Source organism: Gluconacetobacter tumulicola (assembly GCF_014174215.1).
In the GTDB taxonomy this organism is placed as follows: domain Bacteria; phylum Pseudomonadota; class Alphaproteobacteria; order Acetobacterales; family Acetobacteraceae; genus Gluconacetobacter; species Gluconacetobacter tumulicola.
On record NZ_JABEQL010000005.1, the window covers coordinates 108,848 to 164,001 of the forward strand.

The 55,154-nt window shown below is 59.7% G+C and carries 60 protein-coding genes and 1 pseudogene (2 of these 61 running past the window's edge); 35 read left to right on the forward strand and 26 right to left on the reverse strand.

The window, feature by feature from the left end:
- The 3 genes from HLH29_RS05410 to HLH29_RS05420 form a co-directional block, all read left to right on the forward strand.
- Positions 1-230, forward strand: the 3' portion of a protein-coding gene (locus HLH29_RS05410) for a DUF736 domain-containing protein (protein ID WP_182964935.1). 109 nt of this gene lie to the left of the window's left edge; only the last 230 of its 339 coding nucleotides appear in the window; its start codon lies beyond the left edge, outside the window; the stop codon is at positions 228-230.
- Complete coding sequence (locus HLH29_RS05415) at positions 217-918, forward strand: lytic transglycosylase domain-containing protein (RefSeq protein ID WP_182964936.1); 702 nt, start codon at positions 217-219, stop codon at positions 916-918. Before HLH29_RS05410 ends, HLH29_RS05415 begins: the two co-directional genes overlap by 14 nt.
- A 246-nt stretch (positions 919-1,164) precedes the next feature.
- A complete protein-coding gene (locus HLH29_RS05420) occupies positions 1,165-2,919 on the forward strand; it encodes a relaxase/mobilization nuclease domain-containing protein (RefSeq protein ID WP_182964937.1) in 1,755 nt (584 codons plus the stop codon).
- A gap of 20 nt (positions 2,920-2,939) precedes the next feature.
- Here the strand turns inward: HLH29_RS05420 and HLH29_RS05425 are convergent, their stop codons facing one another.
- Together HLH29_RS05425 and HLH29_RS05430 are read right to left on the reverse strand one after the other, a co-directional pair.
- Positions 2,940-3,542 carry an RES family NAD+ phosphorylase gene (locus HLH29_RS05425; RefSeq protein ID WP_338030179.1) on the reverse strand — a complete coding sequence of 201 codons (603 nt, stop codon included), beginning with the start codon at positions 3,540-3,542 and terminating at the stop codon, positions 2,940-2,942.
- Positions 3,535-4,182, reverse strand: coding sequence for a hypothetical protein (locus HLH29_RS05430; protein WP_182964939.1), 648 nt, complete (start codon positions 4,180-4,182; stop codon positions 3,535-3,537). Before HLH29_RS05430 ends, HLH29_RS05425 begins: the two co-directional genes overlap by 8 nt.
- 112 nt (positions 4,183-4,294) lie before the next feature.
- Between HLH29_RS05430 and HLH29_RS05435 the strand changes: the two genes are divergently transcribed.
- The 4 genes from HLH29_RS05435 to HLH29_RS05450 all read left to right on the forward strand — a co-directional run bounded on the left by HLH29_RS05435 (position 4,295) and on the right by HLH29_RS05450 (position 7,488).
- Positions 4,295-4,735: a hypothetical protein gene (locus HLH29_RS05435; protein ID WP_182964940.1), complete on the forward strand. Its 441-nt coding sequence runs from the start codon at positions 4,295-4,297 to the stop codon at positions 4,733-4,735.
- Positions 4,719-4,901 carry a hypothetical protein gene (locus HLH29_RS05440; RefSeq protein ID WP_182964941.1) on the forward strand — a complete coding sequence of 61 codons (183 nt, stop codon included), beginning with the start codon at positions 4,719-4,721 and terminating at the stop codon, positions 4,899-4,901. The genes HLH29_RS05435 and HLH29_RS05440 overlap by 17 nt, the downstream gene beginning before the upstream one ends.
- 173 nt (positions 4,902-5,074) lie before the next feature.
- Complete coding sequence (locus HLH29_RS05445; RefSeq protein WP_182964942.1) at positions 5,075-7,057, forward strand: conjugal transfer protein TraG; 1,983 nt, start codon at positions 5,075-5,077, stop codon at positions 7,055-7,057.
- 5 nt (positions 7,058-7,062) lie between these two features.
- On the forward strand, positions 7,063-7,488 hold the full coding sequence (locus tag HLH29_RS05450; protein WP_182964943.1) for a CopG family transcriptional regulator: 426 nt from the start codon (positions 7,063-7,065) through the stop codon (positions 7,486-7,488).
- 155 nt (positions 7,489-7,643) lie between these two features.
- On the opposite strand, the gene HLH29_RS05455 is transcribed toward HLH29_RS05450, so the two are convergent.
- From HLH29_RS05455 to HLH29_RS05465, 3 genes are read right to left on the reverse strand one after another with little or no spacing between them, the layout of a single operon-like run.
- The gene (locus HLH29_RS05455; protein ID WP_182964944.1) at positions 7,644-9,557 is read right to left on the reverse strand and encodes an ATP-dependent helicase; all 1,914 of its coding nucleotides are present in this window, start codon (positions 9,555-9,557) and stop codon (positions 7,644-7,646) included.
- Positions 9,554-11,266 (reverse strand): ATP-dependent nuclease, encoded by a 1,713-nt coding sequence (locus HLH29_RS05460; RefSeq protein ID WP_182964945.1) that lies wholly within the window; start codon positions 11,264-11,266, stop codon positions 9,554-9,556. Before HLH29_RS05460 ends, HLH29_RS05455 begins: the two co-directional genes overlap by 4 nt.
- Before the next feature lie 58 nt (positions 11,267-11,324).
- A complete protein-coding gene (locus HLH29_RS05465; RefSeq protein ID WP_182959353.1) occupies positions 11,325-11,594 on the reverse strand; it encodes an HU family DNA-binding protein in 270 nt (89 codons plus the stop codon).
- A 213-nt stretch (positions 11,595-11,807) separates the two neighbouring features.
- On the opposite strand from HLH29_RS05465, the gene trbB reads away from it, so the two are divergent.
- From trbB to HLH29_RS05520, 11 genes are read left to right on the forward strand one after another with little or no spacing between them, the layout of a single operon-like run.
- A complete protein-coding gene (gene trbB / locus HLH29_RS05470) occupies positions 11,808-12,776 on the forward strand; it encodes a P-type conjugative transfer ATPase TrbB (RefSeq protein WP_182964946.1) in 969 nt (322 codons plus the stop codon).
- On the forward strand, positions 12,773-13,099 hold the full coding sequence (locus HLH29_RS05475) for a TrbC/VirB2 family protein (RefSeq protein ID WP_025829632.1): 327 nt from the start codon (positions 12,773-12,775) through the stop codon (positions 13,097-13,099). Before trbB ends, HLH29_RS05475 begins: the two co-directional genes overlap by 4 nt.
- On the forward strand, positions 13,099-13,365 hold the full coding sequence (locus tag HLH29_RS05480; protein ID WP_114726164.1) for a VirB3 family type IV secretion system protein: 267 nt from the start codon (positions 13,099-13,101) through the stop codon (positions 13,363-13,365). Before HLH29_RS05475 ends, HLH29_RS05480 begins: the two co-directional genes overlap by 1 nt.
- 7 nt (positions 13,366-13,372) lie before the next feature.
- Positions 13,373-15,799 carry a conjugal transfer protein TrbE gene (gene trbE, locus HLH29_RS05485; RefSeq protein ID WP_182964947.1) on the forward strand — a complete coding sequence of 809 codons (2,427 nt, stop codon included), beginning with the start codon at positions 13,373-13,375 and terminating at the stop codon, positions 15,797-15,799.
- Positions 15,796-16,542 (forward strand): P-type conjugative transfer protein TrbJ, encoded by a 747-nt coding sequence (gene trbJ, locus HLH29_RS05490; protein ID WP_182964948.1) that lies wholly within the window; start codon positions 15,796-15,798, stop codon positions 16,540-16,542. Before trbE ends, trbJ begins: the two co-directional genes overlap by 4 nt.
- On the forward strand, positions 16,542-16,814 hold the full coding sequence (trbK-alt, locus tag HLH29_RS05495) for a putative entry exclusion protein TrbK-alt (protein ID WP_182964949.1): 273 nt from the start codon (positions 16,542-16,544) through the stop codon (positions 16,812-16,814). Before trbJ ends, trbK-alt begins: the two co-directional genes overlap by 1 nt.
- Positions 16,815-16,818: 4 nt before the next feature.
- Positions 16,819-18,078 (forward strand): P-type conjugative transfer protein TrbL, encoded by a 1,260-nt coding sequence (gene trbL / locus HLH29_RS05500; RefSeq protein ID WP_182964950.1) that lies wholly within the window; start codon positions 16,819-16,821, stop codon positions 18,076-18,078.
- Between the two features lie 2 nt (positions 18,079-18,080).
- Positions 18,081-18,761, forward strand: a complete 681-nt coding sequence (gene trbF / locus HLH29_RS05505; protein WP_182964951.1) for a conjugal transfer protein TrbF — start codon at positions 18,081-18,083, stop codon at positions 18,759-18,761.
- Positions 18,761-19,747 carry a P-type conjugative transfer protein TrbG gene (gene trbG / locus HLH29_RS05510; RefSeq protein ID WP_182964952.1) on the forward strand — a complete coding sequence of 329 codons (987 nt, stop codon included), beginning with the start codon at positions 18,761-18,763 and terminating at the stop codon, positions 19,745-19,747. The genes trbF and trbG overlap by 1 nt, the downstream gene beginning before the upstream one ends.
- Positions 19,744-20,889, forward strand: a complete 1,146-nt coding sequence (locus HLH29_RS05515; protein WP_182964953.1) for a TrbI/VirB10 family protein — start codon at positions 19,744-19,746, stop codon at positions 20,887-20,889. The genes trbG and HLH29_RS05515 overlap by 4 nt, the downstream gene beginning before the upstream one ends.
- Positions 20,886-21,131: a DUF2274 domain-containing protein gene (locus HLH29_RS05520; RefSeq protein ID WP_182964954.1), complete on the forward strand. Its 246-nt coding sequence runs from the start codon at positions 20,886-20,888 to the stop codon at positions 21,129-21,131. The genes HLH29_RS05515 and HLH29_RS05520 overlap by 4 nt, the downstream gene beginning before the upstream one ends.
- Here the strand turns inward: HLH29_RS05520 and HLH29_RS05525 are convergent.
- The 3 genes from HLH29_RS05525 to HLH29_RS05535 form a co-directional block, all read right to left on the reverse strand.
- Positions 21,103-21,981 carry a LysR family transcriptional regulator gene (locus tag HLH29_RS05525; RefSeq protein ID WP_182964955.1) on the reverse strand — a complete coding sequence of 293 codons (879 nt, stop codon included), beginning with the start codon at positions 21,979-21,981 and terminating at the stop codon, positions 21,103-21,105. The two genes, HLH29_RS05520 and HLH29_RS05525, sit on opposite strands and share 29 nt — an antisense overlap.
- A 175-nt stretch (positions 21,982-22,156) precedes the next feature.
- Positions 22,157-22,876 (reverse strand): hypothetical protein, encoded by a 720-nt coding sequence (locus HLH29_RS05530; protein ID WP_182964956.1) that lies wholly within the window; start codon positions 22,874-22,876, stop codon positions 22,157-22,159.
- A gap of 141 nt (positions 22,877-23,017) precedes the next feature.
- A complete protein-coding gene (locus HLH29_RS05535; RefSeq protein WP_182964957.1) occupies positions 23,018-23,413 on the reverse strand; it encodes a TetR/AcrR family transcriptional regulator in 396 nt (131 codons plus the stop codon).
- 506 nt (positions 23,414-23,919) lie between these two features.
- Between HLH29_RS05535 and HLH29_RS05540 the strand changes: the two genes are divergently transcribed.
- Entirely contained in the window at positions 23,920-24,411 is a 492-nt protein-coding gene (locus HLH29_RS05540; RefSeq protein ID WP_182964958.1) for a DUF302 domain-containing protein, read from the forward strand.
- Here HLH29_RS05540 and HLH29_RS05545 read toward each other — a convergent pair.
- Complete coding sequence (locus HLH29_RS05545) at positions 24,408-25,412, reverse strand: GlxA family transcriptional regulator (protein ID WP_246373826.1); 1,005 nt, start codon at positions 25,410-25,412, stop codon at positions 24,408-24,410. The genes HLH29_RS05540 and HLH29_RS05545 overlap by 4 nt on opposite strands.
- An 84-nt stretch (positions 25,413-25,496) precedes the next feature.
- Between HLH29_RS05545 and HLH29_RS05550 the strand changes: the two genes are divergently transcribed.
- The 9 genes from HLH29_RS05550 to HLH29_RS05590 all read left to right on the forward strand — a co-directional run bounded on the left by HLH29_RS05550 (position 25,497) and on the right by HLH29_RS05590 (position 34,672).
- Positions 25,497-26,516, forward strand: a complete 1,020-nt coding sequence (locus tag HLH29_RS05550; RefSeq protein WP_182964959.1) for an alcohol dehydrogenase — start codon at positions 25,497-25,499, stop codon at positions 26,514-26,516.
- A gap of 62 nt (positions 26,517-26,578) precedes the next feature.
- Entirely contained in the window at positions 26,579-27,403 is an 825-nt protein-coding gene (locus tag HLH29_RS05555; protein WP_182964960.1) for an alpha/beta fold hydrolase, read from the forward strand.
- Positions 27,404-27,414: 11 nt separating this feature from the next.
- Positions 27,415-28,134, forward strand: coding sequence for a hypothetical protein (locus tag HLH29_RS05560; protein ID WP_182964961.1), 720 nt, complete (start codon positions 27,415-27,417; stop codon positions 28,132-28,134).
- A gap of 59 nt (positions 28,135-28,193) precedes the next feature.
- Complete coding sequence (locus tag HLH29_RS05565) at positions 28,194-29,024, forward strand: alpha/beta fold hydrolase (RefSeq protein WP_182964962.1); 831 nt, start codon at positions 28,194-28,196, stop codon at positions 29,022-29,024.
- A 266-nt stretch (positions 29,025-29,290) separates the two neighbouring features.
- On the forward strand, positions 29,291-30,205 hold the full coding sequence (gene cyoA / locus HLH29_RS05570) for a ubiquinol oxidase subunit II (RefSeq protein WP_182964963.1): 915 nt from the start codon (positions 29,291-29,293) through the stop codon (positions 30,203-30,205).
- Positions 30,205-32,184 (forward strand): cytochrome o ubiquinol oxidase subunit I, encoded by a 1,980-nt coding sequence (cyoB, locus tag HLH29_RS05575; protein ID WP_182964964.1) that lies wholly within the window; start codon positions 30,205-30,207, stop codon positions 32,182-32,184. The genes cyoA and cyoB overlap by 1 nt, the downstream gene beginning before the upstream one ends.
- Entirely contained in the window at positions 32,184-32,795 is a 612-nt protein-coding gene (cyoC, locus tag HLH29_RS05580) for a cytochrome o ubiquinol oxidase subunit III (RefSeq protein WP_182964965.1), read from the forward strand. Before cyoB ends, cyoC begins: the two co-directional genes overlap by 1 nt.
- On the forward strand, positions 32,795-33,151 hold the full coding sequence (gene cyoD, locus HLH29_RS05585; protein WP_182964966.1) for a cytochrome o ubiquinol oxidase subunit IV: 357 nt from the start codon (positions 32,795-32,797) through the stop codon (positions 33,149-33,151). The genes cyoC and cyoD overlap by 1 nt, the downstream gene beginning before the upstream one ends.
- A gap of 57 nt (positions 33,152-33,208) precedes the next feature.
- A complete protein-coding gene (locus tag HLH29_RS05590; RefSeq protein WP_182964967.1) occupies positions 33,209-34,672 on the forward strand; it encodes a catalase in 1,464 nt (487 codons plus the stop codon).
- Positions 34,673-34,787: 115 nt separating this feature from the next.
- On the opposite strand, the gene HLH29_RS05595 is transcribed toward HLH29_RS05590, so the two are convergent.
- On the reverse strand, positions 34,788-35,597 hold the full coding sequence (locus HLH29_RS05595; RefSeq protein WP_182964968.1) for an IS5 family transposase: 810 nt from the start codon (positions 35,595-35,597) through the stop codon (positions 34,788-34,790).
- A gap of 354 nt (positions 35,598-35,951) precedes the next feature.
- On the opposite strand from HLH29_RS05595, the gene HLH29_RS05600 reads away from it, so the two are divergent.
- Together HLH29_RS05600 and HLH29_RS05605 are read left to right on the forward strand one after the other, a co-directional pair.
- Positions 35,952-36,593 (forward strand): pentapeptide repeat-containing protein, encoded by a 642-nt coding sequence (locus HLH29_RS05600; protein ID WP_182964969.1) that lies wholly within the window; start codon positions 35,952-35,954, stop codon positions 36,591-36,593.
- Positions 36,594-36,625: 32 nt separating this feature from the next.
- Positions 36,626-37,444: a DUF4365 domain-containing protein gene (locus HLH29_RS05605; protein ID WP_246373844.1), complete on the forward strand. Its 819-nt coding sequence runs from the start codon at positions 36,626-36,628 to the stop codon at positions 37,442-37,444.
- Positions 37,445-37,559: 115 nt separating this feature from the next.
- On the opposite strand, the gene HLH29_RS05610 is transcribed toward HLH29_RS05605, so the two are convergent.
- The 4 genes from HLH29_RS05610 to HLH29_RS05625 form a co-directional block, all read right to left on the reverse strand.
- Complete coding sequence (locus HLH29_RS05610; RefSeq protein WP_182964971.1) at positions 37,560-38,810, reverse strand: IS701 family transposase; 1,251 nt, start codon at positions 38,808-38,810, stop codon at positions 37,560-37,562.
- Between the two features lie 207 nt (positions 38,811-39,017).
- Positions 39,018-39,269, reverse strand: coding sequence for a winged helix-turn-helix transcriptional regulator (locus tag HLH29_RS05615; protein ID WP_408871944.1), 252 nt, complete (start codon positions 39,267-39,269; stop codon positions 39,018-39,020).
- Between the two features lie 742 nt (positions 39,270-40,011).
- Positions 40,012-40,557 (reverse strand): carboxymuconolactone decarboxylase family protein, encoded by a 546-nt coding sequence (locus HLH29_RS05620; protein ID WP_182964972.1) that lies wholly within the window; start codon positions 40,555-40,557, stop codon positions 40,012-40,014.
- A 30-nt stretch (positions 40,558-40,587) separates the two neighbouring features.
- A complete protein-coding gene (locus HLH29_RS05625) occupies positions 40,588-41,382 on the reverse strand; it encodes an SDR family NAD(P)-dependent oxidoreductase (protein ID WP_182964973.1) in 795 nt (264 codons plus the stop codon).
- 153 nt (positions 41,383-41,535) lie between these two features.
- On the opposite strand from HLH29_RS05625, the gene HLH29_RS05630 reads away from it, so the two are divergent.
- Positions 41,536-42,507, forward strand: coding sequence for a GlxA family transcriptional regulator (locus HLH29_RS05630; protein WP_182964974.1), 972 nt, complete (start codon positions 41,536-41,538; stop codon positions 42,505-42,507).
- On the opposite strand, the gene HLH29_RS05635 is transcribed toward HLH29_RS05630, so the two are convergent.
- Both HLH29_RS05635 and HLH29_RS05640 read right to left on the reverse strand, forming a co-directional pair.
- Positions 42,419-43,351, reverse strand: a complete 933-nt coding sequence (locus HLH29_RS05635) for a CPBP family intramembrane glutamic endopeptidase (RefSeq protein ID WP_182964975.1) — start codon at positions 43,349-43,351, stop codon at positions 42,419-42,421. The two genes, HLH29_RS05630 and HLH29_RS05635, sit on opposite strands and share 89 nt — an antisense overlap.
- A gap of 121 nt (positions 43,352-43,472) precedes the next feature.
- On the reverse strand, positions 43,473-44,504 hold the full coding sequence (locus HLH29_RS05640) for an alpha/beta hydrolase (RefSeq protein WP_182964976.1): 1,032 nt from the start codon (positions 44,502-44,504) through the stop codon (positions 43,473-43,475).
- Positions 44,505-44,661: 157 nt separating this feature from the next.
- Between HLH29_RS05640 and HLH29_RS05645 the strand changes: the two genes are divergently transcribed.
- Positions 44,662-45,114: a MarR family winged helix-turn-helix transcriptional regulator gene (locus HLH29_RS05645; RefSeq protein WP_182964977.1), complete on the forward strand. Its 453-nt coding sequence runs from the start codon at positions 44,662-44,664 to the stop codon at positions 45,112-45,114.
- Between the two features lie 315 nt (positions 45,115-45,429).
- Here the strand turns inward: HLH29_RS05645 and HLH29_RS05650 are convergent, their stop codons facing one another.
- The 6 genes from HLH29_RS05650 to HLH29_RS05675 form a co-directional block, all read right to left on the reverse strand.
- Positions 45,430-45,960, reverse strand: a complete 531-nt coding sequence (locus HLH29_RS05650; protein ID WP_220791379.1) for a cupin domain-containing protein — start codon at positions 45,958-45,960, stop codon at positions 45,430-45,432.
- A gap of 161 nt (positions 45,961-46,121) precedes the next feature.
- Complete coding sequence (locus HLH29_RS05655; RefSeq protein ID WP_182964978.1) at positions 46,122-47,162, reverse strand: DMT family transporter; 1,041 nt, start codon at positions 47,160-47,162, stop codon at positions 46,122-46,124.
- A 427-nt stretch (positions 47,163-47,589) separates the two neighbouring features.
- On the reverse strand, positions 47,590-48,723 hold the full coding sequence (locus HLH29_RS05660) for an L-dopachrome tautomerase-related protein (protein ID WP_182964979.1): 1,134 nt from the start codon (positions 48,721-48,723) through the stop codon (positions 47,590-47,592).
- Between the two features lie 4 nt (positions 48,724-48,727).
- Positions 48,728-49,159 (reverse strand): cupin domain-containing protein, encoded by a 432-nt coding sequence (locus HLH29_RS05665; protein ID WP_182964980.1) that lies wholly within the window; start codon positions 49,157-49,159, stop codon positions 48,728-48,730.
- Entirely contained in the window at positions 49,156-49,542 is a 387-nt protein-coding gene (locus HLH29_RS05670; RefSeq protein ID WP_182964981.1) for a nuclear transport factor 2 family protein, read from the reverse strand. Before HLH29_RS05670 ends, HLH29_RS05665 begins: the two co-directional genes overlap by 4 nt.
- A gap of 11 nt (positions 49,543-49,553) precedes the next feature.
- Entirely contained in the window at positions 49,554-50,573 is a 1,020-nt protein-coding gene (locus tag HLH29_RS05675) for a zinc-binding alcohol dehydrogenase family protein (protein ID WP_182964982.1), read from the reverse strand.
- A gap of 100 nt (positions 50,574-50,673) precedes the next feature.
- Here HLH29_RS05675 and HLH29_RS05680 point away from each other — a divergent pair, with 100 nt between their 5' ends.
- Complete coding sequence (locus HLH29_RS05680) at positions 50,674-51,060, forward strand: winged helix-turn-helix transcriptional regulator (protein WP_182964983.1); 387 nt, start codon at positions 50,674-50,676, stop codon at positions 51,058-51,060.
- 383 nt (positions 51,061-51,443) lie between these two features.
- Here HLH29_RS05680 and HLH29_RS19535 read toward each other — a convergent pair.
- The 4 genes and pseudogenes from HLH29_RS19535 to HLH29_RS05700 all read right to left on the reverse strand — a co-directional run.
- Positions 51,444-51,613, reverse strand: a pseudogene (locus HLH29_RS19535) (integrase core domain-containing protein); the annotation flags it as partial.
- 136 nt (positions 51,614-51,749) lie between these two features.
- The gene (locus tag HLH29_RS05690) at positions 51,750-52,751 is read right to left on the reverse strand and encodes an NADP-dependent oxidoreductase (RefSeq protein WP_182964984.1); all 1,002 of its coding nucleotides are present in this window, start codon (positions 52,749-52,751) and stop codon (positions 51,750-51,752) included.
- Between the two features lie 54 nt (positions 52,752-52,805).
- Entirely contained in the window at positions 52,806-53,792 is a 987-nt protein-coding gene (gene acuI, locus HLH29_RS05695) for an acrylyl-CoA reductase (NADPH) (RefSeq protein WP_182964985.1), read from the reverse strand.
- Positions 53,793-53,834: 42 nt separating this feature from the next.
- On the reverse strand, positions 53,835-54,623 hold the full coding sequence (locus HLH29_RS05700; protein ID WP_182964986.1) for an SDR family NAD(P)-dependent oxidoreductase: 789 nt from the start codon (positions 54,621-54,623) through the stop codon (positions 53,835-53,837).
- A 36-nt stretch (positions 54,624-54,659) separates the two neighbouring features.
- On the opposite strand from HLH29_RS05700, the gene HLH29_RS05705 reads away from it, so the two are divergent.
- Positions 54,660-54,800: a hypothetical protein gene (locus tag HLH29_RS05705; protein WP_182964987.1), complete on the forward strand. Its 141-nt coding sequence runs from the start codon at positions 54,660-54,662 to the stop codon at positions 54,798-54,800.
- Positions 54,801-55,139: 339 nt separating this feature from the next.
- Positions 55,140-55,154 carry the start of a TetR/AcrR family transcriptional regulator gene (locus HLH29_RS05710; RefSeq protein ID WP_246373836.1) on the forward strand. It continues 600 nt past the right edge of the window, so 15 of the gene's 615 nt are visible here — the first part of the coding sequence; it begins with the start codon at positions 55,140-55,142; the stop codon falls past the right edge of the window.

Here is a 55,154-nt window from a genome sequence, read left to right on the forward strand (position 1 = left end):
TCGAGCATGCTCCCGACTATCGCGTCCATCTCGGCGAGGCTGACGCCGGACCGGAGATTGGTGCCGGCTGGAAACGCACCGGCGAGAAGGCGGGTACTTACCTCTCGCTGGTTCTCGACGATCCGATGCTGGCACAGCCAATCCGCGCCAATCTGTTCCAGTCCGACCGGCAGGGCCGAGCCTTCCATCTGGTCTGGAGCCGCCCGGTGAAGCGCGATGACCGGCGGTAAATCGGCGCTCCGGCTGTTCAGTGTCGTGCTTCCGGTCGTCGTTTCCATGACGATATCTGGGCATGTCGCGGTCGCCGATCCATACGCTGACATGATCGCGGAAGCGGCCACGCGCGCGCAGATTCCGGCCTCATGGATCGCTGCCGTGCTGCACGCGGAGAGCAGAGGCGATGCGCATGCCGTGTCGTCGGCGGGCGCGATGGGGCTCATGCAGGTGATGCCCGGCACATGGTCCAGCCTGCGCACGTCGCTGGGTCTCGGCGACGATCCGTTCGACCCGCAGGACAACATTCTGGCGGGGGCGACCTATCTGCGCTGGATGCGGGACCGATACGGCGAGGCCGGGTTTCTCGCCGCCTATAATGCCGGTCCCGCGCGCTATGACGAGCATCTGGCGACCGGCCGACCGTTGCCTGCCGAGACGCGGAATTACGTCGCATCCCTCAGCGCGCGGCTGGCTCTTCCGCTTGCCGATAACATCGCGATCGGCGCTCCATTGGCACGATCCTGGCAGGATTCTTCCCTCTTTCCGGCGTCATTCCTGCACACGGGCGATGCGTCCCGGCATGTCGAGAGCCTGCACAATCCGGGGCATGCCGACGGCGCCCGTCCAACCGACTGGACGGCGCTCGCTCCGCAATCGGCCGGGCTGTTCATCGCGTCATGGGATGGGGAGGCGCGCCGATGATTCCCGTTCCGGTCCATCGGGCGCTGGCGGGCTATGGGTGCCTTGGGGATGGGGTGCTGGAGGGAGACAGGCAACGGAGGGAAGGACGGCAAGGTAAAAGCAGCGCCCATTCGGGGCTGCATGTGGTTGGTTTGATTGGGGAATTTGTCCTCTCACCACGCACCGTCTGCGGCTGTCCGGGCATTTTCCATAATGTTTTCAACGATCCGAGCGCCGTCAGGGGTGAAACGGAGCGGAGAGCGGGCCATGCCGACGCGCGATGACAGTCTGAACGTCCGGCCCGGACGCATCCGGCATGGCAATCAGGGGGCACGACCGAAATCCTTCGTCGGCGAGGTCATGCGTGCCGCGAAGAAGGCCGGTCATACCGGCACCCGGTTCGGCGCGAAGGGCACGGGAGGCGGCGGTGGTTCCCGCTTCGGGCGCGGCCGACGCGCAGCACTCTCCATGCGGCTGCGCAGCAATGCCCGGCGTGTCGTGGTCAAGGCGCGGGTGGTCCGCCAGCAGGGCACGCGGTTCCGGTCCGCGCCTCTTGCCCGGCACATCGCCTATCTCAGGCGCGAGGGCGTGACCCGCGACGGTGCCAAAGCCCATTTGTTCGGTGCGGGCTCCGACGAAGCGGACAGCAAGGCCTTCGCGGAGCGCTGCGCCGACGACCGTCACCATTTCCGCTTCATCGTCTCGCCCGAGGATGCGGCGCGGATGGAGGATCTGCGGGGCTTCGCGCGGGAGCTGATGCAGGACATGGAACGCGACCTCGGCACAAAACTGGACTGGGTCGGGGTGGATCACTGGAACACGGACAATCCGCACGTCCACATTCTGGTGCGCGGTGTCGCCGATGACGGCAAGGATCTGGTGATCAGCCGCGCCTATATCAGTCAGGGCCTGCGCGACCGCGCCGCCGAACGGGTGACGCTGGAGCTTGGCCCGCGCAGCGAGCAGGAAATCCGCACCGCCCTGGAGAGCGAGATCGGTGCCGACCGCTGGACCAGCCTCGATCGCGCATTGCAGGACATTAGCGACGAGGGCGGCGGCATTGTCGATCTCCGTCCCGGCGCCGGTGCCGAAGACCCGCAACTGCGGCGCCTGCTGGTCGGCCGGGCGACCAAGCTGGAGGGGCTTGGTCTCGCCGAACCGGTCGGGGTGGCACGCTGGACCCTCAAACCGGGGCTGGAGGCGACCCTGCGCGATCTCTCCATCCGGGGCGACATCATCAAGACCATGCACCGCGCCATGTCCGGCGGCGGGACGGAACCCGATGTCGCGGGTTTTGCGATCCATGGCGAGACGCTGGCCGATCCCGCCATTGGCCGGCTGGTCGAGCGCGGGCTGGATGACGAGTTGAAAGGCTCGGGCTACGTGGTGATCGCGGGGGCCGACGGGCGGACGCATCATGTCCGCTTCCCCGATCTGGATCTGACCGGTGACGCGAAGACGGGCGCGATCGTCGAGACCCGGAACTGGGAGGACGCCAAAGGCATACAGCGCCTGTTACTGGCGACGCGCTCGGATTTCACGCTGGCCGAGCAGGTGACGGCACCCGGCGCGACCTGGCTCGACCGCCAGTTGCTCGCCAAGGATCCGGCGCTGGCCAATGCGGGCTTCGGCTCGGAGGTTCGCGAGGCGATGGCGCAACGGATTGATCATCTGGCGTCCGAGGGGCTGACCCGGCGGCAGGGCGAGCGCGTAGTGTTCGCTCCCGGTCTGATTGGCACCCTGCGCCAGCGCGATCTCGATCAGGCGGCGGCCAGATTGGCGGCGCAGACCGGGTTGGAACACCGGCCCGCGAAGGAAGGCGAGATCGTCTCAGGGGTTTATCGCCAGCGGGTAGCCCTGTCCTCGGGGCGGTTCGCGATGGTCGATGACGGGCTGGGCTTCCAGCTTGTGCCGTGGCGCCCGGCGCTGGAGCACAAGCTCGGACGGCAGGTTTCCGGCACCATGTCGCCGGGCGGCGGCGTCGACTGGAGTTTCGGGCGCAAGCGCGGGCTCGGGATCTGATGGCGGGTGTGCCTGTATCGTCAGCTCGTGAGGCCCACACCGTAGAGATCCATCAGTTCATAGAACCAGTCGGCGTCAAGGCTGTTCTCCTGGACGGCGTTCTGGATGGCACTCTCCGTTCGATCGAAGAGCGCGAAGCAGATCTGATCATTATCGTGGCGGGCGCGGTAGCTGATCCCATCGGCATCGGGCCAGGCATCATGCACCGCCCTGGACCAGGCTTGTGGGAGATCGTAGGGGAGTCCGGATGACGTGACCTCTGCTGTGGCGCCAAGGACGGCGAGACCGGGACCGTGCAATTCCACCAGCCGCAGGTCGCGATTGGCGCTCAGGATGGCGTAGGCTTTGGCGGCGATGAGATCCATCGGCAGCAGGGTCCGGCCCGGTGCGCGCAGGAAAGTCTCTGCAAAGGCGCCCGTCGGCTGCTCTGCCGTATAGATTACGCCATACCCGCCGTCCGGTGCGTTGAGACGCCCCGAGCGCGACCGGTCGAAATAGACCGGCCCGTAGCCACTTGAGTGAAAGCGGTGCAGAGGACTGCCAGCCAGTAGAGTGCGCCAGCGCGGCTGTCGGGACGCGAGATCTGCCGGTGGCCAGGGCTGGTGTCGCGTGCGATCAGCCACCCTGCACGCCGACCGTCCTCGCCGTTTCCACGACCGCATCGACCGGACCGGTAGTCAGTGCCTCCACGGGCGTCCGGCCATCGAGCTGCGCCAGTGGCGTCACCAGGAAATTCAGGCGAAACCAGGCGCTCTCGCCCGGCAGGGCGGTGAGTACCGCCTTCAAGCCGGGAAGCACGCCGTCGGCGGTGAATTGCGTCACCGGGTAGCGACGCTCGCCGCTCGGTCCGGGTACGGCCAGCAGGCTCTGCTCGCGCACCCGTTTCTCGATGGCCTGACGGGTGATCCTGAGCAGTTCCCTGACCTGATCGAGCGTGTAGGCGCCGCCCGCGCGCCGGAGATCGTCGTCCTTGATCTGTTGGCCGCGCAGCAGGGCGCGCCCGCGCGGGCCGACCGCATAGGCATCGGTTGCGGTCTTGCGGCTGGCTGCGGGGCTGCCTTTGCGGCGGACCTCGTATTCGAGCAGCGGCAACCGGGCGGCGCGCGCCCGTGACGCAGGTTTTTCGCGGACGGCCAGTTCCAGTCCGGCGGGGATCGTCACGACGCTGCCGACGTTCAGGATGTGGCTGCCCTGCGTGCGTCGGGCTCTGGGCTGCGCACCCGTGGCACGGGCGCGGGTTTCTGAAACCGGTGTCGTGGGCATTCTGTTATCTCCCCCGATGAGTCCGCATAGCGATGGGAATATAGGAAACCTCGACAACCAAAGCAACCAAGCTCTGTCAATCCTCAACCGGTCCGTGACGAAGGAGACCGCCATGACCTGTATCCGTTCGCATAAATCCGTCTTGTCGATCCTGCTGACGACCGTCGTGCTTGCCATCGCTGGTGCGTTTCAGGCTGCAGCGCAGACCACGCTTGCGGCTCCGCCGCCGGGCCATGCGGTGGCGACACCGGATAACGCCATCCTGCTGACCATCTTCCTCAAGCACGATGAAAGCCGGCCTTTGGGCGAACTGAACGCTCAGCTCGAACGTCAGGGTTTCTACAAGGCGTTTCCGCCCAGGGGCATCGAAGTCGTGAACTGGTATGTCATGATGGGAATCGGCCAGGTTGTAACCCTGCGTCTGTCGGCGTTCCGGCTGCGCGAAGTGAACCGCGTGATCGAGGATACCGCCTGGGGCGTCTATCATACCGAGTTTCATCCGACCTACGATTACAAGGCGATCGGGATTGCCCAGCATGAACACGCACAATGATCTCCGCCAGATCGCCGATCTCACCTCCCAGGACAAGACCGAGAGCGAGAACAGGCAGGCGTTGAATGCGATGCTGGCGCAAGGCGAACAAAGTGGCGTCAGCGCGTGGACGGTTCCGGAGATATTCGCTGCGGTGAAAGGAGCCGCAGGCGTCCAGAACCGGTAAGGGTCAGGCCGGTATCGTTGCGTCCGGCTGTGTGGGGGCGCAGGTGCCATCGGTCTTGGTCGGTGCCCCGATCGGCGCAACGACCTTTGTCTATCCTGTCCTGGCCCATGACCCCACGCCAGTGATTCCCATGTTGCGGCGTGTTCGATCGCCCGTCTTGACTGCTGGTTGCCATGAACCAGACCAAGATCCTCTGGGGTTCGGTGTGTGCCGTCGGCACCGTGATCCTCGCCTTCACCTGGGCCGCAACGCAGTGTACTGCCTGGCGGCTCGGCTTCCAGTCTCAGCTCGACGCTCCGTGGGTCACGCTGCTCGGCTGGCCGGTCTATTACCCGCCGGAATTCTTCTGGTGGTGGTTCGCCTACGACGCCTACGCTCCGGATATTTTCACCACTGGCGGTTACATCGCGGGGTCGGGCGGGATTGCCGCTGTCGTCGTCGCGATCACAATGTCCGTCTGGCGTGCCCGCGAGAAGAAGCGCGCCACCACTTATGGTTCGGCGCATTGGGCCGACCCGCGCGAAATCCGCCGCGCCGGACTGCTTTCGCCCGATGGCGTGGTGCTGGGCCGTTCGGCTGATACCTATCTCCGTCATGACGGGCCGGAGCATGTGCTGTGCTTCGCGCCCACCCGCTCCGGCAAGGGCGTCGGTCTGGTGGTGCCGACACTGCTGACCTGGCCGGGCTCGGCCATCGTCCATGACATCAAGGGCGAGAACTGGACGCTGACCGCCGGCTGGCGCTCCCGCTTCGGCCGGGTGCTGCTGTTCGATCCGACCAATCTGGCCAGTGCCGCCTACAATCCGCTGCTGGAAGTGCGGCGTGGCGAGCGCGAAGTCCGCGATGTGCAGAACATCGCCGACGTGCTGGTCGATCCCGAGGGAGCCCTTGAGAAACGGAACCATTGGGAGAAGACCAGCCACGCCCTGCTGGTTGGGACCATCCTGCATGTCCTCTACGCCGAGGAGGACAAGACCCTGGCCGGGGTCGCCAATTTCCTCTCCGACCCGAAACGCGCGATTGAGACCACCCTGCGCGCGATGATGACCACGCCCCATCTCGGGGCGAAAGGCGTGCATCCGGTGGTCGCCAGCTCAGCGCGGGAGTTGCTCAACAAGAGCGACAATGAGCGCTCGGGCGTGCTGTCCACCGCGATGTCGTTTCTGGGCCTGTATCGCGATCCGGTGGTGGCGCATGTGACACGGCGTTGCGACTGGCGGATCCGCGATCTCGTGGCCGACAGCCATCCGGCGACGCTGTATCTGGTGGTGCCGCCCTCAGACATCAGCCGCACCAAGCCGCTGGTTCGTCTGGTGCTGAACCAGATCGGCCGCCGGCTGACCGAGGAATTGGAGGCGAAGCGCCGCCATAGGCTGCTGCTGATGCTCGACGAATTCCCGGCGCTGGGGCGGCTGGATTTCTTCGAGAGTGCGCTGGCTTTCATGGCGGGCTATGGGATCAAGAGCTTCCTGATCGGACAAAGCCTGAACCAGATCGAGAAAGCCTATGGCCAGAACAACAGTATCCTCGACAATTGTCATGTCCGGGTCAGTTTCGCGACCAATGACGAACGGACCGCCAAGCGGGTGTCCGATGCGCTTGGCACTGCGACCGAGATCCGGGACGCCAAGAACTATGCCGGGCACCGGCTGTCGCCGTGGCTCGGGCATCTGATGGTGACGCGGCACGAAACCGCCCGGCCTTTGCTGACGCCCGGCGAGATCATGCAGCTTCCCCCTGACGAGGAACTGGTGCTGGTCTCGGGCTGTCCGCCGATCCGGGCGCGCAAGGCGCGGTATTTCGAGGATGCCGAAATGGCCGCGCGCATCGTCCCGCCACCCCGCTTCGAGCCGCCGCCGTCTCCGGAGGGAACGCCACCCACCGGACCGCAACCGCCGGGAGACTGGGCCGACGTGGTGCAGCCGACCACATCGCCCAGCGCGGATGATGACCCGGCCAATACGGGCATCCGCCGGGAGCCGGAATTGCCGGAACAGGAAGAGGTGGTGCAGGCACCGAGAAAGCCGGTCCATGAATTTGACCCACCCGAGGATGAGCCCGAGGATGATGCCGCACGAGCACAGCCCCTGCGACGCGGGACGCGGGCTCTCGCGCGGCAGGTGTCGCTCGATCCTGGCGACCGGATGGGGCTGTGACAGCGATGCGGATCAAACACACGATCCGGCTTCCGGCTGATCTCAGTGCCGGGCTTGCCGATTACGCTGCCCGCAAGAAGGTGCCGCAGGCGCTGATCGTGGAGACGGCGCTGGCGTCGTTCCTGTCGCCGGATGGGCCGGAACGGCTTGAAGGGGCGCTCGTCCGGCGCCTCGACCGGATGACGCGGCAGTTGGAGCGCATGGAGCGACGGGTGACGATCGCCAATGAATCGCTGGCCGTGTTCGTGCGGTTCTGGCTGACCAGCACGCCCCCGTTGCCGGACGCGGCCCTTGTTGCGGCACAGAGCAAGGGGCGGGAGCGGTATGACGGATTCATTGAAGCGGTCGGACGCCGGCTCGCCAGAGGGAAGACATTGGACGACGAGGTCAGGCTGGACCTGGGGCCTGTTGCGGAAGGACAGGGTACCTGAGCGGCTGGAGCATCTCGTAAATTTAGATCTATATTGAGGGCGATGAAGTGTCCGGTTCAAGATCAAAATTTAAAATGCGATTTTGGTGATAATTCCAGTGGTTTTCGACAGTCTTGTATTATCCTCGTCTTGCATTGTCAGTTCGAATGCCCCGCTCATGCCACACCCATTTCTGTGAGGAACCGCGAGCGAGCTTTGTTCCACCCAAGCATCCGGTCCGAAAACGTCATCGTTAGCGATTCCTCGGTGCGTGTGATTGCTACGAAGCAATTACGTCGTTCTTCCTGCATTTCCTTGCTCTGCGGTCCTTTTTTAACGGCCGCCCAACTGGGCAGCTGATCTTCGACCATGGCGATGAGATAGACGTGCCCAAACTCCATTCCCTTGGAAGCATGGATCGTGAAGCAAGGAACTGCACCCTTTGGCGGCGGCGACGTCTTCGATCTCATGTTCAGTTCTTGCAAAAGAACATTAAGGGTCGTCGCTGTGGCACCAAACTGCTGTTCGATCTCATCGACGAGCGAATGCCAAGTGGACCGCTCATCTGCATAATCGGCGAAATGGCCTTCCATGTCTGGAGCTATGTTTTGAACCAAGTCGAACCAGGGGAAAGACCCTTTGCAAAAAGTCCGAAAATCGAGTCTATCGATCAGAGGCGACAGAGAATGCTCTATATATGCTCGCGTAGCGTCGCTAAGGTTGTCGTGTTTCAGCGCTAGGTCAACGAAGGCACGCAAAGAGCTACCTTCAAAAGCTTGTGCGTTCGCGGCCACCGCTGCCGCATCGATCTGCAGGCCTTCCAGGATGTAAAACGCCTTAGTCAAACGCTGAATCTGCTCCCGATCCTGGGGGCTGTTTGCCAGACGCAACGCGGCATGAAGCCACCGTAACGGCGCACTTACGAACTCGTCCTTTCGCATCGCGAGGTAGGCTGAAACACCTTTGGCCGCCAGTTTTTCCACGGCTTTTTCTAATGCTTTGCGAGTGCGCGCCAGTACAACGCAACGAGCCTTTTCCACCTCGGGCTTAGATGCAATATCGGACGCAACCCATGCTAACTCATCATCGAAATCGGAAAACCGAAACACACGAATTGCTTGGTCAGTCGCCCCCGTTTTGAGAGCCAGCAGTCGGTCCTTGTTAGTTGAGCGCGATACATTGTGAGCGATTAAATTATTTGCAAGGTCAATGACGGCCGGAGGGCAGCGATAGTTGGCTGGCAGTTGAACTACGCTCATGCCAAAATCATTACGTAGGCCCAGAAGACGTTCGGGACTGGCACCATTCCATTGATAGATGATTTGATCGTCATCGGCGACGACGAAAAGGTTTCTATCATTATCGCCAACTAGTAATTTCATAAACGCATATTGCGATAAATTTGTATCTTGGAACTCATCGACACAAACATACTTGTATATTCGTTTTACTTGTTTGCATACCGCAGGATTATCCCTCACAAGTTTCAGCGCCTCGCCTATAAGCGAAGGAAAATCCAAACTGTTCGTCGCAATTAAGCAACGGCGGTATTGTTGATATATTAGACCGATTGCGTCGCGCCGGTCGTCCGGCAATGAGGTTAAGACGTTTTGTAGAACGTCGGGGGACACATCGTTCTCGGTAATTCGGCCAATCAGAGGCAATATGCGCTCGCCAGAATATTGTGATACATCAACATCAGTGACGCGACTGATTGCATCGTCCAACACTGCGATTCGCTCTCCGTCTTGGGCCAGAATGGTGAAGTCGGGCCGTAGACCGATCAGGTGGCCATGCTGCCGGAGAAGGTCGCCTGCGAATGAATGAAAGGTGGTTAGTAGAACCCGGTTGCCAGAACCAGGGACAAGCGCTTCAATGCGATTCCGCATTTCAGAAGCGGCCTTATTTGTAAAAGTAAGTGCCAAGATGCGGAAATGATCGCTGCTGGATTGCTCCAGCAAGCATGCGATCCGCTTGGTGAGAACGGTCGTCTTCCCCGACCCTGGGCCGGCTAGTACGAGAAGGGGACCGCCGTTCCATCGGACAGCTTCTAACTGCCGATCGTTTAATGTAGACAGGTCAACCATCATGCACCTTCCTTGGCTGCAATGAGTGCCTGATCGATCACGTTCTTGATGACCTGGGGCACTGCTGGAGGGCCAGCGTCCTCCAACGCATCGATGACAGGCAATATTCTTGTCGGCTTGCCTTTATCTGGCTGCAGCTTATTGACAACGTGTTCCCAGTATTGCTCAGTTCCGTGAGTATGAGGGTTGGGGTTGGCCGCAAGTTTCTGGGGAGACACGGAGGCTGCGTATAAGTGACCATAGCCGTGCAGACATAGTAATGTCTCAATGTCATAAGTCGGAAGTTGAACAATGTGCTCGTCGACATTTCGACCATTCAAAAGACCTCGTGCGGTCGCGACATATTTGCCTCCTGCTGCATCCCCATCTGCCACAACGATCCAGCTGATACCGAGTTGGTCTGCAAGCCGGATGAACGGGGCAACACCCAGTTCCACAAACTTAAAGCAGCAGATTCCCTCTCCGAATAAGTCGTGACCTAAGATGCGCGCACATTCTTGGAAGACGGTTTCGTCAGTTTCACCTTCAACCAGTATCCAAACTTTCGCAAACAAAAAGCCCCCGCGATGGCGGCGGACATGATGGTCCAAGCGCTTTAACTCGAGTTCGTCAATTGCTCCGTCCGCTATCTGGAACGCCTTTACATCCCCATCGACACGACGAAGCCGGCGCAGCGCTTTTAATGGCACGGCAGCCAGAAGATCACCCGAATGGGTTGTGATGATCTTTTGGCCGGAAAATCCCGCGAGCATCCGGCCCACTGACCGCACGGCAGCGGGGTGTAGATGGGCTTCAGGCTCTTCTAGAGTTAAGATTGGTATCGCGCCCTCGCCATACTCACCAACTAGGCGCGCATCCAAGAAGGCGTCGAAAAGGCAGATGACGGCGAGGCTCTGCGTTCCTTCTCCATGCTGACCCAACGGCAGCGCTGCACCTGAAACACCGGAAAGCATTACTTGCGTCTTTGCTAAGATATCAAATACCCGACTTGGAAGCGCTTCAATACTTACAGGCGCACTGCCTCCCCCTAGCGGAACCAGAGTGGCGGATTTCGCCAGTCTTTGTTTGACGGATTCGAAACCCGTATGGGCGTCTAAGACCCGCTGGTTTAGGGCAGCAATTTCCTCCTCTATCTCAGCCCGGATTGCCGGATCAATCTTAAGTGCCTTGACAAATGGTCCCCAAAAGGGAGCCCCCGGCCGGAATTCCTTTGCCGCATCTCTCAGGGCTGCCAAGTAAAAGGCAGGAATAATTTGCTGGAGCCTTCGCCCAGCATTCGGGTTGGAAGGGTAGGGATTTCCAGCCGGGTCAAGAAATTCGAAGTTAGAAACGAAAATATCCAACGCGTCGTCATATTTCCCTGTAAGACGAACAGTAATAGTCTGGAGCCCGTCCGTTCCGATGCCTACAACGGGACCAAGTTGCTGGACTTTGGCCTCAGGCCATTCATCCGCGGAGGTCTCGCTGAATGTCAACTTTATTTCGATCGGATCGGCATCTGTGGGCTCCCTTCCCACTCCGAGATGATAGTCGTATTCGGTGAATACGCCAGACCTACGGCTCAGCGTCCGGCTAAGCACTGCATGAATCGCGTTCAGAACCGTCGATTTTCCGGTATTGTTGGATCCGAAGATCACCGTCGTCTCATCTAGATTGAGAGATAGGTGCGTGACGCCACGAAAATTCTTGATTTCCAACTTACGAATGAACATCGAGCAGCCTTATCTATTCCTTCATTGCCGTCTGGCGTCCACCGGAGGCGGCCCCCAATCAGACCGCCTTCTTTAGCACCGGACTCGCTTTGAATCGCACGGTCTTGCCGGCCTTGACCTTCACCGGCTCCCCGGTGCGGGGATTGAGCGCCTTGCGGGCCTTGGTCTTGTGAACGGTGAAGGTCCCGAAGGACGGTAGCGTGAACCCGCCCTCCTGCTTCAGTTCGGCGACAATGGCCCCGACCAGGTCATCGGCGGCCTTGGTGGCGGCAACGCCGGTGCAGTCGAGGGAGTCCTGAAGAACAGCGGCAATGAAAGCTTTGCTCATGCGGGCGCGGGTCCGTGTGGTGGCCGATTCCGGAAACGGTAGCAGTGCCCTTTCGTCCCGTCACCGCCCAAACGGCGACACACCCCTATGCAAGTTCTTCTATCCCAGCCCCCTACACCCATCAGACACTTGTTGCGCTTCCGTGTTCATGGCTCTTTCTAATCGATCCCGCTGATCCACCGCCTCCCTTGGGAGGCCAATCACGGGTTTCCGATGACCGTTGCGCCTTTCCGCTCCGAAGCCGTCGCTCGAGGCACGCGCATGCTGCGCACCGCCCTGGGGCCGGCGATTGCCGGGCACCTCGACGATCCGTCGATCGCCGAAGTAATGCTCAATCCCGACGGCCGGCTGTGGATCGACCGCCTGGCTGGCGGGATGGAGGACACCGGCACCCGGATCGCGCCGGCCGATGCCGAACGGATCGTCCGCCTGGTCGCCCATCACGTCGGAGCCGAGGTGCATCCGGGCAGCCCGCGCGTCTCTGCCGAACTGCCGGGAAGCGGGGAACGGTTCGAGGGGCTGGTGCCCCCGGTGGTGGCAGCACCCTGCTTTGCCATCCGGCGTCCCGCCGTCGCGGTGTTCTCGCTCGACGATTATGTGGCCGCCGGGATCATGACCGCCGCGCAGGCCGCGTTTCTGCGCCGCGCCGTCGCCGAGCGGAAGAACATCCTGGTCGCCGGTGGCACCTCCACCGGCAAGACCACGCTGGTCAACGCCCTGCTGGCCGAGATCGCGCGGACCGGCGACCGGGTGGTGCTGATCGAGGACACCCGCGAACTGCAATGCGCGGCCCCCAATTTGGTCGCCCTGCGCACCAGGGACGGCGCGGCGTCACTCTCCGACCTGGTGCGCTCCTCGCTGCGCCTGCGTCCCGACCGGATTCCGATCGGCGAGGTGCGCGGCGCCGAAGCGCTCGACCTGCTCAAGGCCTGGGGCACCGGCCACCCCGGCGGTGTCGGCACCCTGCATGCGGGTTCCGCCATCGGTGCCCTGCGTCGGCTGGAGCAGTTGATCCAGGAAGCCGTCGTCACCGTGCCGCGCGCCCTGATCGCCGAGACCATCGATGTGATCGCGGTGCTGTCCGGGCGCGGCAGCGCGCGCCGGTTGGCCGAACTCGCCACCGTCCGGGGCCTGACCCCGGACGGGACCTACATCCTTGCACCCGCCGGAGATCCGTCATGACAAGCATGATCGCCCTGCGTCGCCGCTTTGCCGTGGCCGGCGCCACACTCTCGCTCGCCCTGCTGTCGGCCCCGGCCTACGCCTCGGGATCGAGCATGCCGTGGGAAACCCCGCTCAACGAGATCCTGGAATCCGTGCAGGGGCCGGTGGCCAAGATCATCTCGGTGATCATCATCACCGTGACCGGTCTGACCCTGGCCTTTGGGGAGACCTCGGGCGGCTTCCGCCGCCTGATCCAGATCGTCTTCGGCCTGTCGATCGCCTTTGCCGCGTCCAGCTTCTTCCTGTCCTTCTTCTCCTTCTCCGGCGGGGCGCTGATCTGATGGAGCCGGACGCCATCCCCGGCTTCACGGCCCCGGTGCATCGCGCCCTGATCGAGCCGATCCTGCTCGGCGGGGCGCCGCGCACGGTGGCGATCGTCAATGGCACGCTGTCGGCGGCAATCGGGCTCGGGCTGCGGCTATGGATCGCCGGCGGCATCTTCTGGCTGGTCGGCCACCTTGCCGCCGTCTGGGCGGCCAAACGCGATCCCGCCTTCGTCGACGTGGTGCGGCGACATCTGCGCTATCCCACCCATCTGGTCGGGTGAGCGCGCCATGCTGAATCTCGCCGAATACCGCCATCGCCGCGATCGGCTGGCCGATTTCCTGCCCTGGGCGGCGCTGGTCGCCAAGGGCGTGGTGCTGAACAAGGATGGCGCCTTCCAGCGCACCGCGCGCTTTCGCGGTCCCGATCTGGACTCCTCGACTGCCTCGGAACTGGTCGCCATCACGTCACGGCTGAACAACGCCCTGCGCCGTCTCGGCTCCGGCTGGGCCATTTTCGTGGAGGCACAGCGCCGTCCGGCACGGGGCTATCCGGCCAGCCCGTTTCCCGACCCGGCGTCCGAACTGGTCGACGCCGAACGCCGGGCGCAGTTCGAGGAAGAGGGCGCGCATTACGAGAGCCATTATTTCCTGACCCTGGTCTGGCTACCGCCGGCGGACGACGCCGCCCGCGCGGAAGCCTGGCTTTACGAGAACCGCGCCTGTGGCGGCTCCGGTTGGCAGGCGGTGGTCGCGGGTTTCATCGATCAGACCGATCGAATGCTGGCCCTGCTCGACGGCTTCATGCCGGAGGCCGACTGGCTCGATGACGGCGAGACCCTGACCTATCTCCATTCATGCATCTCTACGCACATGCAGCGGGTCCGGGTGCCCGAAATTCCGATGCATCTCGACGCGATCCTGGTCGACGAGGAACTGACGGGCGGCTTGGAACCACGCCTGGGCGACGCCCATTTGCGCACGCTCACCGTGACCGGTTTCCCGACCCAGACTTGGCCGGGGCTGCTCGACGAGCTGAACCGGCTGGCCTTTCCCTATCGATGGGCGACGCGTGCGATCTGCCTTGACCGCACTGACGCAACGAAGGTGCTGGGCCGGATCCGGCGGCAATGGTTCGCCAAGCGCAAATCGATCATGGCCATCCTCAAGGAGGTGATGACCAACGAGGCCTCGGTGCTGCTGGATTCCGATGCCGCCAACAAGGCCGCCGATGCCGATGCTGCCCTGCAGGAACTCGGCACCGACCAGGTCGGCCAAGCCTATGTCACCGCCACCGTGACCGTATGGGACGAGGATCCGACCGTCGCCGCCGACCGGCTGCGTCTGGTGGAGAAGACCATCCAGGGCCGCGACTTCACCTGCATGCGCGAGAGCGTCAATGCCCTCGAAGCGTGGTTCGGCAGCCTGCCGGGCCATGTCTATGCCAATGTCCGCCAGCCCTGTGTCTCGACCCTGAATCTCGCGCATATGATTCCGCTCTCCGCGGTATGGGCCGGGCCGGAGCGGGACGGGCATTTTGACGCTCCGCCGCTGTTCTATGCCCGCACCGAAGGCTCGACCCCATTCCGCTTTGCCCTCCACGTCGGCGATGTCGGCCACACGCTGGTCGCCGGGCCGACCGGTGCCGGCAAGTCCGTGCTGCTGGCCTTCATGGCGATGCAGTTCCGCCGCTACGCCGGGGCGCGGATTTTTGCCTTCGATTTCGGTGGCTCGATCCGCGCGGCAACGCTGGCAATGGGTGGCGACTGGCATGATCTCGGCGGCGCGTTGGCGCAGGACGGGAACGAACCGGTCGCGTTGCAGCCGCTGGCGCGGATCGACGAGCCGGGCGAACGGGCCTGGGCGGCGGAATGGGTGGCGAGCCTGCTGGAGCGCGAGGGCGTCGCGGTTACCCCCGACCTCAAGGAGCATCTGTGGTCGGCGCTGACCTCGCTGGCCTCGGCCCCGGTCGCGGAACGCACCATCACCGGCCTGTCGGCGCTGCTCCAGTCGCTGGCGTTGAAGCAGGCGTTGCAGCCTTATTGTGTCGGCGGCCCGTGGGGCAGTCTGCTCGACGCCGAGCATGAGCGGCTGGGCCTGGCCGATATCCAGTCCTTCGAGATCGAGGGGCTGATCGGCTCGGGTGCTGCGTCCGCCGTGCTGTCCTATCTGTTCCACCGCATCGAGGATCGCTTTGACGGCAGGCCGACGCTGCTGATCATCGACGAGGGCTGGCTGGCACTGGATGATCGCGCCTTCGCCGGACAGCTCCGGGAATGGCTGAAGACGCTCCGCAAGAAGAACGCCTCCGTCATCTTCGCCACCCAGTCGCTGGCCGATATCGACGCCAGTCCAATCGCGCCGGCGCTGATCGAGAGCTGCCCGACGCGGGTGTTCCTGCCCAACGACCGGGCGCTGGAGCCGCAGATCACCGCGATCTATCGCCGGTTCGGCCTGAACGACCGCCAGATCGAGATCCTCAGCCGGGCCACGCCCAAGCGCGATTATTACTGCCAGTCCCGTAGAGGCAACCGGCTGTTCGATCTCGGCCTGTCCGAGGTGGCGCTGGCCTTCACTGCCGCGTCGTCGCCCGACGACCAGGCCGCCATCGACCGGATCTTTGCCCGGCACGGGCGCGACGGGTTCGCGGCGGCCTGGCTGGCGCACAGGGGCGTGGACTGGGCGATCGAAATGCTCAGGCTGGGAGAACCATCATGAGAAATTCGTTGATCTACAAAGCAGCGTTGGTAGCTGGGTTTGGCGCCCTGTCATCCATCGCCGTGAGCGTCCCGGCCCATGCGCAATGGGCCGTCTATGACGGTGCCGCCCATGTCCAGACAGTGCTGATCGCGGCGCGGGAATTGCAGCAGGTCAACCAGCAGGCGCAGAGCCTGCTCAACGAGGCGACCATGCTGGAGAACCAGGCCCGCAACCTCGCCAATCTGCCGCTCTCGGTACTGGCGCCGCTGGAGCAATCAATCGAAGCGACCGAGCAGATCGTCGGCCAGGCGCAGGGGCTCTCCTATAACCTGACCAGCATCGATCAGGCCTTCAGCCAGACCTATCCCCAGGCGCTGGGTAGTCCGACCTCCGCGGCGCAGATGGCCGCCGATGCCCAGACGCGATGGCAGAACGCACGGGGCGCCTATCAGGACGGGCTGCGCGTGCAGACCGGCGCGGTGCAGAATCTCGATGCGACGCGCAGCCAGATCGACAGTCTGGTCACGTCGAGCCAGGCGGCGAGCGGCGCCTTGCAGGCCGCGCAATCGGGCAATCAGCTTACCGCGCTGCAGACGCGCCAGCTTGCCGACCTCACCGCGGTCGTCACGGCGATGGGCCGCGCCCAGGCGCTGGACGGCGCGCGGCAGGTCGAGAGCGAGGAGCAGGGCCGGGCACAACTGGCGAATTTCCTCAATTACGGGGCCGGCTACACGCCCGGTACCGCGCAGATGTTCCACTGATGCGCGGGTTACGTCTCTCCCCGCCGATCATCTTCCGGCTCGTTGCCGTCGGGCTGGTCGTTCTGATCCTGGTCGCCGCGAGCCTGCATCTCCGGCACGTGCCCCGTGACGTCGAGGTGCCCGATCTCGGGCCGCCGGGATTGCGTGACCGCTTGGCTGCCGGTCTGGCGCGCTGCCAGGCGCTCGGCATGAAGGCCGACGGCGATCCGGCTTGTGCTGCGATCTGGACCGAGAACCGCAAGTGCTTCTTCGAACCCGACGCGGCACGGTGACGCCATGCAGCAGGGCACCGGCGTCATCGACAATTTCCTTGCCATCTTCACCCAGTATATCGATTCCGGCTTCGGTCTGGTGCAGGGCGACGTCCACTGGTTGGCCGCGACCCTGATCGCACTCGACATCACGCTGGCGGGGCTGTTCTGGGCGCTGGCACCGGATGAGGATGTGCTGGCGCGGCTGATCCGCAAGACCCTGTTCATCGGCCTGTTCGCCTTCATCATCGGTGACTTCAACGGGCTGGCAAAGATCATCTATGAATCCTTCGCCGGCCTTGGCATCGAGGCAGGCGGTGGCCATCTCACCCAGGCGCAACTGCTCCAGCCGGGGCGGCTGGCGCAGGTCGGCATCGATGCCGGCAAGCCGATCCTGACCGCGATCTCCTCGCTGGTCGGCTTCGTCGCCATCTTCAACAACGCGATCGAGATCGCGGTATTGCTGATCGCCTGGCTGATCGTGGTCATCAGCTTCTTCGTCATGGCGATCCAGCTTTTCGTGGCGCTGATCGAGTTCAAGCTGACCACCCTCGCCGGGTTCGTATTGGTGCCGTTCGGCCTGTTCGGCCGCACCGCCTTCCTCGCCGAGAAGGTGCTGGGCAACGTGGTGTCGTCTGGGATCAAGGTGCTGATGCTGGCGGTCATCGTCGGCATCGGCTCGACGGTATTCGGCCAGTTCACCAGCGGTTTCAACGACCCGCCCACCATCAATGATGCGCTGACCCTGATCCTCGCTTCCCTGACCTTGCTCGGCCTGACTGTGTTCGGCCCGGCATTGGCCAATGGGCTGATCGCCGGTGGTCCGCAGTTGGGTGCGGGCTCCGCTGTCGCCACGGCGGCCGGGGTCATCGGTGCTGGTGTGGCCGCCGCATCAGGGGCCGGTCTTGCCGTGGGCGCTGCGGCGGCCGCTGTGCGTGGTGGCGCCTTTGTCGCCGGAGGTGCCTCCGCCGCCTATCGGGCGGGCGGCGCGGCAGGTGTGGCCAAAACCGGACTGTCCGCTGCCGCCAGCCCGCTGCGCCGCGCGGCGGCCGGTGTTCGCACCAGCTATCAGGCCGGCGGGGCGGCCGCGACCGGCGGCGCTGGTGGTGCGACCGCTTCGGGTGCTGGCGGTGGAGGGAGTGCGGCCGGCAAGCCGCCGGCCTGGGCCAGCCGGATGCAGCGCAACAACCGGATCAAGGGCGGGGCGGACGCCGCCGCGCAGGCGATCAAGGGCGGCGACCGGCCCAGCGGCGGCCACGACGTCGATCTCTCGGAAGGAGAATAGCCATGTTCCGCCGCCCCACTGTGCGTTTCGGCAAAACACCGGAACCCGAGACGCCCTATCACAAGGCCGGACAGGTCTGGGACGACCGCATCGGCTCGGCCCGCGTCCAGGCCCGGAACTGGCGGCTGGCCTTCTTCGGCTGTCTCGCTTTGAGCGGCGGCCTGGCCGCCGGACTGGTCTGGCAGTCGCTGCGCGGCACCGTCACCCCTTGGGTGGTGCAGATCGACCATCTCGGCCAGGCGCAGGCCGTCGGTCCGGCGACGGCTGCCTATCGGCCGACCGATCCGCAGATCGCCTGGTATCTGGCGCGCTTCATCTCCGAGGTGCGCGGCATCCCGGCCGATCCGGTGGTGCTGCGGCAGAACTGGCTCGACGCCTATAACTACGTCACCGACCGCGGCGCGCTGGCCCTGAACGATTATGCCCGCACCAGCGATCCGTTCAGCCGGCTCGGCAAGATGCAGGTGGCGGTCGAGATCGCCAGCGTCATCCGCGCTTCCGACGACAGCTTCCGGGTGGAATGGGTCGAGCGCCGCTATGTCGACGGCGCGCTGGCCGCGACCGAGCGCTGGAGCGCGATCCTGACCATCGCAGTCCATACCCCCACCGATGCCGAACGGCTGCGCAAGAACCCGCTCGGCATCTACATCCACGCCTTCAACTGGTCCAGGGAACTCGGCTGATGCGCACCCTCAACACCATCGCGCCGTTCATGATCCTGCTGGCGCCCCTTGCAGCCTGCTCCTCATGGAAGCCGCCTGCCATCAAATACGACGATACGCCCCGGCAGGCGGTTCTTACGCCTGACCCGCCCAAGCCGGTGCAGGTGGTGGCACTCCCCGAGCCCTTGCCGCTGCCGGGGCAGCTCAAGCCGATCCCGTATCGGCATGCGGCCCCGGACCCGACGGATCCCCATCAGCGGGTCGAGCGCGCCAACAGTGCGGCGCGGATCCAGCCGACGCGGGCCGGCTATCTCAATGCGATCCAAGTCTATCCGTTCTCCGAGGGCGCGCTCTATCAACTCTACGCGGCACCAGGCGAAATCACCGATATTGCGCTACAGTCGGGCGAGAAGCTGGTCGGTTCCGGACCGGTCGCCGCGGGTGATACAGTACGCTGGATTATTGGTGACACCGAGAGCGGGGCAGGAGTAACGAAAAGGATTCATATCCTGCTCAAGCCGACCCGCCCGGACCTGACCACCAACCTGGTCATCAATACCGACCGGCGGACCTATCATCTGGAACTGCGCTCCGACGAGCGGACCTACATGGCCTCGGTGTCCTGGGACTATCCACAGGACCAGATCGTCGCCCTGCGCGGCCAGGATCGTGATGCGGACCTCACGACGCCAGTCGCGACCGGCGTCGATCTCGACGCGCTGAATTTCCGCTACCGGATCGAGGGCGACGAGGTGCCGTGGCGGCCATTGCGGGCCTTCGATGACGGGCGGCAGGTGTTCATCGAGTTTCCGACCGGGATCGCCCAAGGGGAGATGCCGCCCCTGTGGGTGATCGGCCCGCAGGGCGACGGTCAGTTGGTGAACTATCGGGTGCGCGGCAATCGGATGATCGTCGATCGTCTGTTTGCGGCGGCCGAACTGCGGCTGGGGGCCAAGCACCAGCAGGTGGTGCGGATCGTCCGCACTGACGGGTCGCGGCGGTCATGAGCGAGAGCGCCGAGACGCCAGCGTCCCCCATCAGACCGCCGGGTGAGATGCGGCTGCGGATAACGCGGCCGCCGGTCACGCGGCTGTCGCGCAAGGTGATCCTCGGCCTGTCGGTCATCGCCGTGGGCGGCATCGGCGGCGCGCTCTATCTGGCGCTGAAGCCGGCACCACCGAAGAGCAATGCCGAACTCTACAATACTGGTAATCGTACCACGCCGGACGGGTTGGCCAATCTGCCGGGAGACTATAGCCATCCGCCGCGCCTCGGGCCTCCGCTGCCCGGTGATCTCGGCCGGCCGCTGCTCAAGGCGGGCGTAGGTGCCCCCGGCATGGCGACACCGGCGGCGCCGGCCGATCCGGAGAAACAGCGCATCGCCCAGGAGCAGGAAGCGGCGCGGGTCAGCCATCTGTTCACCCAGACGCAGATGGGCCGGGATATCGCAGCGCCGGCGACATCGGGCGCGACCACAGTCCAACCTAGCGTTGCTCCTGCCGATCGCAAGCAGGCATTCCTCGATGGCCCGGTTGACCACCGCACCGTCAGCGCTGAACGGCTTGCACCGTCCCCCAGCCCCTATGTGCTTCAGACGGGTGCGATCATACCCGGTGCGCTGATCACCGGCATCCGTTCGGACCTGCCGGGCGAGGTCACCGCCCAGGTCACAGAGAACGTCTATGACTCTCCGACCGGACATATCCTGCTGATCCCGCAGGGGGCGAAGCTGATCGGCCGCTATGATTCCCAGATCGCGTATGGCCAGACGCGCGTGCTGCTGGTCTGGACCCGGCTGATGCGCGGAGCCAGGGATTCGATCGTGCTGGAGAACGAGCCGGCCGCCGATGCCGCAGGATTCGCCGGATTGCAGGACCAGACCGACAACCATTGGGGCGAGGTGTTCAAGGCCGCCCTGGTCTCGACGATGCTGAGCGTGGGCTCCGAGGCTGACATCAGCGGCGGCAATGGCATTGCCCAGGCCCTGCGCACTGGCGGGTCGCAGGGCTTCAACCAGATCGGCGAGCAGATCGTCGGGCGCTCGCTGAATATCCAGCCCACAAACATCATTCGGCCGGGCTTTCCGGTGCGGGTGATGGTGCATCGCGATCTGGTGCTCACTCCCTACGGACAGGAGGCATCCCGATGACGAAACTCAGGCTTGGGCCGATCGCGGATGACAAACCGGTGCGGCTCACCGTGGAACTTCCTGCTGCCGTGCATCGCGATCTGATGGATTATGCGCGCCTGCTCGCGCATGAAAGTGGTCAGGCCGAGATTGCGCTTGCGAAGCTGATCCCACCGATGCTTTCACGCTTCATGGAAGGGGATAGGGCCTTTTCCAAAGCCAGACGCCTTCGAATCAGCGCTGCCGAACAAAATCGCGGATAAAGGCAACGAAACGGCCCGTAACCGCATCTTGGCGATCGGCATCCCAGCCGAGGCGAATGGGCAGGTGGGCATTACTTTCCCGCAGCGGCCGGAAAATGATACCTGGAAAGCCTCGTTCCGCCTGACTCTGAACGGCAAGTGTTACGCCATACCCGGCGCTCACCAACGCGAACACGGATTGCTTTCCCGCAGGATGCGTTTCAATCGTCACATCCTTGCCGAGAATCTCCAGATAATGGTCCCTTACGCTATGATCGCGCCCCCAGTCCTGGACCAAGAAAGTCTCGTTTCGCAATTGTCCCCGCGTGATACTCGGGTATTGATGCAGAGAGTGTTCACTCGACAGCGCCACCATCAAGTTCTCGCTGCAAAACGGAAGTGATTCAATCGCTCCGGATTTGGCAAAAGGCGTGGAAAAGATCACATCCACACGACGGCGAAACAGGGCGGATCGAAGGTCTCGTGTTCCCATCTCGTAAAAAATTACTCTTATGTCGGGATGTTTCGACTTCCAGACCGATAACGCAAGCCTGAACTGGACACCGACCGGGGGGAGCAGGGTACCGACCCGAACGACTCCGCGGCGACCTGTTCCAAGCATCTGGCATAAGGCTTTGACTTCATCCAGATCATCAAGCAGCGTGACGATTCTCTGGAACAGCAAGTCACCGGCTGCCGTCAGGCGAACGCCGACGTGGCTTCGCTCCAGTAAGGTAACGCCAAACTCATCTTCGAGTCTGTCGATAGCACGTGTAAGCGTGGAAACGGCAACGCCAAGAATACTGGAAGCCCGAGTAAGACTTCCAGCTTCGACAGTAAGTTTGAAATATTCAAGATTGGTGCTGTGCATGTGGTGGGGGTTGATGAAAAATTTGACCGTTTTCTCTCGAACAAGAAGGGCCGTAATGGCAAAAAATTAGAAGCGAGGTGGCGGCTGCGCTGGAAGGCACCTTGGCCGGAAGTGTAGTGATTATCCCCCAGCAGCCGATCAGGTCCTCTTTCAATTGGCTTCTCAAGCCTCTTGATTAACTGAGTTGGATGTTGGAGAGGTCAATAGAGACGACGAGCGGCTCGGTATTAAAGGTTGCGTCAGGCTGACGAGCATAGATCCGACGCTTGGTCGGAAATTTGATACCCGAGACTTCGATATAGCCATCAACGATATGCGCGCCTGGCGTGTTACCGGCTATCTCGACATCGTAGTCGTGTCGTTTCAGCAGGCCCTCGCTGTCGAAATAGAGTGTCTGCACCGTGCTGTGCGTTGCGATATCTGCGGGAAAGCTCACGGCAAGGCGGCGCCACTTGCCGCTCTCCGTCGGCCACGGTTCCAGTTCTTCCGTCTCGACTCCCGGCCAGGCTAGCAGGAATGGGACGTTGAAATAGGTCCACATCGCGCAACCCGCAAAATAGGCGAGTTGCAGATCAGACCATGGCGTCTGCAACGTGTGGTCAGAAAAGCTTTTCCTCGGATCAAGCAATTCTTCAAGAACTGTTCCGTCTTCGGATTCCAAGCTGACACGATCCGGCGTGAAATGGGAACGTCGATTTTCGGCACCGAAGGGGGCGTGGGAGGCCCACTCGCTCTTAAGGCCCACCGTGACGTTGGTCTTCTCAAGGGTTAGGGCCTGCCCTTTTAAGGGCCACAGGACCCCACCTTGAATGAGATCGGCAGAGACCTGCTCGAACTGCTGCCAGCGATTGAGACCACCATGAGCTTCGATGACTAAGTCCTTGAGGTCCTGCATGTAGTGCGCTCCTGTGAGAGCCGCGTAAAATTATGCGGCATGTCTCATTGAGGCTAGAGGGCCGGTGCTAATGGCCGAACGACTTAGATGCCTTGATTCCGGCCACAACGGACCGCTGCCAGTCATGTTCATATTCGGCGCTTAAGCCTCAGGTGCGGTGGATTGACCGGATTTTCTGGCTAGGGGCCACGTCTGCATGCAGATCCGGCCGATTTCCTGCAGCTTCTCTCGCGATGCACCGTTGCGCACTTGCGCCGCCATCCCGCGTGCCGGCGAACTGAGGAATACCGCCAATCCCTCGACATCCGTATCTGCCGGCAGGTCTCGTAGCTGCGCCTGGCCAGGTGCGCACGGGGTATCGGACACCGAGATCATGCACCCCGCCTGCAGGTTCTCGCGCATGAACTCGGTCGTCTTCTGGTACGACTGATCCTTGCTGCCGAAGGCATTGTAGAGGTTCGATGAGCTGATTCCCGTCACCGCGGTCAGTTCGTCGAAGCGGGCGCCCTCATAGCCACGGTCCCAGAACAAGCGCATGGCCGTGCACAGGGCCTAGTCCCGGTTGAAGGATTGTGGCCGGCCCCGGCCACGCAGTTCACCGTCGATTTTGTTTGGTGTCATCACCCATAAATCCTTGAACGCGAAACCGCGCACCTCAATATGGCGAATGCCGGAGCGGCCGCTCCATATTTAAACCCACCCGTTTTCGCAATCCGGGCATAACGAGCGTTCGCGTCGTCGCCCCAGTCATACAGGCACAAAGTTCATGAGCAGGATTTCGGGAAAAGTCGCAATTACAACTGGCGCATCCAGGAGGATCGGCGCAGGGATTGCCGAGGCGCTTGCGGCGGAAGGCGTCGCAGTGGTTGTCAACGACGCTTCTAGCAAGGTGGTCCCGCATGTCCTTTCATGGAGTCGCGCTCAACGGGGCCGCGATGCCGGGCGATAAAGGAACCGCGAATACCACGGTGGTAGAGCGCGTGAGATCGGCTCATCGCCCCCCTCCCGATCCCACACGCTGACAGGTTGCAAAGGAATGAAAGATGACTAACCTCGCGGTCACATCTCAATCGATTGCCGTCGATCACATCAGAATCGTATGTAGGAAAGCCTTCGACCAGGTCCGGGCCGCCCTGGCAGCCGAGCTGCCGGAACTCGATGCGCAGATCATCCCAGCGCTAGCAAGCGGAGACCGAACCACTATCGAAGATTACGAAAAGCGCGGTCCTAAGCTTTTTATATTCCTCGAGCGCAACCACGGAGCTCTTCTCAAGTCAACCGCTGAAAAAAGGAACGCGGTTCAGTACGAGATCGGCAACCCGATCACCGCTGCAACGATGACCTGCCATCAACTTGGCGCCTCGCTCTACGCACCTTTACGGGTCGCCTTGTACGAGATGGAGAACGGGGAGGCGGTCTTCGAATACGACCGCCCTTCGTCATTGTTCGGCCAGTTCCACGATGAGCGTGTGCGGCAAGTTGGCCTTTATCTCGACCGCGAACTCGAGGCAGTGCTTCTTCGGGCTGCCAGCTAAAGCGCAGCGAGCGGTCCGGCATCATTGCGAATTGCTCTTGGGACCTCGCCATGCACACGTGCAAACGCCACGCGCATTCGCTCACGGTTCGCGAATCCCACTTCGCGGGCTATGACCTCGATCGAAAGCCGACTCTGCGCCAGCATTAGCTTCGCGGCTTCGACCCTCAGCGCCTCGATAGCCTTCGCCGGTGTGGTGCCGGTTTCGGACCGGAACAGCCGTGTGAACTGTCGGGGACTGAGGCAAGCGACCGCGGCCAGATCATCGATCGTCAGGCTTTGGGCGAGATTTCGGCGCGCATGGTTCAGCGCTCGTTGAACCCTGTCCTCGTTGGTGCCGAGGTCCAACAAAGTGGAATGCTGCGATTGTCCGCCAGAGCGACGATGATACATGACCATCCCCTTGGCGACTGAACGGGCAACTTCTGGGCCGTGATCGCGCTCTATCATGCCAACGACGAGGTCCGTTCCTGCCGTCATGCCTGCCGACGTCCAGATCGGCCCATCCGAGATGAAGATCTTGTCCATATCGACATTGCAGTCGGGAAAGCGATCTTGCAACGCCTGCGCATAGCGCCAATGTGTCGTAGCTCGTCGGCCGTTGAGCAAGCCCGCATCGCCCAGGACAAACGAGCCCAGACAGATGGCGGCGACCCGACGCGCGTCGCGGGCAGCGGCGCGAAGCAGCCGGACCAATCCAGGCGACGATGTCGGTATCTCGAGCCCTGCGGCGACGATTAGCGTGTCATAGGGTGCGTCGTCGAACGGGTCCGTCATGACCTGCATGCCCGACCACGAGGTGACCAGCCCACCTTCCTCCGAGAGGACTCGCATGTCGTAGAGCCTCTTGCCCGCCTGCTTGTTGGCGACGTCGAACGCCGCGACGCCCCCGAAGCAGGCGGGTTGGAAATTCGGACAGAGGACTAAGCCGATCTTCATACTTTCTCCGCGACGGTAACTCCCGCCTTGATAGCTGTTCCAGCGACGCTTCGCCACGATCATGGCCGAAATCACGGCATCTACGTCCTGTCGGCCTCGAGTGGCCACTGATAGCGCTCTGACAGATCCTCTGACGCTGGAGCTTTGATGTCGAGCCATCCGACGACATACGTTGCTGTCCAGGCGATTGCGCCGGGACAACTTGAACTGACGCAAAAGCCTCTTGTCGATCCCGGCAGCGGCCAGGTCCGCCTGCGCGTCGAGGCCTGCGGCGTCTGCCACTCTGATGCTGCGACAGTTGAGGGAGCTTTTCCGATCGCATGGCCACGTGTTCCGGGCCATGAAGCCGTGGGCGTCATCGATGCGATCGGGAGCAACGTCGAGGGATGGACGCTCGGGCAGCGTGTCGGCGTGGGCTTCCTCGGTGGCAGTTGCGGATATTGCGCGGAGTGCCGCGGCGGTGATCTCGTCAATTGCCGGAACCAGGAGTTCACCGGTGTTCATCATGACGGGGGCTACGCACAGTATATGCTCGCGCGAGCCAGTGGCCTCGTGTTGATCCCCGATGGCCTCGCCTCGGAAGACGCCGCTCCGCTGCTCTGCGCCGGACTGACGACCTTCAGCGCGCTCCGGAACTCTCCGGCAAAAGCCGGCGACCTCGTTGCTATAATCGGCATCGGCGGATTGGGACATCTCGCCGTGCAATTCGCCCGGCGCATGGGCTTCGAGGTCGTGGCGATCGGGCGCGGGCCGGATAAGGCTGATCTCGCAGGAAAGCTCGGCGCCCACCATTATATCGACAGTTCCGGCGTCGGCGTTGCTTCGGCGCTGCAGAAGCTGGGGGGCGCCAAGCTTGTCCTCGTCACCGCGTCAGGTGGCAAGGCCGTGGCCGATGCGGTGAAGGGGCTTCGTCCACGCGGCAGGATCATTGCGCTCGGTGCTTCTTCCGAACCCGTAGAGATCGCAACCTCCGACCTTCTATTCGGCGGCCGCTCAGTGGAGGGCGCCCTGACCGGTGATCCTGCCACCGCCGACGCCACATTGCGCTTCAGTTCGCTGGCCGGCGTCGCCGCCATGATCGAGACGATGCCGCTGGAGCGCGCCCCAGAAGCCTATCGCAAGATGATGGCGGGGGCTGCCCGCTTCCGCATCGTCCTCACCATGTAGATGCGCTGCCAATCATCCGGATCGATTCCGCCTCGTGCGAGGCAGTTCACAAAGGCAAAGCCATGTCACTCGAAACTGCGAGAACAGAACATTTGGACATCGGCGATGTCCGCTTCGCCTTCCGCCGCCTCGGTGCGACCGCAGGGACACCACTCCTCCTGCTACAGCATTTCACGGGAACGATGGATTCCTGGGATCCAGAAGTGGTCAATTGCATTGCGGAATCGCGTCCAGTCATCGCGTTCAACAATCTTGGCATCGGTAGTTCGACCGGCCGGACGCCCGATACGGTGGAACAGATGGCGGCGGATGCCAGATCGTTCATTCAGGGCCTTGACCTGCCGACGGTCGACCTTCTCGGCTTCTCCCTTGGCAGCATGCTCGCTCAGGTCCTCGCTGCGCAGCACCCCGACTTGATCCGCAAAATCATCATCGCCGGCGCAGCGCCACGCGGGGGGGAAGAGCACTTGGTCGAAGTCGTTGGTGAGGCTTTTGCCGTAGCCGGGCCGGATGTGCGGCTGCCGTTGTTCTTCACACCCACAGAAGAAAGCCAGCGTGCCGGGCGGGCCTTTGTTGCCCGGGCAATGGCCCGCAAGGAAAATCGTGATCCGGACGGCGGTGACGATATCAGCGAGCCTCAGGCGAAGGCAATCATCGGCTGGTGCGCCAGCAAGGAGGAAGACCAGGCAACGCTCCGCGCTATCGCGCAGCCTGCGCTGGTCGTCCACGGCAGCGACGATACCATGTTCCCGAGCATCAACGCCTACAACATGTTTAAGGCGATGAGGAACGCTCAGCTCCTCCTCTATCCGGACGCGGGGCACGGCGCGCTGTTCCAGTATCCTGAGAGATTCGTCACTCATTGCCGAACATTCCTGGACGAGTGAGAAAAAAGCAGATGCGCGATCTTCAGCAGCAGGTGATCGAGGCCCATGGCGGCCTCGACCGCTTCCGACAGTTCTCGTTCCTCACGGCGCGGCTTCACCAGTTCGGCATCCTCTGGGATTTGAAGGGAAAGCCGGACGTACTCACTCACACCAATGTTCGGGTGGACCTTCGCAAGGAGGAGGTGTCGCATTGGCCGTTTCACCCGACACAGATGCGGTCCCGCTTCACTTCAGATGAGGTGCGTATGGAGGCACCAAACGGCGACGTCGTCGAGAGCTTGCTGGAGCCGCGGGCGAGCTTCGCTGGGTTTGTGATGGAGACGCACTGGAGCGATCCGCAGCTCGCCTATTTCGCGGGCTATACCATGTGGACCTATCTGACCTCCCCCTTCATCCTGGCTCAGCCAGGCGTCGTGGCTGAAGAGATCGGGCCTTGGTCGGAGGCAGGCGAGGTCTGGCGCAGGCTGAGGGTGACGTTTCCGGAAACGATTGCGACTCACAGCAGGGAACAGATCTTCTACATCGACAGGGATGGCCTGATTCGGCGCCACGACTACGAGGTGGAGATTCAGGGCGACAACGCCGCGGCTCGCTATCTGCTCGAACCCGTAATCGTCGAGGGAATCGTGCTGCCCGCAAAATTCAGGGTCTATCCCAGGGGCCCAGATAACATGCCAGTGGCCGAACCGCTCATCGTTGGCGTCGACCTCTCGGATTATCGTTTCGAATGACAAGGTTCGTGCCGACGATCACGCATCATCAAGCACGTTCAGAAAATGGAGTTCCTGGTATGGGTACTATCAAGGTCGCCGATGGCGCCGAGATTTTCTACAAAGACTGGGGTCCTAAAGACGCACAGCCAATCGTCTTCCACCACGGCTGGCCGCTCAGCGCTGATGACTGGGACGCGCAAATGCTGTTCTTCCTTTCGCACGGTTATCGGGTGATCGCGCACGACCGGCGCGGACATGGCCGCTCGACCCAAACAGATACTGGCAACGACATGGATACCTATGTTGCCGATGTGATGGAGCTGGTCGATCATCTGGACCTCAAGAATGCCATTCATATCGGCCATTCGACGGGTGGCGGTGAGGCAGCGCGCTATGCTGCCCGCGCGAAACCTGGCCGCGTCGCCAAGGTAGTGCTCGCCGGTGCCGTGCCGCCGATCATGGTACGGTCCGAGACGAATCCGGGTGGCACGCCAATAGCAGTTTTTGACGGCTTCCGCGAAGCCCTCGCCACCAACCGAGCACAGTTCTACCTCGATGTGGCGAGTGGTCCGTTCTACGGCTTCAACCGTCCTGATGCGACGATATCTCGGGGCACGATCCAGAACTGGTGGCGACAGGGCATGATCGGGGGCGCCAAGGCCCACTATGACTGCATTGCGGCTTTTTCCGAGACCGACTTCACCGAGGATCTCAAGGCCATCAACGTACCCACCCTGGTGATGCACGGGGACGACGACCAGGTCGTTCCGATTGCGGATGCTGCGGAGTTGTCGATCAAGCTCCTCAAGAAGGGGCAGCTCAAAATCTACAAGGGTTATCCGCATGGCATGCTGACCACGCACGCTGACGTGCTCAACCCCGAGCTACTTTCCTTTGTCGCAGACTAGAGCGATGTCTCTGCCTTAAGAGGACTATCCCAGTCGGCGATATATTGGGCTCTGTTTTTCCACGGTCATTGCGCACTTCGGTCGATGATTTGGATAACGTGGAGACTATGGCCGATTTACCCCACACCGGGGCCTCCGGAATATCCCCATTATTGAACAATGGGGAGCACATTCGGCCGGCGAACGGATCGATAGCTGCATTCAAGGATTCCGGGTGCCACTAAGGGGCGGTTCCGAATTGGCCCGCATTCCGAATAGAGGATACGATGTCGTATAGGAAGGTTAAGTACTTACTGTGGGCTATAGGTCCCATTTTGTTAAGCGGGTGTAGTGATATAGAACTATTGAATCCGAAGGGTTCAATAGGAGAGCAGGAGAAATACCTTATTTTGCTCAGTATGGGTATCATGCTGTGTGTGGTCATTCCTGTGGTTTCTTTGTCCGTTTTTTTTGCGTGGCATTACAGAGCGACCAATACCAAGGCTCATCATGATCCGACATGGCACCATTCTACGGCAATTGAAATTGTCGTGTGGGGGATCCCGATCATGGTTGTCTCCTTTCTAGGATGGAAGATCTGGCACACCACGCATGAGCTTGATCCTTATAAAGAGATAAGCTCCGCGACGCCGGCAGTGGAAGTCGATGTCGTCGCCCTTAACTGGAAATGGCTTTTTATCTATCCGCAATATGGGGTAGCCACGATTAACGTGCTCGACATCCCCGTCAATCGGCCAATCAACTTCCGCTTGACATCGGATTCCAACATGAATTCGTTTTTCATTCCACAGTTGGGTAGCCAGATCTATGCCATGGCTGGGATGGAGACGCGGCTTCACCTGATGGGCACGGAAACAGGTACATATCTCGGGCGGTCTACGGCGTTCAGCGGACCGGGCTTCTCGGGCATGCATTTCCCGGCTCATGTTCAAACAGAAGAGCAGTTCAACGAGTGGATCAAAGCGGCGCGTGCGTCACGCGATGTACTTGATGACAGTGCTTATCTGCAACTGCGTAAAGATAGCGAAGATAATCCCGAAACGATTTACGGCTCTGTAAAGCCGACGCTCTTTCAGCAAGTCACAGCGGAATATGACTGCACTAAGAAAAATTCCTTGCGGCATGATGGTGATCTGTTTCACTGCACGCAACCCGGCAGCGTAGTTATGGAGAACCACTGATGTTGGGGAAACTGAGTATCGAGGCACTACCGCTCGATCAACCAATCGTGGTATGGACATTTGTCGTTGTCGCAATACTGGGACTGGCAGTCCTTGGCTTGGTTAGCTATTTTGGAAAATGGAAATATCTATGGACTGACTGGATTACGTCTGTCGATCACAAGCGGATCGGCATTATGTATATTCTGTTTGCCATTGTTATGCTTCTTCGTGGCTTTGCCGATGCGCTGATGATGCGTCTGCAGCAAGCGCTGGCTGCGACTGGCGGTGCGGGTTACTTGCCACCCCACCATTATGACCAAATTTTTACGGCACACGGCGTGATCATGATTTTCTTCGTGGCCACACCGTTCATCCTGGGTCTGATGAACTTTGTTGTTCCCCTTCAGATAGGTGCCCGAGACGTTGCCTATCCTTTCCTGAACTCCTTCAGTTTCTGGTTGACGGTGATGGGTGGGGCTCTGGTCATGCTTTCCCTCTTCATCGGTGATTTTGCGGCCGTTGGATGGGTAGCTTATCCGCCTCTTTCGGAGTTGGGCTACAGCCCGACTGTCGGAGTGGACTATTTCATCTGGGCGCTTCAGTTGTCGGGGCTTGGGACGTTGATCTCCGGTATCAACTTCATCATGACCATTCTTAAAATGCGTGCGCCCGGCGTTACATTAATGCGGATGCCCGTTTTCACCTGGACCGCTCTGATTACCAATATCCTTATCGTTGCCATCTTCCCGGTCCTGACAGCAACATTGGCTCTCCTTTCCGCCGATCGTATGCTGGGTATGCACTTTTTTACGAACGAACTCGGCGGAAACGCCATGATGTATATTAACCTCATTTGGGTCTGGGGGCATCCCGAGGTCTATGTGCTGGTTCTTCCGGCGTTCGGTGTCTATTCGGAAGTGGTGTCGACGTTTAGCGGCAAGCCGTTATTTGGCTATAAGGGTATGGTTTACGCAACCTGCTCTATAGGCGTTCTTTCCTTCTTTGTGTGGTTGCATCACTTCTTCACCATGGGGTCCGGTGCAAACGTCAACGCTTTCTTCGGAATCATGACCTCGCTGATTTCCATTCCAACCGGTGTTAAGCTGTTCAACTGGCTGTTTACCATGTATCGGGGTCGCATCCGCTTCCATTCTTCGATGCTGTGGTCCATCGGCTTCATGACAACCTTCGCTTTTGGCGGTATGACCGGGGTTATGCTGGCGATTCCCGGTGTAGACTTTGTTGTTCATAACAGCCTGTTTCTTGTTGCCCACTTTCATAACGTGATTATTGGCGGTGTGGTTTTCGGTCTCTTTGCCGGCATGAATTTCTGGTTCCCCAAAGCATTTGGCTTTACGCTGAACGAGACCTGGGGAAAAATTGCTTTCTGGTTCTGGTTCATCGGCTATTGGCTGGCTTGGACGCCGATGTATGTTCTCGGATTCAAGGGAATGACTCGTCGCCTGAACCATTTCAACCAACCAGATTGGGTGCCCTATCTGAATGTTGCCTTCCTGGGCGCCGTCCTTATCGGGATCGGGACTGTCGCGATCCTGATTCAGTTTGCTGTCAGCATTCGTAACCGGAAAGTCAGCGCCGATCGGACCGGCGATCCGTGGGGCGGAAGGAGCCTGGAATGGGCCACCCACTCACCCGTGCCGTTCTATAATTTTGCCCACACTCCCGTTGTGACCTCTCTGGAGCAGCATTGGGATGATAAGATTGCAGGAAGAGATCCGAACGCCGTCCGTCCGTACGAGGATATTCATATGCCGCGCAATACGGGTGCGGGATTCGTGATCGCAGCATTCGGATTTATCATGTGCTTCGCCATAATCTGGCACATGTGGCCGATAGCAGTTGTTGGTCTTGTCGGCATGATCATCACGTTCATCGTGAGGACCTACAATATGGATACCGACTATTATGTTCCTGCGGCTGAGGTCGAAAGGACTGAAGATCAGTACGCCCGGGCGGCGATAAAGGGGGCGGTCTGATGATTGCCGTCACATCTACTCATATGAATGAGGCGCAGCACCACCACGCTCATGATGATGGTAAGAAGACCATAGTAGGCTTCTGGCTCTATCTCATGACAGACTGCCTTATATTCGCATCGTTATTTGCAACGTATGGGGTGTTGGCGCATGCGACGGCGGGTGGCCCAGGCGGCAGGGACCTGTTTGATCTTGGCTATGTCGGCTTTGAGACACTCTTTCTGCTTTTGAGCAGCTTTACGTTCGGTTTGGCTGTCATCAGTGCCCATAAGAATAAAAAGGGCTCGGCGATTTTGTGGCTGGGCGTGACTTTCGTCTTTGGATTGTCATTTATCGGTATGGAAATCGACGAGTTTACGCACCTTATCGCCGAAAATGCAGGGCCTGGCCGCAGTGCCTTCCTCTCCTCCTATTTTGGTCTCGTCGGCACTCACGGTCTTCATGTCACGGTGGGTCTTCTGTGGCTCGCTGTCATGATCCATCAGGTGTCACATTTCGGCCTGAACGCAGTAACGCAGCGTCGTTTGGCTTGCCTGAGCCTATTCTGGCATTTTCTGGATCTGGTTTGGGTGTGTGTTTTCTCGATCGTATATTTGGGAGGAGTCCTGTAATGCACAAGGACGTATCACCCACGGAAGGGCATGGGCTCAGGCACTGTGTCGTAGGTCTCGCTCTTTCCCTGCTCCTGACCGCGCTGGCATTTTGGGCGGTCATGGGGCATGCATTGCCGCACGAATTGATTATGCCGGCAGTTGTATTCTTCGGTGTAATCCAACTTCTGGTGCAGCTTTACTATTTCCTGCATCTGGGTCTATCGCCGGAACAACGTGAGAACACGGCCTATCTGATTCTCGCGGTCATGCTAATCACGGTAATTGTCGGCTTGTCGCTTTGGGTTATGCATAATGCGGACGTCAGCATGATGCCCGGAAGCATGTCCACTATGGATGCGGTCCATCACGAATAGACTTATGGATAGCTTAGCTCCTTACGGATATCGGAACATTTAGGAAGGGTGAAGAGAGTGACATATGAAAACGGCAAGACTCTGACGGATGAGGCAGGAATTCCCATCTTGAGCGATCAACATTCGCTGACGGTTGGTCCCGACGGACCGATTCTGCTTCAAGACCACTATCTCATCGAACAAATCGCGGCTTTCAATCGCGAGATGATTCCAGACCGTCAACCGCATGCAAAAGGCGGCGGCGCATTCGGGTGTTTCAAAGTTACTCAAGATATTAGTCGGTATACCTCTGCAAGCTTTCTACAAGTCGGAATGAAAACCGAGGTTGCGGCCCGCTTTTCGACCGTTGCAGGAGAGGCAGGAAGTCCAGATACTTGGCGCGACCCGCGTGGTTTTGCCCTCAAGTTTTATACGAGCGAGGGCATTTTCGACATGGTAGGTAATAATACGCCAATTTTCTTTATACGCGATCCGATGAAATTCCAGCATTTTATCCATTCACAAAAGCGACGTGCAGATAACGGTCTGCGCGATAATGAGATGCAATGGGACTTCTGGACGCTTAGCCCTGAAAGCGCTCATCAGGTAACATGGCTGATGGGGGATCGAGGCATTCCTGCCTCATGGCGCCACATGGATGGCTTTTCGAGCCACACCTATATGTGGGTGAACGCGCGAGGCGAGCGCTTTTGGGTCAAGTATCACTTCAAGACAAATCAGGGAATTGAATACCTGACGCAAGAGCAAGCCGACAAACTGGCGGGTTCGGACGCTGATTATCATCGGCGGGATCTCTATATGGCGATCAAGCGCGGCGAACATCCGAGCTGGACGCTGAAAATGCAAATCATGCCCTACGAGGACGCCAAGACCTATCGTCTCAATCCGTTCGACCTCACAAAAGTCTGGCCTCAGGGCGAGTATCCGCTGATCGAGGTCGGAGTTCTTACCCTTGATCGGAACGCGGAAGATTTCTTCACTGAAATCGAACAACTGGCGTTTGAACCCAATAATTTCGTGCGCGGCACCGGCCTTTCGCCTGACAAAATGCTGTTGGGTCGTTCTTTCGCCTATGCCGATGCTCATCGCGCAAGGCTTGGCGTAAATTACAAGCAAATACCTGTCAACGCATCAAAATCTCCAGTGCGTTCCTATACCAAAGGCGGAGCGATGCGCATGCGGCAAGCGTCTGACCCCGTATACACGCCAAATTCTAAAGACGGACCGAAGCCCGACGTCGCAAATTTTCCGGAAAATGCGATATGGTCTGCCGACGGGGAATTCGTTCGTGCAGCCAGCACATTGCGTAAGGATGATGACGACTTCAGCCAAGCGGCCGATCTCGTCAACAAGGTCATGGATGAGGCTGCTCGGGAGCGCCTGGTCAGCAACGTCACTGGACATCTGTTGAACGGAGTTGAAGAGCCAGTACTTGGTCGTGCCTTCGAATACTGGAAAAAGATTGACCCCATCGTAGGCGAGAGAATTAGGGCGCGTGTTATCGCTAATCGACAGAAATAGATTGTCGAAAGATCGGCTTCGGGACCCTACAAGCAGGTACAGGGAATGCCGATCGAAGCGATTCAGCCTTCCGGAGATTATGCGGTGTGAGTTGACCAGCCATATCTAGAGGGTGTTATGCACCTTGCATGAGTATAGCGGCATTTCTAAGCATGAAGCACGCGAACGCAATGACATGGAGACTTGCGAGTGTTGAAGCGTAACGCTCGTAATCTTTGACGAGCCTACGACAGCGTGTTGCCCATGCGAAAGATCGCTCGACAACCCATCGGCGCGGCAGCAGGACGAAGCCACGTTTGGCCTCGGGCAACCTGACGACCTCAAGGGCGATCCCCTGGGCCTGTGCTGCCTCGGCAGGTTTCTCGCCGGTATATCCCTGATCGACATAGGCCAGTTCAACGCTCTCGTCCGTCGCATCCTGAATGGCGGCGGCAAGACGTCCTACCTCGGCGCGGTCATCCCGACTGGCTGGTGTGGCATGCAGGGCCAGCAGATACCCCAGTGTGTCCACGGCCATGTGCAGCTTTGATCCCTTTTTGCGCTTGGCCCCATCATATCCGGCGCGGGAACCGCTTTCCGGCGTCGAACGTAATGTCCTGCTGTCGAGAATGGCTGCCGTTGGCTCCGCCCTGCGGCCAGAAGCGATACGCAACACGGCACGCAGATCAGACACCAACGCGTCAAAACAGCCTGCCTCCATCCAGCGACGAGACTGCTGGCAGACCGCCGAGCACGGCGGAAGGTCATTCGGCATGGCGCGCCAGGCAATTCCGTAGCGGATCACGTAACGCAATCCATTGAACAGTTCGCGCAATGCGTGATGTCGTTGTTCCGCATCCTCGCGCATCAGGACCAGATACGGGACAACCAGAGACCATTCTTCGTCTGATACATCAGAGGGATACGGTTTGCGTGCAGGCGTCATCCCTCATTCCTGCACCAATCAGGCTCGAAAGTACATAACACCCTCTAGTTGCTGACGGCTGGGAGCCTTCGCATGAGGCGGGCGGCAGGCGAAGTGTTCCTGCGCCGCAGCAAATTCGCCACCCTGATCGTCATTACCGGCACCAGTGGCGCGTTTCTGGCCCATTTTGATGCGGCAGAGGCTGGCGCGATACCATTCCCCCCTTCTGGTTGGACCGGAATTTGGCTACTCTGCGGGCAATCAGGGGCGGATGGGCCGCTAAAATGGGGAATGTTGGACTAAGATTGGTGAGAAGCTGTCCCTGCTGAAGAAATGGGCTGAAGAGGCGGGGAAAACTGAATAGGGGCATGAGGGATGGCAAGACCAGATCACAGCAAAGAAGATTTCCGCAACAAATCTAAGGTTGGCGCTGATTTTCGTAAACACAATCTATATATGGCAAGGTTTGAGTTCAGCAACTTTCCGAATTCAGATTTTTCTGCTGCTTCTGCAAAGCAATGTTGTTTTATCAGGGCCAACCTGGCTGGGTCAAACTTCACTGGAGCCAACTTATATGGGGCAAATTTTGGAGGGGCGGATCTTCGCGGGGTCAACTTCAGGTCGGCAATTCTTCATCATGTCAATTTTGAGAATGCATTGATACATGACGCTAATTTTACGAGTGCATCCATCAAAATGTGCAAGAAACTCAAGCTGTCAAATGATCAGTTGGAGCAGATAGAGCAAATAAAGAAGTTACAGCGTGAAGTAAGCGCGAAAGATCTGGAGGTCAGGAAAAGTTCTCCTGAGTATCAAGAAAAGAAGCTCAATTCGATACTTAAGAAGCCTTGGGTTGAGGCTATTAGAGATGAGCGTGAAAAAGGCGGGGGCATTGTCATTGTCCTCAAGTATGGTTACGAGTTTCTAGATGGTCTCGCCTCTAACATCCAGAGCTTTGAAACGGTTGATTCTGCTCAAGCAGGAACGACCAAAAAATCGGTAAACCAAATTTCATAAATTGATTTTTTGAAGGATATGGGGTGGCAACAATGCCGAAAAGAATAGAGACACATCGCATCGACACCAAGGCGATCAGAACCATCTTCACACATCTGAATGAAAATTGGCTTGTTCGTAGTCTTGACGAGAGAGATTATGGAGTCGATCTTCAGTTAGAACGCTTTGATTTGGATGACGCAACGGGAGATTTTATCTTTGTTCAGGTGAAGGGTACTAACGATGTATTCGAAGGAAATGTGCAGCTTTCGGGTTTCCCGGTTGATACCCTCAATTATGCCCTGATGTTTGATGTTCCCTTTTTCCTGTTCCATACCTCAAATACTTCAAAGCAGACAAAATTTGTGTGGCTGCAAAAATATGTGGAGGTTCGCCTTGAAAAAGACAAACCCAAGTGGAGATCTCAGGATAGTGTGACCATCTACTTTCCTGAAGAAAACGACCTTGAAAGAAACGATTCCAAGATTGTTGATATTATAAAGAGGGAAAAGCTAAGCAAGGTCGGTGTCAAATTCTTGGCAAGCTATGAATCTTTGAAGCTACATTCAGAGGCAGTTCTAGGCGGCGAAGTTGGCGTTGCAAGTGGTTGTGCGATAGTGACCGAGAAGATCAAGAAATTTTCTTCATTTATTGAAGAATATAGGAATCTGGTCCACGAGGGTAGCTTTGTCGATTTCAACACACTTCCTGCGGTTTATCAAAATATCGCCTCAACACTCAAAATTGATGCTGCTGATAGAGAGACGGTGCAGCGTGCGATAGCCTTCCTTGAAGGAATCAAGGTTGCATTTCTTGGTCAAGATGAGATTGACGATTTTGCAGAAGATGAAGGTGGCTATCATTCATACTAGCACTACAGTTGCGCTTTTACCTTGATATGCGAGATGTATGCTGCGGCCTGATGAGCGCGTCGAAAGAATGACCATCGGAGGATATGCCCGATGGAGGCGCAGCTTCGGGTCATCTTCATGGCAAGACGGCGGATTTCCTGGATTGACCAGCGGATGAGCGGCCGCGTTTGTGCGACTGGCTTTTTTTGAGCGCCATGGCGTTGGCCTGAGACCGCACAGCGGCCATCATCGCGTAAGCCAGCATGACCAGCGAGACGTGACGGTGCCAACCATGCCAGGATCGGGTCTCGTTGTGGTCGAGGCCGAATTCGTTCTTGGCGGTCTCAAAACCCTCTTCAATGCGCCAGCGCGTACCCTCGACGCGCACCAAGGTCTCGAGCGGCGTCCCCTGAGGGCACCAGGTCGTGAAATACGCCAGGTCGCCATCGGCGGGATTGCGCCGCGCCAGCAGCCCACGGGTCCATGTCCCGGTTATGGTGCCTGAATATTCGGCGGCCTCGAGATCGGCCATCGGGCAATACAGCCAGTCATACAGCCGCTCGCCCTTGGTGCCGCGTCCGGCGGAACAGCGGACCCAGGCGGCGTCCGGCAGGGTGTCGACAATCTCGCGCGCCTCGCCAGCCCAGCAGACATCCGGCCGCCAGGAATGGAAGTGATGATTGGCATTCACGCCCAGAACATAGCCCCGGCTGGCGCGGCGCAAAGCCATTTCCAACTCCCCGACGCCATAGACGCTGTCGCCGGCCACCCACCGGAACGGCACATTGGCCGCAAGCGCCCGGCCGATCATCACGCTGGCCAGGGACGGTTTGCTGGCAAACTGGACATCGTCCGGCACATGGGCCGCCGCCAGCCGCTCAGGCTTTTCCGTCCAGGCCTTCGGCAGATACAAAGCCCGGTCGAGAAATGCGTGCCCCTTGGCAGAGACATAGGCTGCGAACACGCCAATCTGGCAATTCGTGATCTTACCCGCGGACCCGGTATATTGCCGTCCCACCCCGCACGATGCGGAGCCCTTCTTGAGAAAACCGGTCTCGTCGACCACCAGCACCGCGTCGGCATCCCCCAGATGCTCGACAACATGATCGCGCACGACGTCACGCAACGCATCGGCGTCCCAATGCCCGCGTCCAAGCAGCGCCTGCTGTCGCCATGGCCCCGGATCGCCCGCAGCTTCCGCGCGCATCCAGCCGGTCTTGCGCGGTTCGTTGCCCAGCAGTGTCTCCAGAAACCGGCCCGCCGACGCCGCCACCCGCTCCTGGCCGAAGACCGGATGCATCCGCGCTTTGGCGTCTCGCAGCGCCTTCAGCGTCAGGGCAAGAACATCCTCGACCGAGGCCGCACCATTCATCTCGTTCAGAATCATAGTTATCCATAGATTCAGAACTCTCAAAAAAACGCAACTGTAGTGCTAGATATGGCTGCATAATAACTGGAAGCGGCTCTGGTAGGGGATGTATTCAGCGGCGCAAGAGATCAAGATTGCTGATGCATTTGTCCCGGTCCCGCGCTGATGCTTACATAGCCGAGCCTCTGCCGAGCTATCTCGTCCCTCTCACCAATCAGGGACTAATTATTTTTCCGAAGGTGGCACATGCGCATCGCCCCAGCTTTTCAGGGTAGTGATGACGGAATCGAGGCTCCACCCACGTTCTGTGAGGCTGTATTCCACCTTCGGGGGAGCTCCGGCATAGACCGCCCGCAGAACAAATCCATCTTGCTCCAGTTCACGCAGCTGCGCCGTTAATACGCGTTGGGTAATGTTCGGAAAACGCTTTCGAATGGCGTTGAAGCGCATGGTTCCTTGCAGAAGACAGAAAAGAATTACGCCCTTCTACTTCCCGCCGATCAGTTCGAGGGTCGCTTCCACGGCGCAGGCAGGGCTGTAATTGAGTTGCTTATGACGAATACGGGGCATGACGGAGTCATTTCCTATACCATGAGCGTTATTGTGGATTCTTGCGTATCCCGGACATAGCGCCTTATCTCTCCGTCATTCGCTGGTGGCCTGGAAATTTTGCGCGCCGTTGGTTCCCAATTTCCCTACGGATCGACGATCCTGATTCATTGCAGGACGTCGAGCTCCCGAACTCCGTAGTGACCCGGCCCTCTGGGAGAGGTCCGCGCCGTGTCGGTCGATTCCGCTGATACCGATGTAGGAGCTACACTGGCGTATCGTGATGGCCGGGGGTTAGATGTTGTTTCGAAAGCTCTGCTGGTGAGCGGAGGCCTGGCGCCCGCCGCGCGTCTGGCGGATGGCAGGCACGGGCGGATGACGCGCTGTACTCCGCGCGCATCTCCGGGACAACCAGCGGAATCAACAACTTTACCGTCGTGGTTGACAATCAGCACGATACGGTAGGATTGGTCGGACAGAGTAGCGATGGCTTGATTTGTTTGGAGCGGTTTGCGACCAAAATAGGCTATTATCGGCTGTTGTCACGTAGTCAGCTTCTTGTTGCCCTGATCGACACCGCTGCCAGGGTTAATCCCGGCAGCGGTGTCGGAGCGGACATGCAATACGCCTATCGGGCGTGCGTCCAATGTCCCCTGTGTCTAAGCTTCCGTTAAACTGACGGCACGCGCGCGACGGGCGGGAAATCGAGCGGTGTATCGACGATGTTGTTGATGCTGTTCGTTAGCACGCTGATCGACACGTGGGCGACCGTTTCAAGGATCTCGGCATCGCTCAGTCCCGCTGCTCGAGCGGAAGCAACGGCCTCCGGGTGGGCGTGGCCATGTGTCGCGTTGATGAGGCGTGCGAGCGTGAGAACGGCCTGAGATTTCGGGTCTGATGCTATGCCATGCTGGGCTGCCGTCAGATCCGCCGCCGTCAGACCAGCGGCCTTCCCAGCAAGGCTGTGCGCGGCAAGACAGTAGTCACAGCTATTGGCGGTCGCGACGGTAATGGCGATCTGCTCCCTTAAGGCACGCGGCAGGACACCATGGCCCAGCGAGGCATGTGTCTGGGCATAAACCTCGAGCACCGCAGGCGCGTGAGCCATGACGCGGAATAGATTGGGTACCCTTCCCATGCTGGCTTTGGCGGCTTTGAAGATTGTGGCGACATGATCGTCAACTGCGTCGTCGTTCAACGGAAGAATGGTGGTCATCAGGGTTCTCCGGGCTGTGACGCCCTCTCTTCATTTGGCCACGCCGTAGCGAGTCGCAGGTTTGGTGGCGGAAATACGCGTCGCCATGGCGCGACGCGCCGCCTCGAAGCGGTTCCACTCTTCGATGTCGGGTAGGGCCGGAATCGTCACCGTCTCTCCTTGGTCGAACCCCGCCAATGCCGCGTCCACCATGTCGTCGGCGGCCATCACGATTTCGGCGGGAAGGTGTTCCACCGCGAGACCGCCCACATCCCAGAATTCCGTGGCCGTGGCACCGGGGAGTACTGCCTGGACACGGATACCCTTGTCCTTCAACTCGTGGTTCAGAGAGGTGCTGAATGCGTGAACGAATGCCTTCGTACCGCCATAGACACCATTAAGAGTTTCGGGCGACACACTCACGATCGACGAAATATTGATCAGGGCCCCGTTCCCGCGCGTCACCATCGCCGGAACGGCGGCATAGGTCAGACGGGTTAGCGCGGTCACGTTGATGTCGATCATCGACATCATTCTTTCGATGTCGCTCTCCAACAGAGGCGCAAAGGTGCCGAAGCCGGCATTGTTTACCAGCATTGTGATGCTGGCGTCCGTCTTCAGCACCGTTTCGACCCGTGCAAGATTTGCCTTGTCCTCGAGATCGGCGGCCAGAACCTCCACCGCGCGGCCTGTCGTGTCACTCAGCCGCTTGGCCAATGCGTCGAGACGCGCCCGATTGCGGGCGACGACAATGAGATCGTAGCCTCGGCGGGCAAGGCGGTCCGCGTATATCGCGCCGATACCTGATGACGCCCCCGTCACGACGGCCGTTCCTTTGCTGGTCATGCGGATATCCTTCCTGAAATTCAGCTTCCGTCACGGACGTCCGTGGTGCTGGCTGCGTTATGACTCCGGACTCATACGCTGTCGCCGTTGCGTCTGAAATGACACAGATGCTACGTATTCGTGCCATGAGCTGACCCAGATAGGGGGAGAGCGATGCCGGACGTCGCCATGTTACTTTTTCCGGGAGTCCAGTTCATGGGGCTCGCAGCACAGACAGCTTTCGAAATTGCCAACCTGGCGGTGGGTAGCCCGTACTATACGCTCCATCTGGTCTCGTTGACGGGCGGCAATGTACCGTCCTCAATGGGATTCGACATCGGCACCGGGCATGTCGATGCGCTGGATGCGCTCGATACGTTGATCTTGCTCGGCGGTGTAACGATTCCGCAGCGCCTGCCTACGGAGCAGATTGCAACGCTTCAACATCACATGCGACGGGCGCGCCGTGTCGCTGGCTTGTGTACTGGCGCATTTTATCTTGCGCAAACCGGTGCGCTCGACGGACGGCGCGCCACGACGCATTGGCTTTACGCTAGCCGCATGCGCGCCGACCATCCCCTGGTGAAGGTCGAGGAAGATCGGATCTTCATCAACGAAGGTCCAGTATGGACATCCGCAGGTCTCACAGCGGGACTGGATCTGGCGCTGGCACTCGTAGAGAAGGATCTCGGATTGGAGCTCTCGCGCACTGTCGCGCGCAGACTGGTGATGAGTCATCGCAGGGCCGGTGGGCAGTCCCAGCATTCCGAGCTGCTAGATCTGGCGCCGAAATCCGATCGGATTCAAAAGGCGCTTGTCTTCGCCCGATGCAACCTGGCAAGCCCTCTTACGATTGAGGAGCTTGCGGCTGTAGTAAATCTGAGTCCGCGCCAGTTCAGTCGTGCGTTCAGCGCGGAAACTGGTCAATCCCCCGCGAAGGTAGTGGAGCGTCTTCGGGTCGAGGCCGCGCGGCTTCTGATCGATGAAGGAAGACTTTCTTTCGATGAGATCGCGCAGGAGACGGGTCTAGTCGATCGCCGACGCCTGCGCGAGGCCTTTATCCGCCAGTTTGGCCAGACGCCGCAAGGGTTCCGGCGTCTCTCCCGTGTCGGGTCGCATGGCGGCGAGAAAGAGCAAGGGTTGTGACAAAGGTAGCAAGCCCGAAGACGATCGTGACGATTGAGGCTTCCGGCCCGAAAGTTCCTCCTGTCAGCCATGTTGGCGCGCTGGGATCAAAGCTCGTGCGTAGGAGACTGTCATCACTGGACATTCCAGACACGCGTGCTCCGAACAGTGCGCCTAAAGTGAAATTCCAGCCTGCGTGGGCGCCGATACTCATCCAAATTCGGCCCGTTGCGATATAGAAACCTGAGAAGAGGAGGCCAGCCTCGACAGCGATCGCCATGCCAGACAATAAAGTTGCATTAGGATTGTGCAGGTGCGCGACACCAAAGAGAAATGCGGAGAGAATCGTTCCCGCGTGAATCCCGAAGGCACAGGACAAGAGTCTGAAAATGATCAGCCGTGCGAGCAACTCTTCAAGGAACCCCGTGCCCAATGCTTCCCTGACGTCATGGGCCCAGTCTGTCCAGAGTTGCTGATGAAATGAGGCGACCCCGACTGCGAAGAGAACGGCCATGACAGCGGAGATCAGGACAACTCCTGCAAGCACGCCGAGCAAAAGCTCTCTAACGGCGTGGCGCGGTGCCAATTCATTTGCGTAACGCTGTTCCCCGTAGCGTATGAGCGCGACGTAGCTGGCATAAGCGAGTATGAGGGTCAGGAAAGCCGCGCATAGAACAACGGTCGAGTTGGTTGTGATGAAGGACCTTACGGCCGTCTGCAAGCCGAATTCGACTACTGTGATGATGAGCATGACCATCATCCAGCACAGAATGCGCAGCCTTTGCCATCTGCCGGGGCTGATGACGCCGCGTTGGCTCATAAGATTGAAGGCGGGGTAGGTTCGGCGGGACAAAAGTGTTGTCATCTCATTTGATCCACATCCACCTTAGGGGATGGAAGGCAAGACGCTGCACCGGGTTACTGATCGCACCGGCCTCCACACCCTGGTGCTTGGAGGACGACGATCATTCCAGGCGCCATCCGGATTACGAATGGCCGGCGAAGGCCCGTGTCAGGAAGATGTTGGCCTGAGCGATAGCGGCCACGGCGGCCGGGGTGATCGCGAGAGCATTGAGCATAACGAAATCGTGGATCGTCCCCTCATAACGGGTGGCGGTCACGCGAACCCCTGCCTGGATCAACTTCCGCGCGTAGGCTTCCCCCTCGTCGCGCAGCACGTCGTTTTCATCCGTAATGACCAGTGCGGGTGCTTGATCGCGGAGGGCTTCGATCGGGGCATTCAGAGGTGAGACATGAGGCTGCGTGCGGTCGGTGTTGGCGACAAGATACTGATTCCAGAAATAATCCATTGCCTTGGCCGTCAGCCAGGGACCGTTTGCGAAGTCACGATACGATCCGTCGTTCATCGCGGCATCCGTCACCGGATAGAACAGTACCTGCGCCACTGGTTTCGGACCTTTCCGCTCGCTGATGAGTTGCGAGACGACTGCGACCATGTTGCCACCCACGCTATCTCCCGCGATGGCGATGCGTCGGGGATCGATGCGGAACTCGGCCGGGTGGGCGGCGACATGGGCGAGCACGGCATAATCCTGCTCGATCGCGAGCGGATAGCGGGCTTCGGGCGAGCGCTCATAATCCACGAAAATCACAACCGCATGGCTTCCGACGGAGAGGTCGCGCACAAGGCGCTCATGGGTCTTCGGGCCGCCCATGACCCAACCGGCGCCATGGAAATACACGATGGCGGGTAGTGTTCCGTGTGCGCCGTGGGGACGATAGACGCGTATACGGGTCTGGCCAGTAGGACCGACTGGCAGCACGTGGTCGGTCATCTGAACGGCGGGTGCCGATACCGGCACGCTAACCTGTGCATGGTCGAGTAGAGCGCGAGCGTCCTCGGGAGACAAAGACGGAATCGGCGGCACATGGGCGGCGGCGAGACCATCGAGGAATTGCTGTGTGGTTGGCTCCAGCACCGGGGCAGCGATTGCCGGCGCGGCGACGAGGAAGGTGGCCAGAACAGCGGCGGTTCTGAGAAGTGTGGTGCGTCTCATGATGAAATATCCTGACTGGACGGGCCTTATTGGCCTGGGGGGATAATATCGCGCACGATATACTATCATCATATATGAAATGTCGGGGCTGGCATGCGAAAGACGTATATGCGATCATTTATCGTGCGATATATCGTGAAGGGTCATGGAGACGCTAATGACCAAGAACCTGGATAAGCCCGAGCTCGACGCTTTCATTTGCTTTTCGCTCTATGCGGCAAGCCATGCGTTCAATCGGCTTTATCAGCCGCTGCTCGAGCCACTCGGCCTGACCTATCCGCAGTATCTCGTCATGAGCGTGTTATGGGCGGGGGACGGCAAACTGGTGGGCGAGATCGGGGCTAGGCTCGGTCTGGTCAGTTCCACGCTCACGCCGTTGCTCAAGCGGCTTGAGAACTCGGGCTTGGTAGCCCGAAGCCGTGACCGGGAAGATGAGCGTCAGGTGAGGGTCACGCTGACACCCGAAGGGCGCACTTTGCGGGCGCAGGCTGCCACCGTTCCAGGCTGCGTGCTGACGGCAACCGGGATGACGACTGACGAGTTGGGTGACCTTCGCGCAAAGATCGACACGCTCCGAGTTGCCATTGAGGGTGCCGTAGCGAATCGGTAACCGGACGGCCCGGTACTGAGCATTCGATCACGGTCTTTCCAACAGCGTGTTCGCTGTCCGGCCGGTCATGGACTCCACGCGCGCCCGCGCCGGCAAACGCGTGACGGCGATCATCGGTTTGATTTCGCCCGGTTCAAGCCATTCTTCGGTTCGCCAGCCGCAAATGACGGATGATCACCGCCATTGCGGGTAACTCGCGAAAATACGCGTTCAAGGGGACGGTGACTCCTGTCGGCAAGAGTGGCGATGCTCGATACGGCCCAAACAGCAGGCGAGACAAAGGACAGATGAATCGGGGCCTTCATCGGCGGAGGCTCACTTTCTTAAATAGTCGGCTGTCCCATCGATCCAGTCCTGGCGCTGTGGTGCGAAGATATCAATGTCGACAGTGTCTTCGGTAATGACGAATTTATGTGGCACGTTCGGCGGGATCACCATCAGATCGCCGGCTTTCATCACGTACTTCTTGCCTCCAGAATAGACCTCGGCGCGTCCCCGGGTGATCCAGGTGATCTGTTCGTTCGGATGGTGATGAAGTGGCACGATCGCGCCCGTTTTCATGGTCCAGACGACGAAAGTACTTTGCGCGCCATATATGACTTGGCGGTCAATGAGCGGCGACACATGCTCCACTGGCTGATCGGCAAGGTCATAGAGCATGGGGGTTTGGCCCATATGCAGGCTGATCTGGGGCTGAATGCCTTCGCCCGGGGCGTTTTGAGGCGCCGTTGTTGGTGCGACGACAGAATCCGCGAGCGAGGCATGGGCACTGAAAGCCATCGCGATAACGGCGACCGTCCCGGCGATGTTCCACCAGCGACGCGGCGTAGGGATATGGGCAGACATGAATGTGACCTTCTTGGAGTTGGGACGTTGCACGTGCTTTCGCAGCACGACGTGGCGTCAGTTGATACGGTTCGCGCTTAATTCCGGGCGTCGAGCGACGTCTTCAGAATGTGTGTCGTCTGGAGCCGCAGCGAGGATGCGCGGTAGCTCCTCGGGGCCTCTCATGTTTGCGCCGCCTCCGGCGGGCAGATCGTGGACGGCGCGGCTCCGGCGACAGCTGTGCGAGGCTCCTGGCCTATGGCCGAATCCATCTTATGGGTCATCTTTCTCGTCGGAATGGCGGTCACGGCGATGCCAGCCGCGATGGCCGATGCCCCGGCCAGTAAGGAAGGGGTAACGGCTTCACCCAGCGTCGCGACCGACAATGCGGCGCCAGTCAGTGGCACGCCTAGCATCGTCATTGACATGGTGGTGGCGGCCAACCACGTACTTGCCGCGTTCACGGCACAGAAGCAAAATGCTGTCGCGACGGGGCCAACAAAGAGCGTCGCAGCCCAGAACGCGGGCGACCCATCGCCAGTGAAAGGGCCTTCGAAAATCCTCGCTCCGCAAGTGAGGATTAGTGCGGCCAGAGTCATCTGCCACGGCGCAAGCGTAAATGCCGAGGAGTTGGCCTTAAAATGGCGTAAGTGTACGATACAGAAGGCCCAGCAGCCGGCGGCAGCCAGCAACATTGCGTTTGCGCCAAGAATGACCTTATTCGACCAATCGATGGCGAAGGGATTAACAAGGGCGATGACGCCGATCACGCCCAGCAGAATCCCAAAGGTGCGGGCCGGAGTTGCCCGCTCACCGAAGAAGCCAATGGCGATGGGGGCCGTCCAGATCGGGGTGGTGTAGCTCAAGATCGCAGAGCGACCGGCCGGCAGATGCGTCATAGCGACCGCGCCGAGCGCTGTGAAGCTCGTCATTTGAAGTAGGCCGATAGAACCAATAAACGGCCAGTCAGCGCGCCGTGGGATCTGTACGCGCCCCTGAATTGCTTGGAAGGCAAATAGGCAGGCTGCGCCCGTCGCGAAGCGGAGCGATGAAAACCAAAGCGGCGAGACGTGACTTAGTCCGGCCTTCATGATCGGCCAGTTGGCGCCCCAGATCACGATTGCCGCAACAAGAGCAAGAATGGGTCTCGAACGCGCCCGCGGCGCGCCGGACTTGATTTTCGGCGCTGATATGGCTGAATTGGGAAATAGTGAAATGCGCATGACTGGACCTCGACGCCCGCCGACCGCGACGTCGGCGCATGTGAGTGCTGGTGTATTTTTGAATGGACGACCCGACGTTCGGGCTTAGGCGCGGCCTAAGGCGATGGCCACGTCGGCACTTCCAACGCTACTGAATCCAATGTCTTTCATGACGTTCTTCTTTTCTGCATGGGATTGAAGAGATGACCGTCTATACGATTCCGATCATCCATATCTGATAGCGTCTGTTCACTATTCGATAATGAATAGGACGAAGTTCTAGGAAGGCGCCGTACGTTTGCGGTCCGTCTCATGCAGCGCAATTTTCGCTTCGAGAGGAATATCCTGCATCCGTCCCATCTTTTTGTTATTATCAGTCCATCATACTACGGAGTCGAACCTTTCCACGCTTAACCCAAGGCCTGTATTCGAACGCCACTTCACTTGCTCATGGTTGGGTACTCAGAGAGAGAAGAAGAAAAGGGAGTTGGATACGCGGCTTACCTTTATGAAACTGTGCAAGTCGGTCGAGTTGCGCAACGGGAAGCCAGAGTCTTCCATCAGTCGTGAGGAAAGGCGCATCCGCCCAATGGAGGCGGCGATCCGACACGAGCGCTTCCGTGCGTCCCGATGGATCACGCCGATAGACCGTTTCATCTTTCAAGGCGACGTAATAGAGGTTTCCTCGGTGATCCATCGCGCTACCGCCGATAGGAGGAAGATCGGCCCAGGGCGTCACCGACGCGGCAAGCGCCTCCGGTGATATCGCGGGGTCGTTCAAAAGCGCGGTCGGCACCTTCGACCACGGACCTTCGAGCGGCCCGAAATACACGTATTTCCCGTCGGGACTGACTTCGAGTGGGTCGGCATTGACCAAGAGCGGTGTCCCATCACCGTTCCTGACGATGCTTCCGTCGATGATGATCGGTCTGTCCGGTCGTGCCTGTGTGGCCGGGACGCCATCGAGAACGCGACGAAAGACGCCGCTTGCGATATCGAGTACAAGCAGGGCCCCTTTTCCGGCGTCGGTCAGATAGGCGTAAAGTCCGTTGAAGCGGACGTCGTCGATGTAGCTCCCCGCCGGAGCGACCTCCGGCCCAAGCGGATAGACACGAAGGATGTTTCCCGTCGCCGGGTCGAGGCGCACCAGCTTAGGGCCATCCTTGACGGGAGGACTACCGAACTGCGGCGTTCCCGTATCGACCACCCAAAGTTTGCCATCAGGATCGATATGAAGGGCGTTGACGCTGACGAAGTGTCGCTTCGGGTCGAGACCTGGTTTCCAGTCGTTCCATGCTGGATTCGGGAATGGGCGAAGCGAATCTTGTGTCGTAAGAACGGCGACTGCTGGGCCGGAAAAGCCCGCCCAGCGCGGCCCTGCTACGAACACACGCTTGGCAGCCAGCGCGACGGCGTTCCAGTCTAGCACCGAGCTTGATGCCTCGACGCGGAGCGGTTGCGCGCGGGCCGTCTCGACGTTCTCAACTGAGACACCACACAGGAATAGGCTTGCCGTGATCGCAGCGGCGCGAAGATGCCGGTATTGTCGAGAGCGTTGCAGCGACGAAGTATGTTTGCTCATAGCGTCATATCTTTGCGATGAATTCGGCAGTGGTGCCGTCTTCGGGATTGACGAATGTGATGTCATCCTGTGCGCGACGCGGTGTATCGATAGCGAGGAACACCACAGGCGCACGCAGGATACGCGGCAGGGCATGGACGGCGCGCCTGGGGAAAACGAGAAGCTGGCCCGGCTCGAAGGCGGCCTCGGTGACCGGATCGTCGATCCAGAACGTTCCCTCGCCGGAGAGCACCTGCAGGATTTCGTCGCATTGCGTGTGATAATGAGCGGGTACGCCGCGATAGACGCGGAAGACCCGGATACTGCGGGATGCGGAGTCCGTCAGATACGTGTCCAGCAGCATCGTGTTGGCCGCGTCCGGAAACGCTGCGGCGATGGCATTGAGGTCGAAACGGCCACCCTGCTGACTAGGTGTAAACGCGTTATCCGTGCTCATGAATCCGTTTCCCGGCCGACCAGAAGATCCCGTAATGCGGCGGTATCCGCCACCTGGTGGAACGCCACGATTTTTCCATTACGGATCGTCCAGAAGTGAGCGAAGGCGATCTCCCCCCTTTTTCCGAGCGTCGTGCGCACCCGATAGAGTCCGGTCGTCGCGACGTTGGCGCCATCGGCCAGAAAGGTCTGGGGCGCCGTGACGTATTCGGTGAAATGGGTCTTTACTGCAGGAAAAAAACGTTCCGCGACCGCTTGCCGACCGACATAACCACCACCTTCGGGAAACGTGTCGAGTACCGCCCAGATGACGTCGTCATCCAGCAACGAAGTGTCAGCGGTCGCATACCAGCGCCGCACCAGATCCGCGGGTGTCTCGTTCATGTTGATCCTCCTCACTCACCGAAACCGGTAAGAACGATTTTCCCCTTTGCTCTTCCGCTCTCGATCAGGGCGTGCGCGCGGCGCAGGTTGTTCGCGTTGATCGGACCGAAATTTTCGTCCAGCGTCGTGCGGATACGCCCACTGTCCACGAGTGCTGCGATCTCGTTCAGCAACGTGCCTTGTTCGGCCATGTCTGCTGTTTCGAACATGGGGCGTGTGAACATCAATTCCCAATGCAGCGACAGGCTCTTACGCTTGAGCGGCAACGCGCTGAGTTCGTCCGGATCATCGATCAGTCCGAAATGTCCCTGTGGCGCCAGCAACTCCACGATATCGGCGAAGTGCTGGTTCGTCTGCGTTGTGGAGAAGACGAAGCCGGGAGCGCCGGTCGGCAGGTGCGCCATCTGTCCGGCGAGGGAGTTCCGGTGGTCGATCATGTGATGCGCGCCAAGGCTTCTGACCCATTCCTGTGTCTCGGGACGCGACGCCGTGGCGATGACGGTCAGGTCCGTTAGTGCGCGGGCCAGTTGGATCGCGATCGAGCCGACGCCGCCCGCACCGCCGATGATCAGCAGGGATGGGACAGTTCCGGGGACAGGTCGTCGGATGTCGAGCCGGTTGAACAACATCTCCCATGCCGTGATCGCGGTCAGTGGGAGTGCGGCGGCCTGCGCCCAGTCCAGCGATTTCGGCTTGTGGCCAACGATCCGTTCATCGACCAGATGGAACTGGGCATTCGTTCCCGAACGATGCAGCGATCCGGCATAGAAGACTTCGTCCCCGACCGCGAAGTTATGGACATCCGGTCCAGTCGCTGTCACGACGCCTGCCGCGTCCCAGCCGAGGACGCGCCATTGACCGGGTTCGGGTGCGGCGCTCCTTCGTACCTTGGTATCAACGGGATTGACCGAAATAGCCCGGATCTCGACCAGGAGATCGTGGCCGGTCGGTACGGGTTGCGGGAGTTCGATGTCCTGCAATGAATTGAAGTCGTCGATCGGAAGGGGGGATTGATAACCTACGGCACGCATAATTTCCGCTCCATCGTTGAATGGAGGTAAGATGAGGCGTTATACTCGGCATGCGCAAGAACGCACATATATCGCCCATAGTATCGGAAATGATACCGTCATGCCCCGTATTCGTCACAAGCAACTCGATTGCAGCCCCGGCTGTGCCGTGGAAGCGACCCTCGAACTGATTGATGGGAAATGGAAGGGCGTGATTCTTTTCCATCTTCTGCAAGGAACCATGCGCTTCAACGCCATCCGAAAGCGTTTGCCGAACGTTACCCAGCGCATGTTAACGGCGCAGTTGCGTGAATTGGAGCAGGATGGATTTGTTCTGCGGACGGTCTACGCCGAAGTCCCCCCAAAGGTGGAATACAGTCTCAACGAACGTGGTCGAAGTCTGGAGCCTGTAATCACGGCACTGAAAAGCTGGGGCGATGTTCATACCAGCTTTGGCAGGAGCGAATCCCATGTGACTAGCTCGGAGAGGGAGCTTTGTGACGAATAGTAGCCGATTTTCGTCTTGATCGACGAACCTCGACGATCGTGTGAACTTGTCATCCGAGAGAGGGCGAGGTTTTAAAAAGACCGGTCTATGGAATATCCATGAATACCGTGGCTCAACAACTTTGCCGTGGTTTTCCTCCGACGTCGGAGGACGAGTAATCAGCGACCCGGCAAAAGCTGATCAGGCAGGGTGTTGCGCGCGGACCTGATCGGAAACCTCGGGTAAGAACTGGGTGCTTTGGTCGGATGAGGATCGGACCGCTCTTCGAGACGTGTTGACCGGATGGGAAGACCGGCTGACCTGCTCTGGAACGTTCATCCAGCCGAAAGTAGAGCCTCAGGGAAAGCTAAACCCATTGCCTTGAACGTTTTGCGGCATGCGTCAGCCGGGGGCTGATGCCCCAGGACCGAATGCGGCCTGGTGGTGCTGTAGTTGGCTCTCCAGGCTGAGATGACGGTGCGGCCCGGGCCATGCTGGTAAAGACTGTCTCGTTCAGCAATTCGTCACGCATTCGGCCATTGAAGCTCTCCACATAGCCATTCTGCATGGGCCGTCTCAGAAGCAGTAAGTGACGCTTTGGCACTGGAGGCGCTGATGCCCCCTGTAATCCAGAGCGCAAACGAGCCGCTCATTTTCAGGCAGTATCAGCGCGGCCGTCCTCTTTTCCTCAATGTTGGCGACGGCGCTTCTCAGCGGAGCTTTACGACCACCTTTCCCCTGGCACGTCCTGTTTCGACTCGGTTCAGCGCTTCGTTCGTTTCCTCAAAGGGAAAGATCCGATCCATGACCGGCCTGATGATCCCGGATTCGACCAGCAGGGTGATCTGCTTCAATTGCTTGCTGTTCGCGCACATGAACAGGAACGAATAGCTGACGCGCCGGGCTTTGGCCTTCCTGCGAATGCTGAGGCTCATGAGGCGCAGCACCTGTCTGAGGATAAAGTTCAGACCCTGCTGCCTAGCAAACTCGATATCCGGCGGCCCGGAGATCGAGATGAGCTTGCCGCCGGGCTTCAGAACGGCAAGGGATTTTTCGAGCGTGTCAGGCCCCAAGCTGTTCAGCACCACGTCGTAGTCAGACAGGACCTTCTCAAAATCGTCTTTTTTGTAGTCGATGACGACGTCGGCTCCAAGGCTTTTAACCAACTCGACGTTTGACGTCCCTGTGGTCGTCGCGACCGTCGCGCCAAGATGCTTGGCAAGCTGGATGGCGAATGTGCCCACGCCGCCGGACCCGGCATGGATGAGCACCTTTTGGCCCCGTTGGAGATTGGCCTTTTCGACCAGTACCTGCCAAGCGGTCAGTCCAACCAGTGGAATTGAGGCAGCTTCCTCCATGGAGAGGTTCTTCGGTTTCGGCGCGAGATCGTCTTCGTTCACGGCGATATATTCGGCATATGTGCCGACTTGGCCATCCCGCGGTCGGGCATATACCTCGTCTCCCAGCTTGACGCCTCGTACCCGCCGGCCGATTTTGGTGACTACGCCGGCAAGGTCGTGCCCCAAGATGACAGGCGGCCGATAGGGAAGGATCAGCTTGAATTCGCCGTCGCGGATTTTTGTGTCGAGACGATTGACACCCGCGGCATGGATTTCGATGAGGACTTCGTCGTCCCTAAGCATTGGCTCCGGCACATCACCGAAGCGCAGGGCGCCGTTCTTTTTGTATCCGTCGAGGATAAAGGCTTTCATCGCGCTCGTTTCTCTTCCGTTTCGACAGAGCCTGTCTCGACCGATGGCAGTAACTTATGCATTGACGTCAACGACTGTGCGGCCCTGAACTTTCCCTGCAATGACGCGGGATGCGATATCAGGCACCTCAGCCAGCCCCACCACCGTCGTCGTCCGCGCAAGCTTCTCCAGATCGAGATCTCGCGCCAAGCGAGACCAGGCTTCGATGCGAACCGCTTGCGGCGCGTTGACGGAATCGATGCCGGCGAGCGTGACATTGCGCAGGATGAAGGGCAGGACGGTGGTGGGAAGATCAAGGCCCTGTGCGAGACCGCACGCCGTGACCACGCCGCGATACCGGGTCTGTGCCAAGACGTTCGCCAACGTATGGCTACCGACAGAGTCCACAGCACCGGCCCAGCGTTCGCTGGAGATCGGTTTGCCCGGTTCGGAAAGCGAGCCGCGGTCTATGACGTCGGCTGCACCGAGCTCTCGCAGATAGCCGGCTTCTTCCAGGCGGCCCGTGGAAGCGATGACGCGGTAACCTAGGTCGGAGAGAAGCGCAATCGCAATCGAGCCGACCCCGCCATTGGCGCCCGTGACGAGGATGTCTCCACCATCAGGCGTGATCCCGCCATGTTCGAGGGCCAGCACGGACAGCATGGCCGTATAACCGGCAGTGCCGATGGCCATGGCGTCCTTCGTCGAAAAGGGTTTCGGAATCTTGACGAGCCAATCACCGTTTAGTCGCGCTTTCTGCGCATAACCTCCATGATGTGTTTGGCTCAGCCCCCAGCTATTGGCGACGACCCGGTCACCGACCTCAATGCCAGGATAAGTGGACGCTTCCACCGTCCCGGCAAAATCAATTCCCGGGATCAGCGGAAACTGTTTGATGACGTCCACGCGACCGCTGAGAGCGCCTGCATCCTTGTAATTTACGGTCGAGTAATCGATCGTGACTGTGACGTCGCCCGGCATGAGGTCTTCTTCTTTGAAGTCGACCAGGTTTGCCGAAATCCTGCCATCGTCCCGAGTGGCCAGAAGTGCCTTGAATGTCATCCGTCTATCCTCCGATTATAGTTGTCGATGGCATGAGAAGGGTCAGCCGACCGTCCGATAACGCGCGGCGGCATGTTCCTGTCTGACGTTCGCCAGCATGGCTTGGCGCGCCGCCTCATAGGCGTCCCACTGCCCGGCATCAGGAAGCGGCGGGATCGTGATTGTTTCGCGGCGATCGAAGCCGACCAGCGCCGCGTCAACCAGTTCGTCGACCTCCATCACCCCCGACAGCGTGTTGACGTCGACTCCGGAATGTTCCCAGATTTCGGTGCGGGTCGCCGCCGGAAGCACCGCCTGGACATGGACGCCCTTGGCACCCAACTCGAGGGTCAGCCCTTGGGACAGAAACGTCACGAACGCCTTGGTCGCGCCATAGACCGACATGCCTAATTCCGGTGCCAACCCGACAACCGACGAAATGTTGACGATCGCACCTCCGCCAGTTTCGGCGAAACGTGGCGCAACAGCACTGGCCAGTCGCAGGACAGCGGTCACGTTCAGAGCAACGAGCCGAGCGATTTCATCGCTCTTCTGCTCAACGAAGGTTCCGGGAAGGTTTCCTCCGGCATTGTTGATGAGGATACCGATTCGAGCATCGTTGCGTAGCCGCGTCTCCACCGTAGCAAGGTCTTCAGGATTGGTGAGATCGGCTTGCAAGAGGTCGATTTCGACTCCCGTTTTCTCCCGAAGGCGAGCCGCCACTGCTTCCAGCCGCTTCTTGTTGCGGGCCACAAGGACGAGTGAATGCCCGCGACGGGCAAAACGATCCGCGTAGGTCGCGCCGATGCCACTCGACGCTCCTGTGATGAGGACTGTGGGAAGGTCAGTCACGATGCTGATCTCGCTCTAAAAGGCAGGGCAATAATCATGATGGCAATCATCATAGATCGCAAATATGATGATGATCATAAAAATGTCAACGGCATTGAAGAAAGCATCGGTGAGATTGCCCACGCGCGAGAAAGAGGTCGCCGCGATGCCGCACCGTGGTGGGCTCGCTTCCGATAAGCGCCGCTCAAGTTCACGTGTGGGCAGCGCGTTTGCGACGAGATTGACTATTAGAGAAGCTTGAGGTCCTTGAGCACAGGATTGCCGTGGTCGCTCAAGGCATCTCTAGAATGATCGCCAACTGAGGCATCTCGAATCGCCACGCTGCTGATGGCCAAGGATGCGGCACTCTACCTTTACCAGTCCTCAAGATCGGACAGTAGTACGACCGTGACCTCACCGGGACCTATGTCGGTTATGGTGCCCTTGTGGTCTGCAGGCTCGTTGGCACATGAGTTGGCAACCACCACGAACCATTGCTCTTTCGCATTTCGCGACCTATCATTGATGACAAACATCATGATTGAATCCCGG

Coding starts and splice junctions, on each gene's coding strand:
- HLH29_RS05635 (WP_182964975.1), bottom strand. CDS start 43,351: ATGACAACACTTTTGTCCCGCCGAACCTACCCCGCCTTCAATCTTATG.
- cyoB (WP_182964964.1), top strand. CDS start 30,205: ATGTTGGGGAAACTGAGTATCGAGGCACTACCGCTCGATCAACCAATC.
- trbF (WP_182964951.1), top strand. CDS start 18,081: ATGTTCCGCCGCCCCACTGTGCGTTTCGGCAAAACACCGGAACCCGAG.
- HLH29_RS05435 (WP_182964940.1), top strand. CDS start 4,295: ATGACCTGTATCCGTTCGCATAAATCCGTCTTGTCGATCCTGCTGACG.
- HLH29_RS05540 (WP_182964958.1), top strand. CDS start 23,920: ATGACTAACCTCGCGGTCACATCTCAATCGATTGCCGTCGATCACATC.
- HLH29_RS05430 (WP_182964939.1), bottom strand. CDS start 4,182: ATGCCCACGACACCGGTTTCAGAAACCCGCGCCCGTGCCACGGGTGCG.
- trbL (WP_182964950.1), top strand. CDS start 16,819: ATGCAGCAGGGCACCGGCGTCATCGACAATTTCCTTGCCATCTTCACC.
- HLH29_RS05620 (WP_182964972.1), bottom strand. CDS start 40,557: ATGACCACCATTCTTCCGTTGAACGACGACGCAGTTGACGATCATGTC.
- HLH29_RS05520 (WP_182964954.1), top strand. CDS start 20,886: ATGACGAAACTCAGGCTTGGGCCGATCGCGGATGACAAACCGGTGCGG.
- HLH29_RS05535 (WP_182964957.1), bottom strand. CDS start 23,413: ATGCGCTTGTTCTGGGACCGTGGCTATGAGGGCGCCCGCTTCGACGAA.
- HLH29_RS05660 (WP_182964979.1), bottom strand. CDS start 48,723: ATGAGCAAACATACTTCGTCGCTGCAACGCTCTCGACAATACCGGCAT.
- HLH29_RS05530 (WP_182964956.1), bottom strand. CDS start 22,876: ATGCAGGACCTCAAGGACTTAGTCATCGAAGCTCATGGTGGTCTCAAT.
- HLH29_RS05625 (WP_182964973.1), bottom strand. CDS start 41,382: ATGACCAGCAAAGGAACGGCCGTCGTGACGGGGGCGTCATCAGGTATC.
- HLH29_RS05460 (WP_182964945.1), bottom strand. CDS start 11,266: ATGTTCATTCGTAAGTTGGAAATCAAGAATTTTCGTGGCGTCACGCAC.
- trbK-alt (WP_182964949.1), top strand. CDS start 16,542: ATGCGCGGGTTACGTCTCTCCCCGCCGATCATCTTCCGGCTCGTTGCC.
- HLH29_RS05675 (WP_182964982.1), bottom strand. CDS start 50,573: ATGCGTGCCGTAGGTTATCAATCCCCCCTTCCGATCGACGACTTCAAT.
- cyoA (WP_182964963.1), top strand. CDS start 29,291: ATGTCGTATAGGAAGGTTAAGTACTTACTGTGGGCTATAGGTCCCATT.
- HLH29_RS05455 (WP_182964944.1), bottom strand. CDS start 9,557: ATGATGGTTGACCTGTCTACATTAAACGATCGGCAGTTAGAAGCTGTC.
- HLH29_RS05610 (WP_182964971.1), bottom strand. CDS start 38,810: ATGATTCTGAACGAGATGAATGGTGCGGCCTCGGTCGAGGATGTTCTT.
- HLH29_RS05560 (WP_182964961.1), top strand. CDS start 27,415: ATGCGCGATCTTCAGCAGCAGGTGATCGAGGCCCATGGCGGCCTCGAC.
- HLH29_RS05550 (WP_182964959.1), top strand. CDS start 25,497: ATGTCGAGCCATCCGACGACATACGTTGCTGTCCAGGCGATTGCGCCG.
- HLH29_RS05645 (WP_182964977.1), top strand. CDS start 44,662: ATGACCAAGAACCTGGATAAGCCCGAGCTCGACGCTTTCATTTGCTTT.
- HLH29_RS05475 (WP_025829632.1), top strand. CDS start 12,773: ATGACAAGCATGATCGCCCTGCGTCGCCGCTTTGCCGTGGCCGGCGCC.
- acuI (WP_182964985.1), bottom strand. CDS start 53,792: ATGACATTCAAGGCACTTCTGGCCACTCGGGACGATGGCAGGATTTCG.
- HLH29_RS05605 (WP_246373844.1), top strand. CDS start 36,626: ATGCCGAAAAGAATAGAGACACATCGCATCGACACCAAGGCGATCAGA.
- HLH29_RS05595 (WP_182964968.1), bottom strand. CDS start 35,597: ATGACGCCTGCACGCAAACCGTATCCCTCTGATGTATCAGACGAAGAA.
- HLH29_RS05450 (WP_182964943.1), top strand. CDS start 7,063: ATGCGGATCAAACACACGATCCGGCTTCCGGCTGATCTCAGTGCCGGG.
- HLH29_RS05415 (WP_182964936.1), top strand. CDS start 217: ATGACCGGCGGTAAATCGGCGCTCCGGCTGTTCAGTGTCGTGCTTCCG.
- cyoC (WP_182964965.1), top strand. CDS start 32,184: ATGATTGCCGTCACATCTACTCATATGAATGAGGCGCAGCACCACCAC.
- HLH29_RS05445 (WP_182964942.1), top strand. CDS start 5,075: ATGAACCAGACCAAGATCCTCTGGGGTTCGGTGTGTGCCGTCGGCACC.
- HLH29_RS05705 (WP_182964987.1), top strand. CDS start 54,660: ATGATGGCAATCATCATAGATCGCAAATATGATGATGATCATAAAAAT.
- HLH29_RS05640 (WP_182964976.1), bottom strand. CDS start 44,504: ATGAGACGCACCACACTTCTCAGAACCGCCGCTGTTCTGGCCACCTTC.
- cyoD (WP_182964966.1), top strand. CDS start 32,795: ATGCACAAGGACGTATCACCCACGGAAGGGCATGGGCTCAGGCACTGT.
- HLH29_RS05525 (WP_182964955.1), bottom strand. CDS start 21,981: ATGCACAGCACCAATCTTGAATATTTCAAACTTACTGTCGAAGCTGGA.
- HLH29_RS05565 (WP_182964962.1), top strand. CDS start 28,194: ATGGGTACTATCAAGGTCGCCGATGGCGCCGAGATTTTCTACAAAGAC.
- HLH29_RS05465 (WP_182959353.1), bottom strand. CDS start 11,594: ATGAGCAAAGCTTTCATTGCCGCTGTTCTTCAGGACTCCCTCGACTGC.
- HLH29_RS05630 (WP_182964974.1), top strand. CDS start 41,536: ATGCCGGACGTCGCCATGTTACTTTTTCCGGGAGTCCAGTTCATGGGG.
- HLH29_RS05600 (WP_182964969.1), top strand. CDS start 35,952: ATGGCAAGACCAGATCACAGCAAAGAAGATTTCCGCAACAAATCTAAG.
- HLH29_RS05555 (WP_182964960.1), top strand. CDS start 26,579: ATGTCACTCGAAACTGCGAGAACAGAACATTTGGACATCGGCGATGTC.
- HLH29_RS05690 (WP_182964984.1), bottom strand. CDS start 52,751: ATGAAAGCCTTTATCCTCGACGGATACAAAAAGAACGGCGCCCTGCGC.
- trbB (WP_182964946.1), top strand. CDS start 11,808: ATGACCGTTGCGCCTTTCCGCTCCGAAGCCGTCGCTCGAGGCACGCGC.
- HLH29_RS05420 (WP_182964937.1), top strand. CDS start 1,165: ATGCCGACGCGCGATGACAGTCTGAACGTCCGGCCCGGACGCATCCGG.
- trbG (WP_182964952.1), top strand. CDS start 18,761: ATGCGCACCCTCAACACCATCGCGCCGTTCATGATCCTGCTGGCGCCC.
- HLH29_RS05650 (WP_220791379.1), bottom strand. CDS start 45,960: ATGTCTGCCCATATCCCTACGCCGCGTCGCTGGTGGAACATCGCCGGG.
- HLH29_RS05545 (WP_246373826.1), bottom strand. CDS start 25,412: ATGATCGTGGCGAAGCGTCGCTGGAACAGCTATCAAGGCGGGAGTTAC.
- HLH29_RS05480 (WP_114726164.1), top strand. CDS start 13,099: ATGGAGCCGGACGCCATCCCCGGCTTCACGGCCCCGGTGCATCGCGCC.
- HLH29_RS05655 (WP_182964978.1), bottom strand. CDS start 47,162: ATGCGCATTTCACTATTTCCCAATTCAGCCATATCAGCGCCGAAAATC.
- HLH29_RS05670 (WP_182964981.1), bottom strand. CDS start 49,542: ATGAACGAGACACCCGCGGATCTGGTGCGGCGCTGGTATGCGACCGCT.
- HLH29_RS05515 (WP_182964953.1), top strand. CDS start 19,744: ATGAGCGAGAGCGCCGAGACGCCAGCGTCCCCCATCAGACCGCCGGGT.
- trbE (WP_182964947.1), top strand. CDS start 13,373: ATGCTGAATCTCGCCGAATACCGCCATCGCCGCGATCGGCTGGCCGAT.
- HLH29_RS05680 (WP_182964983.1), top strand. CDS start 50,674: ATGCCCCGTATTCGTCACAAGCAACTCGATTGCAGCCCCGGCTGTGCC.
- trbJ (WP_182964948.1), top strand. CDS start 15,796: ATGAGAAATTCGTTGATCTACAAAGCAGCGTTGGTAGCTGGGTTTGGC.
- HLH29_RS05440 (WP_182964941.1), top strand. CDS start 4,719: ATGAACACGCACAATGATCTCCGCCAGATCGCCGATCTCACCTCCCAG.
- HLH29_RS05665 (WP_182964980.1), bottom strand. CDS start 49,159: ATGAGCACGGATAACGCGTTTACACCTAGTCAGCAGGGTGGCCGTTTC.